The organism is Chitinilyticum litopenaei DSM 21440, assembly GCF_000428145.1.
GTDB lineage: Bacteria > Pseudomonadota > Gammaproteobacteria > Burkholderiales > Chitinibacteraceae > Chitinilyticum > Chitinilyticum litopenaei.
Genome location: NZ_ATZJ01000022.1, coordinates 1 through 57,671, shown reverse-complemented (window position 1 = coordinate 57,671; position 57,671 = coordinate 1). Strand labels below are relative to the sequence as shown.

General features: G+C 61.7%; 48 protein-coding genes and 3 pseudogenes (1 of these 51 running past the window's edge). 24 read left to right on the top strand and 27 right to left on the bottom strand.

The annotated features are described in order from the left end of the window. Window positions 1–251: the end of an alanine dehydrogenase gene (ald, locus tag C515_RS0110230; RefSeq protein WP_028455455.1), read on the top strand. Its footprint begins 862 nt before the window's first position; only the last 251 of its 1,113 coding nucleotides appear in the window; its start codon lies off the left edge, out of view; it ends in the stop codon at window positions 249–251. A 120-nt stretch (window positions 252–371) separates the two neighbouring features. Here ald and dxs read toward each other — a convergent pair whose 3' ends face one another. From dxs to C515_RS20565, 3 genes are all read right to left on the bottom strand, one after another. Then, window positions 372–2,234, bottom strand: coding sequence for a 1-deoxy-D-xylulose-5-phosphate synthase (gene dxs, locus C515_RS0110225; RefSeq protein WP_028455454.1), 1,863 nt, complete (start codon window positions 2,232–2,234; stop codon window positions 372–374). Between the two features lie 81 nt (window positions 2,235–2,315). After that, entirely contained in the window at window positions 2,316–3,212 is an 897-nt protein-coding gene (locus tag C515_RS0110220; RefSeq protein ID WP_028455453.1) for a polyprenyl synthetase family protein, read from the bottom strand. A 73-nt stretch (window positions 3,213–3,285) separates the two neighbouring features. Further along, window positions 3,286–3,603, bottom strand: a complete 318-nt coding sequence (locus C515_RS20565) for an exodeoxyribonuclease VII small subunit (protein WP_081686888.1) — start codon at window positions 3,601–3,603, stop codon at window positions 3,286–3,288. A gap of 157 nt (window positions 3,604–3,760) precedes the next feature. Here C515_RS20565 and C515_RS0110210 point away from each other — a divergent pair, with 157 nt between their 5' ends. The 9 genes from C515_RS0110210 (at window position 3,761) to C515_RS0110170 (ending at window position 14,187) form a co-directional block, all read left to right on the top strand. Beyond that, window positions 3,761–4,690, top strand: coding sequence for a DUF808 domain-containing protein (locus C515_RS0110210; protein WP_028455452.1), 930 nt, complete (start codon window positions 3,761–3,763; stop codon window positions 4,688–4,690). Window positions 4,691–4,935: 245 nt separating this feature from the next. After that, window positions 4,936–7,053, top strand: a complete 2,118-nt coding sequence (gene hypF, locus C515_RS20560) for a carbamoyltransferase HypF (RefSeq protein WP_081686887.1) — start codon at window positions 4,936–4,938, stop codon at window positions 7,051–7,053. 121 nt (window positions 7,054–7,174) lie between these two features. Beyond that, window positions 7,175–9,010, top strand: a complete 1,836-nt coding sequence (locus C515_RS20555; protein ID WP_051304836.1) for an NAD(P)H-dependent oxidoreductase subunit E — start codon at window positions 7,175–7,177, stop codon at window positions 9,008–9,010. Then, a complete protein-coding gene (locus tag C515_RS20550; RefSeq protein WP_051304835.1) occupies window positions 9,007–9,735 on the top strand; it encodes a 2Fe-2S iron-sulfur cluster-binding protein in 729 nt (242 codons plus the stop codon). The genes C515_RS20555 and C515_RS20550 overlap by 4 nt, the downstream gene beginning before the upstream one ends. Window positions 9,736–9,851: 116 nt before the next feature. Continuing rightward, window positions 9,852–10,394 carry an NADH-quinone oxidoreductase subunit B family protein gene (locus tag C515_RS0110190; protein ID WP_028455451.1) on the top strand — a complete coding sequence of 181 codons (543 nt, stop codon included), beginning with the start codon at window positions 9,852–9,854 and terminating at the stop codon, window positions 10,392–10,394. A gap of 26 nt (window positions 10,395–10,420) precedes the next feature. Beyond that, window positions 10,421–10,738 (top strand): GIY-YIG nuclease family protein, encoded by a 318-nt coding sequence (locus C515_RS20545; RefSeq protein ID WP_043649080.1) that lies wholly within the window; start codon window positions 10,421–10,423, stop codon window positions 10,736–10,738. Window positions 10,739–10,833: 95 nt separating this feature from the next. Then, window positions 10,834–12,327, top strand: coding sequence for a Ni/Fe hydrogenase subunit alpha (locus C515_RS0110180; protein ID WP_028455450.1), 1,494 nt, complete (start codon window positions 10,834–10,836; stop codon window positions 12,325–12,327). Window positions 12,328–12,334: 7 nt separating this feature from the next. Further along, window positions 12,335–12,820 (top strand): hydrogenase maturation protease, encoded by a 486-nt coding sequence (locus C515_RS0110175; protein ID WP_043649057.1) that lies wholly within the window; start codon window positions 12,335–12,337, stop codon window positions 12,818–12,820. A 221-nt stretch (window positions 12,821–13,041) separates the two neighbouring features. After that, complete coding sequence (locus C515_RS0110170; protein WP_028455448.1) at window positions 13,042–14,187, top strand: PQQ-dependent sugar dehydrogenase; 1,146 nt, start codon at window positions 13,042–13,044, stop codon at window positions 14,185–14,187. Window positions 14,188–14,583: 396 nt separating this feature from the next. On the opposite strand, the gene mog is transcribed toward C515_RS0110170, so the two are convergent. The 21 genes and pseudogenes from mog to C515_RS0110070 all read right to left on the bottom strand — a co-directional run bounded on the left by mog (window position 14,584) and on the right by C515_RS0110070 (window position 39,250). Beyond that, window positions 14,584–15,162 (bottom strand): molybdopterin adenylyltransferase, encoded by a 579-nt coding sequence (mog, locus tag C515_RS0110165; RefSeq protein WP_028455447.1) that lies wholly within the window; start codon window positions 15,160–15,162, stop codon window positions 14,584–14,586. Between the two features lie 166 nt (window positions 15,163–15,328). Beyond that, entirely contained in the window at window positions 15,329–17,125 is a 1,797-nt protein-coding gene (locus C515_RS0110160) for a hypothetical protein (protein WP_144290424.1), read from the bottom strand. A gap of 155 nt (window positions 17,126–17,280) precedes the next feature. Then, on the bottom strand, window positions 17,281–17,487 hold the full coding sequence (locus C515_RS0110155) for a DUF3079 domain-containing protein (protein ID WP_028455445.1): 207 nt from the start codon (window positions 17,485–17,487) through the stop codon (window positions 17,281–17,283). Between the two features lie 44 nt (window positions 17,488–17,531). Beyond that, window positions 17,532–18,185 (bottom strand): response regulator, encoded by a 654-nt coding sequence (locus tag C515_RS0110150; RefSeq protein ID WP_043649051.1) that lies wholly within the window; start codon window positions 18,183–18,185, stop codon window positions 17,532–17,534. After that, window positions 18,178–20,127 (bottom strand): HAMP domain-containing protein, encoded by a 1,950-nt coding sequence (locus C515_RS20540; RefSeq protein WP_043649048.1) that lies wholly within the window; start codon window positions 20,125–20,127, stop codon window positions 18,178–18,180. The genes C515_RS0110150 and C515_RS20540 overlap by 8 nt, the downstream gene beginning before the upstream one ends. Further along, a complete protein-coding gene (moaC, locus tag C515_RS24600; RefSeq protein ID WP_028455443.1) occupies window positions 20,124–20,624 on the bottom strand; it encodes a cyclic pyranopterin monophosphate synthase MoaC in 501 nt (166 codons plus the stop codon). The genes C515_RS20540 and moaC overlap by 4 nt, the downstream gene beginning before the upstream one ends. Before the next feature lie 87 nt (window positions 20,625–20,711). After that, window positions 20,712–21,140: pseudogene (locus C515_RS24595) on the bottom strand (NTP transferase domain-containing protein); the annotation flags it as partial. A gap of 60 nt (window positions 21,141–21,200) precedes the next feature. Further along, complete coding sequence (gene narI / locus C515_RS0110135; RefSeq protein WP_028455442.1) at window positions 21,201–21,884, bottom strand: respiratory nitrate reductase subunit gamma; 684 nt, start codon at window positions 21,882–21,884, stop codon at window positions 21,201–21,203. Window positions 21,885–21,998: 114 nt separating this feature from the next. Further along, window positions 21,999–22,682, bottom strand: a complete 684-nt coding sequence (gene narJ, locus C515_RS0110130; RefSeq protein ID WP_028455441.1) for a nitrate reductase molybdenum cofactor assembly chaperone — start codon at window positions 22,680–22,682, stop codon at window positions 21,999–22,001. Window positions 22,683–22,694: 12 nt separating this feature from the next. Continuing rightward, the gene (gene narH, locus C515_RS0110125; protein WP_028455440.1) at window positions 22,695–24,257 is read right to left on the bottom strand and encodes a nitrate reductase subunit beta; all 1,563 of its coding nucleotides are present in this window, start codon (window positions 24,255–24,257) and stop codon (window positions 22,695–22,697) included. Window positions 24,258–24,267: 10 nt separating this feature from the next. After that, window positions 24,268–27,957 carry a nitrate reductase subunit alpha gene (locus C515_RS0110120; protein ID WP_028455439.1) on the bottom strand — a complete coding sequence of 1,230 codons (3,690 nt, stop codon included), beginning with the start codon at window positions 27,955–27,957 and terminating at the stop codon, window positions 24,268–24,270. 410 nt (window positions 27,958–28,367) lie between these two features. Continuing rightward, window positions 28,368–28,868, bottom strand: coding sequence for a M48 family metallopeptidase (locus tag C515_RS0110115; protein WP_028455438.1), 501 nt, complete (start codon window positions 28,866–28,868; stop codon window positions 28,368–28,370). Beyond that, on the bottom strand, window positions 28,865–29,962 hold the full coding sequence (locus tag C515_RS20535) for an ABC transporter ATP-binding protein (RefSeq protein ID WP_051304838.1): 1,098 nt from the start codon (window positions 29,960–29,962) through the stop codon (window positions 28,865–28,867). The genes C515_RS0110115 and C515_RS20535 overlap by 4 nt, the downstream gene beginning before the upstream one ends. A gap of 20 nt (window positions 29,963–29,982) precedes the next feature. Beyond that, window positions 29,983–30,804 (bottom strand): thymidylate synthase, encoded by an 822-nt coding sequence (locus C515_RS0110105; protein WP_028455437.1) that lies wholly within the window; start codon window positions 30,802–30,804, stop codon window positions 29,983–29,985. 198 nt (window positions 30,805–31,002) lie between these two features. Then, window positions 31,003–33,108 (bottom strand): sensor histidine kinase, encoded by a 2,106-nt coding sequence (locus C515_RS0110100; protein WP_028455436.1) that lies wholly within the window; start codon window positions 33,106–33,108, stop codon window positions 31,003–31,005. A gap of 7 nt (window positions 33,109–33,115) precedes the next feature. Next, window positions 33,116–33,607 (bottom strand): transcription elongation factor GreB, encoded by a 492-nt coding sequence (greB, locus tag C515_RS0110095; protein ID WP_373277254.1) that lies wholly within the window; start codon window positions 33,605–33,607, stop codon window positions 33,116–33,118. A 139-nt stretch (window positions 33,608–33,746) separates the two neighbouring features. After that, window positions 33,747–34,877, bottom strand: coding sequence for a 23S rRNA pseudouridine(2605) synthase RluB (rluB, locus tag C515_RS0110090; protein WP_028455434.1), 1,131 nt, complete (start codon window positions 34,875–34,877; stop codon window positions 33,747–33,749). Window positions 34,878–34,985: 108 nt separating this feature from the next. After that, window positions 34,986–35,450 (bottom strand): hypothetical protein, encoded by a 465-nt coding sequence (locus C515_RS0110085; protein ID WP_043649043.1) that lies wholly within the window; start codon window positions 35,448–35,450, stop codon window positions 34,986–34,988. A gap of 142 nt (window positions 35,451–35,592) precedes the next feature. Continuing rightward, complete coding sequence (gene mutS / locus C515_RS0110080; protein ID WP_028455432.1) at window positions 35,593–38,118, bottom strand: DNA mismatch repair protein MutS; 2,526 nt, start codon at window positions 38,116–38,118, stop codon at window positions 35,593–35,595. A 194-nt stretch (window positions 38,119–38,312) separates the two neighbouring features. Further along, the gene (locus C515_RS0110075; RefSeq protein ID WP_245575022.1) at window positions 38,313–38,600 is read right to left on the bottom strand and encodes a SemiSWEET transporter; all 288 of its coding nucleotides are present in this window, start codon (window positions 38,598–38,600) and stop codon (window positions 38,313–38,315) included. Then, a complete protein-coding gene (locus C515_RS0110070; RefSeq protein ID WP_028455430.1) occupies window positions 38,597–39,250 on the bottom strand; it encodes an HAD-IA family hydrolase in 654 nt (217 codons plus the stop codon). The genes C515_RS0110075 and C515_RS0110070 overlap by 4 nt, the downstream gene beginning before the upstream one ends. Before the next feature lie 35 nt (window positions 39,251–39,285). On the opposite strand from C515_RS0110070, the gene C515_RS20530 reads away from it, so the two are divergent. Further along, the gene (locus C515_RS20530) at window positions 39,286–40,245 is read left to right on the top strand and encodes a helix-turn-helix domain-containing protein (RefSeq protein ID WP_051304834.1); all 960 of its coding nucleotides are present in this window, start codon (window positions 39,286–39,288) and stop codon (window positions 40,243–40,245) included. 551 nt (window positions 40,246–40,796) lie between these two features. Here the strand turns inward: C515_RS20530 and katG are convergent. Continuing rightward, window positions 40,797–42,998 carry a catalase/peroxidase HPI gene (gene katG / locus C515_RS0110060; RefSeq protein WP_028455429.1) on the bottom strand — a complete coding sequence of 734 codons (2,202 nt, stop codon included), beginning with the start codon at window positions 42,996–42,998 and terminating at the stop codon, window positions 40,797–40,799. A gap of 435 nt (window positions 42,999–43,433) precedes the next feature. Between katG and C515_RS0110055 the strand changes: the two genes are divergently transcribed. From C515_RS0110055 to C515_RS23550, 7 genes and pseudogenes are all read left to right on the top strand, one after another. Next, window positions 43,434–44,216, top strand: coding sequence for a DeoR/GlpR family DNA-binding transcription regulator (locus C515_RS0110055; RefSeq protein ID WP_043649073.1), 783 nt, complete (start codon window positions 43,434–43,436; stop codon window positions 44,214–44,216). Beyond that, window positions 44,213–44,692, top strand: a complete 480-nt coding sequence (locus C515_RS0110050; RefSeq protein WP_028455427.1) for a hypothetical protein — start codon at window positions 44,213–44,215, stop codon at window positions 44,690–44,692. Before C515_RS0110055 ends, C515_RS0110050 begins: the two co-directional genes overlap by 4 nt. A gap of 182 nt (window positions 44,693–44,874) precedes the next feature. Then, window positions 44,875–45,717 carry a triose-phosphate isomerase gene (gene tpiA, locus C515_RS0110045; protein ID WP_051304833.1) on the top strand — a complete coding sequence of 281 codons (843 nt, stop codon included), beginning with the start codon at window positions 44,875–44,877 and terminating at the stop codon, window positions 45,715–45,717. A 436-nt stretch (window positions 45,718–46,153) separates the two neighbouring features. After that, complete coding sequence (locus tag C515_RS0110040; protein WP_043649040.1) at window positions 46,154–47,143, top strand: class 1 fructose-bisphosphatase; 990 nt, start codon at window positions 46,154–46,156, stop codon at window positions 47,141–47,143. A 43-nt stretch (window positions 47,144–47,186) separates the two neighbouring features. Then, a pseudogene (fba, locus tag C515_RS20525) lies at window positions 47,187–48,233 on the top strand (class II fructose-bisphosphate aldolase); the annotation flags it as partial. A 611-nt stretch (window positions 48,234–48,844) separates the two neighbouring features. Beyond that, window positions 48,845–49,384, top strand: a pseudogene (locus tag C515_RS24865) (RHS repeat-associated core domain-containing protein). Between the two features lie 220 nt (window positions 49,385–49,604). Beyond that, a complete protein-coding gene (locus C515_RS23550) occupies window positions 49,605–50,201 on the top strand; it encodes a DUF8467 domain-containing protein (RefSeq protein ID WP_144290423.1) in 597 nt (198 codons plus the stop codon). Between the two features lie 186 nt (window positions 50,202–50,387). Here the strand turns inward: C515_RS23550 and C515_RS24370 are convergent, their stop codons facing one another. Further along, the gene (locus tag C515_RS24370; protein ID WP_158380806.1) at window positions 50,388–50,666 is read right to left on the bottom strand and encodes a hypothetical protein; all 279 of its coding nucleotides are present in this window, start codon (window positions 50,664–50,666) and stop codon (window positions 50,388–50,390) included. An 18-nt stretch (window positions 50,667–50,684) separates the two neighbouring features. Here C515_RS24370 and C515_RS23080 point away from each other — a divergent pair, with 18 nt between their 5' ends. Both C515_RS23080 and C515_RS0110010 read left to right on the top strand, forming a co-directional pair. Beyond that, the gene (locus C515_RS23080; RefSeq protein WP_158380805.1) at window positions 50,685–51,833 is read left to right on the top strand and encodes an RHS repeat-associated core domain-containing protein; all 1,149 of its coding nucleotides are present in this window, start codon (window positions 50,685–50,687) and stop codon (window positions 51,831–51,833) included. Continuing rightward, on the top strand, window positions 51,833–52,702 hold the full coding sequence (locus tag C515_RS0110010) for a hypothetical protein (RefSeq protein WP_028455422.1): 870 nt from the start codon (window positions 51,833–51,835) through the stop codon (window positions 52,700–52,702). The genes C515_RS23080 and C515_RS0110010 overlap by 1 nt, the downstream gene beginning before the upstream one ends. 213 nt (window positions 52,703–52,915) lie before the next feature. Here C515_RS0110010 and C515_RS24365 read toward each other — a convergent pair whose 3' ends face one another. After that, the gene (locus C515_RS24365) at window positions 52,916–53,194 is read right to left on the bottom strand and encodes a hypothetical protein (protein WP_028455421.1); all 279 of its coding nucleotides are present in this window, start codon (window positions 53,192–53,194) and stop codon (window positions 52,916–52,918) included. A gap of 18 nt (window positions 53,195–53,212) precedes the next feature. On the opposite strand from C515_RS24365, the gene C515_RS0110000 reads away from it, so the two are divergent. From C515_RS0110000 to C515_RS20520, 4 genes are all read left to right on the top strand, one after another. Next, window positions 53,213–54,409 (top strand): RHS repeat-associated core domain-containing protein, encoded by a 1,197-nt coding sequence (locus tag C515_RS0110000; RefSeq protein WP_028455420.1) that lies wholly within the window; start codon window positions 53,213–53,215, stop codon window positions 54,407–54,409. 13 nt (window positions 54,410–54,422) lie between these two features. Then, window positions 54,423–55,328 (top strand): hypothetical protein, encoded by a 906-nt coding sequence (locus tag C515_RS0109995; protein WP_028455419.1) that lies wholly within the window; start codon window positions 54,423–54,425, stop codon window positions 55,326–55,328. Continuing rightward, complete coding sequence (locus tag C515_RS23545) at window positions 55,268–55,981, top strand: hypothetical protein (RefSeq protein WP_144290422.1); 714 nt, start codon at window positions 55,268–55,270, stop codon at window positions 55,979–55,981. Before C515_RS0109995 ends, C515_RS23545 begins: the two co-directional genes overlap by 61 nt. A gap of 243 nt (window positions 55,982–56,224) precedes the next feature. Beyond that, on the top strand, window positions 56,225–57,671 hold a 1,447-nt coding region (locus C515_RS20520), incomplete at its 3' end, for an RHS domain-containing protein (protein ID WP_144290421.1).

The window sequence follows — 57,671 nt, the reverse complement described above, 5'->3', positions numbered from 1 at the left end:
ATGTGGTCGACGGCATCGTGCATTACTGCGTCGCCAACATGCCCGGCGCGGTGGCGCGCACGTCGACCTTCGCGCTGAACAATGCCACCCTGCCCTATATCGTGAAACTCGCCGACCTGGGCTGGCGCGCTGCGCTGCGCTCAGACGCGGGCTTCCTGGCCGGGCTGAACGTGGCGGAAGGCAAGCTCACCTGCAAGGCCGTGGCCGAGGCGCATGGACTGCCATTTCACGAGGCGCAGGCGCTGCTGTGAAATGTGTGCCTGTGCCCAACGGCATACGTACGATTACGCTACGCTAATCGTACCTACGCGGGCTGCGTCTCTGCGTCGGAAGCCTTTCGTCTTTCAAACCCACAAAGCAGAGTCAACCGCTCAGGCAGCCAGGCGCTTGCGCACCGCTGCAACAATCCCCGCGCCATCCAGCCCGCAGTCGGCCAGCAGCTGTTTCTGTTCGCCATGCTCGACATAGGCATCGGGCAGGCCGAGCTGGATCACCGGAACCGACACGCCACAGGCGGCCAGGCATTCCAGCACGGCGGAGCCGGCGCCGCCCATCACCGCGTTCTCTTCGACCGTCACCAGCAGCTCGTGGCCGGCGGCGAGCTGAGCCACCAGCTCACAATCGAGCGGCTTCACGAAGCGCATATTGGCCACGGTGGCATCAAGTGCCTCACCCGCCTCGAGCGCGGCAGCGAGCAAGGTGCCGAAGGACAGGATGGCGACTTTGCTGCCCTGGCGGCGGATTTCGCCCTTGCCCCAGGCGACACCGCTCATGGCCTTTTCGACCGCGACGCCCATGCCGCTGCCGCGCGGATAGCGCACGGCGGCCGGGCCTTGATGCTGGTAGGCCGTGTAGAGCATCTGCCGGCATTCGTTTTCATCGGCAGGCGCGAGCACCGCCATGTTCGGAATGCAGCGCAGGTAGGACAGATCGAAGGAGCCGGCGTGCGTCGGGCCGTCGGCGCCGACGAGACCGGCGCGGTCGATGGCAAAGGTGACATCCAGATTCTGCAGCGCCACGTCGTGGATCAGCTGGTCGTAGGCGCGCTGCAGGAACGTGGAATAAATGGCGACCACCGGCTTGAGCCCCTCACAGGCCAGCCCGGCGGCGAACGTCACCGCGTGCTGCTCGGCAATGCCGACGTCGAAATAGCGCTTCGGGTACTCATTGTGAAACCTGACCATTCCGCTGCCTTCGCGCATCGCCGGCGTGATGCCGACCAGCTTTTCGTCAGCGGCGGCCATGTCGCACAGCCAGTCGCCAAAGATCTGCGTGAAGGTCGGCTTGCCGGCGCTCTTGCCCGCCATGCCGTCACAGGGCGTGAACGGCGTGACCGCGTGGTATTTCACCGGGTCGTCGACCGCCAGCTTGTAGCCCTGGCCCTTCTTGGTGACCACGTGCAGGAATTGCGGGCCTTTCAGTTCCTTGATGTTAGCCAGCGTGGTGACCAGCGTTTCCATGTCGTGGCCGTCGATGGGGCCGATGTAATTGAAGCCCAGCTCCTCGAAAAAGGACGCCGGCGTGAAGAAGCCCTTGACGTGCTCCTCGCCCTTTTTGGCGAGTTCCTTCAGCGACGGCAGGCGCTCGAGCACCTTGCCCGAGGCATCGCGAAAACCGTTGTAGAACTTGCCCGACAGCAGCTTGGCCAGGTAGTTGTTGAAGGCGCCGACATTGGGCGAGATCGACATTTCGTTGTCGTTGAGAATCACCAGCAGGTCGATGTCGTCGCGGTGGCCGGCGTTGAACAGCGCCTCAATCGCCTGCCCTGCGGTCATCGAACCGTCGCCGATCACGGCAATCGCGCGGCGTTTTTCGCCCTTGAGCAGCGCGGCCTCGGCCATGCCAAGCGCGGCGCCGATGGAGGTGGACGAGTGGCCGACGCCAAAGGTGTCGTATTCGCTCTCCTCGCGCTTCGGAAAGCCGGCCAGCCCACCGTATTTGCGCATGGTGCCCATCTGGCTTCGGCGTCCGGTCAATACCTTGTGGGGGTAACTCTGGTGGCCGACGTCCCACACCAGCCGGTCTTCCGGGGTGTTGAACACGTAATGCAGCGCGATGGTGAGATCGACCGCACCGAGGTTGGACGCAAAATGCCCGCCGGTCTGGCTGATCGATTCCAGCAGGAATTCGCGCAATTCGCCGGCCAGCTGCGGCAGCTCGCGGCGGTTCAGTTCGCGCAGGTCGGCGGGGGAGTCGATACGCTCAAGCAGGGAATACTTCATCGGTACGGTCATGGTTTTCTTCTTGTCACGGCAATCCGGCCGATATGGCCCGCAGCGGGCGCAAACGCGGCCGGATGCTGAAATCCGCTCGGTTCAGGAGCGGCGCTCCACAATGAATTCGGCCAGCGCGGCCAGCGCCACGGCCTTCTCGCCAAACGGCGCCAGCGCATTGAGCGCCTCGGCCTTCAGGTCGGCCGCCTTCTGCTTCGCGCCGCCCAGACCCAGCAGCGAGACATAGGTCGGCTTGTTGTTCGCCGCATCCTTGCCGGCGGTTTTGCCCAGCGTGGCCGAATCGGCTTCGCAATCAAGAATGTCGTCGACCACCTGGAAGGCCAGACCGACGCACTTGGCATAGGTATCGAGCCTGGCGCGCTCGTCGTCCGACAGCGGCCGGCCGCAGTAGGAGCCCAGCAGCACCGCGCAGCGGATCAGCGCGCCGGTTTTCAGAATGTGCATCAGTTCCAGCTCGGGCAGGCTCAGCTCGCGCCCGACGCTGTAAAGATCGACGCCCTGGCCGCCGCACATGCCCAGGCTGCCCGCCGCGCGCGCGAGCAGGCTGACCATTTTCAGCTGGTCGGCCGGCGTTGCGGCCAGCGGTCGGGCAGAGAGCACGTCGAAGGCCTGCGCCTGCAGCGCGTCGCCGGCCAGCAGTGCGCTTGCCTCGCCGAACGCCACGTGCACGGTGGGCTTGCCGCGGCGCAGCACGTCATTGTCCATGGCCGGCATGTCGTCGTGCACCAGCGAATAGGCGTGGATCATTTCCACGGCCGCTGCCGCGTATTGCAGCTTGTCGGCGTCGGCGTCGGCGACCAGGCCGGCGGCAAAGGTCAGCAAGGGGCGCACGCGCTTGCCGCCGTCGAGCACGCTATAGCGCATCGCGTCGTGCAGGCGTTCGGGCAGCTGTGTTGCCGGCGGCAGCGACGCGGACAGACAGGCTTCCATGCGCGTCTGTACATCGCTCATCCAGGACTTGAAATCAAAATCGGCCATTGTGGTCTTTTCGGTCGGTTCGGCAGGGGTCTGGCCCGCCCGGCGGGCTGTCGGGGTTTTTTGGTGCTGGCAATCAGCCCGGCAATCCATCCGGCGATTGTGCCGTGGCGGCGCCGGTGGCGTTTTGTTCCACGGCAAGCGGTTTGAGTTCGCCGGCTTCCAGAATGCGGATCTGCTGTTCGGCATCGGCCAGCCGCCCTTCGCAATAGCGCAACAGCTCGATGCCGCGCTGGTAGGCGGCGAGCGAGGCGTCCAGCGGCAGTTTGCCGCTTTCCATTTCACCAACGAGCTGTTCGAGTTCGCCGAGCCCGGCTTCAAAGCTGGCGGGAAGTTTTGCCTTGGCCATGCGGATGCCCTTGTTTTGCGCGGTTTGCAGCTTCAAACCGGTCATCAGTCAAATCGACGAACCTTAGCGGCAGAGCCGATACTCGTCAAGGCGCGCGCCGTGTCACGCTTTGGCGACGCGCACGCACGGAAAGATGACATGCCGGACGCAAACGTCTACATTACGCGCGCCTTTCCCAATTCATTCATGCAGGAATCCCACCATGGCCGGTGCCAGTCTTCTTACCCTGATCGACGATATTGCGACCATTCTTGACGATGTCGCCGTGATGACCAAAGTGGCCGCCAAGAAAACGGCCGGCGTGCTGGGCGACGATCTGGCGCTCAACGCCGAGCAGGTCTCCGGCGTGCGCGCCGAGCGCGAGCTGCCGGTGGTGTGGGCGGTGGCCGTGGGGTCGATGAAGAACAAGCTCATCCTCGTGCCGGCCGCGCTGGCGATCAGCGCCTTCGTGCCGGCGCTGATCCTGCCGCTGCTGCTGTTGGGTGGCCTCTATCTGTGTTTCGAGGGCGTGGAGAAGGTGCTGCACAAGGCGCTGCACAGCAAGGAAGAAGACGAAAGCGCGCACCAGCAGCTGGTCGCCGCCGTGGCCGACGAGAACGTCGACCTCGTCGCCATGGAAAAGGAAAAGATCAAGGGCGCGATCCGCACCGACTTCGTGCTTTCGGCCGAAATCATCGTGATCGCGCTGGGCACCGTCGCCGGCAAGACGCTGGGCATGCAGTTCGCCGTGCTGGCCGGCATCGCCGCGCTGATGACGGTGGGTGTGTATGGTCTGGTGGCGCTGATCGTGAAGCTCGACGACATCGGAGTGTATCTGAACCGCAAGGGCGGCGCGGCCGCCACGCTGGTCGGCAATGCGCTGCTCGCCACCGCACCCAGGCTGATGAAGGCGCTGACGGTGATCGGCACCATCGCGATGTTCATGGTGGGCGGCGGCATCGTCAGCCACAGCCTGCCCTTCCTGCATCACGGCATCGACCACATGGCCGGCCTGTCGGGCATCGTCGCGCCGCTGGTGCCTTCACTGCTCAATATCGTGGTCGGCCTGATCGCCGGCGCGCTGGTGCTGGGCGTTGTAGCCGGCATCGGCAAGCTGCGCGGCAAGAAAACTGCCGAGCAAGCCAGGGTATAAGGCCAAGACCAATACGCAATAAAGCCAGCAAGGCAATACCCGAAAGAATACTCAGGCCCGCAACAAGCGGGCCTGAGTGTTTTGCGCCCCTGCCCCGGGCGCCTGGCCTGCCGTTCACCTTGATCCAGCGCAAATTCCCGCAGTCCCCGTTTGCTTCTGCGCCCGACCTTACCCATAGTGAACCGGGGTAAAAATGGCGGCGCAAGCCGGCAAGCCGGGCTTCTTAGCAGCGGGAGAGTGAAACCATGAGCGAACGGCTGGCCATTCGGCCTGACGGCACGGCAAGAATGGCAGGCGTCACTGCCGCCGCGCGCAACCAGGAGGCCATTCGCACGCCTGGCGTTGCCGATCTCGCCCCCTGCCCCGATTGCCTGGCCGAGCTGTTCGACCCGCAGTCGCCGCGCTGGCGCTATGCCTTTACCCACTGCGCGCAGTGCGGGCCGCGCCACACCCTGACCGCAGGCTCGCCGACCCTGCGCGACACTACCGCGATGCGGTGTCCGGTCTGCGCCGCGCGCCATGCCGACCCGGCCGGCCGCCATTTCGAAGCACCCGCGCTGGCCTGCCCGCACTGCGGGCCAAGGCTGGACCTGCAGCTGGCCAGCGGCGCCTCGATTGCCCGCGATGTGCCGGGCGATGCCCGCCTCACCGGCTATGCCATTGCCGCCACGCTGGCGCTGCTGCGCCATGGCGCGATTGTCGCCATCAAGGGCGTGGGCGGCTTTCACCTGTGTTGCGATGCCCGCAACGAGCAGGCCATTGCCCGCCTGCGCGCCAGAAAGCCGCGCGCGCGCAAGCCGCTGGCGATCATGGCCGCCAATACCGCTTCGCTGGCCGGCGAATGCGCCATCGATGCGCACGAGTCCGCCTGGCTGGAAAGCCCCGAGCGCCCCATCGTGCTGCTGCGCCGCCAGCCTGGCGGCACGCTGCCCGCCAGCCTGGCGCCCGGGCTGGCGTCGCTGGGCGTGATGCTGCCCTGCTCGCCGCTGCACTATTTGCTGTTTCACGCCGCGGCCGGCAATCCGCCCGGTATGGACTGGCTGCAGGCGCCACAAGCCATGCTGCTGGTCATGACCAGCGCCAACGCCTCGGGCGCGCCCGTCTGCATCAGCGAAACCGAGGCGCGCGAGCAGCTGGCACAGGTGGCCGACGCCTTTCTGGTGCACGACCGCCTGATCGCCGAGCGCAATGATGATTCGGTGCTGCGCGTGCGCAGCGACGGCAGCGCCTGCTTTCTGCGCAGGGCCAGAGGGTATGCCCCCATACCCTTTACCCTTGCTGCGCCTCAAGCCAATACCCAGCGATGTGTACTGGCGCTGGGCGCCGAACTGAAAACCACACTCTGCGTGGCCGGGCAGGGCCTGGCTCATGTTTCGCCACACATCGGCGACCTGGCCGACGCGCGCAGCTGCCGGGTGCTGGCCGGGCAGGCCGAAACGCTGCCGCAACGGCTGGGGCTGCGCCCCGACCTGATCGCCTGCGACAGCCATCCGGATTTCTACAGCACGCGGCTGGCGCAGGAGCTGGGGCAAACGTTCAGCGCCCGCGTGCTGCATGTCCAGCACCATCACGCCCACATCGCCGCCGTACTGGCCGAACACGGCCATACCGGCCCGGTGCTCGGTCTCGCGCTCGACGCCTATGGCTATGGCAGCGACGGCAAGGGTCGCAATGGCAGCTGGGGCGGCGAATTGCTGCGGGTTGACCGCCAGGGCTGCCAGCGCCTCGGGCATCTCGCCCTGCTGGCCCAGCCCGGCGCTGACAAGGTCACGCGCGAACCCTGGCGGCTGGCCGCCGCCCTGCTGGCACGGCTTGGCCGTGCCGGAGAAATCCCCCGCCGCTTTGCCCACGCGGACGCAGCGCGCGTCGCGCGCCAGCTGCAGCAGATGCAGACGCTCTCGCACACCAGCAGTCTGGGCCGGCTGATCGACGCGGCAGCCGCGCTGCTGGGCGTGTGCGAAATGCAGGATTACGAAGCCGAAGCCGCCCAGCGCCTGGAAAGCCTCGCCAGCCCGGCCGCGCCGATGACGGACGGCTGGCAGATCAACGCCGCCGGGCAGCTCGACTTTCTGCCGCTGTTTGCCCGGCTGGCCGATGAAACCGACGTGCGCGCTGGCGCCAGCCTGCTGCACGCCACGCTAGCCGCCGGCCTGGCCGACTGGCTGATCGCCAGCGCGCGACAGCAGGGGCTCGCCACCGTTGCGCTTGCCGGCGGCTGCTGGGCCAACCGCCTGCTTGACGAGGCGGCTGGCCAAATCCTGCAGGATGCGGGGCTGACGTTGCTGCGCGCGGAACGCATGCCCCCGGGAGATGGCGCCATCAGCCTGGGCCAGGCCTGGGTCGCCCTGCAGCAAGCAGGCTGACCGCCGCCCTGGCCGGCAATCCGCCGCTCGCGGTCGTAACCTCATTGCCGGCAGGGTTTTTGGGCTAGAAAGGGGAAATCACGGCGCCCGCCACCGTGCGCCGCCTTGCGAGGAGCCCGCCATGCCGGCCATAGCCTATCATCGCGTCAACCAGCTGCTCGACGCACAGCACCGCGATCCCTTGCGGCTGGTGCAGATCCTGATCGCGCTGCAAAACGAATACGGCGGCTGCCCGGCGCCCTTGCGCGATTACGTGGCCAAGGCGCTCGACGTGCCGCTGGCCCAGGTCCATGGTGTCGTCGAGTTCTATCATTTCCTCTCCACCGAACGCCTGGGCGACTACCGCATCTATGTCGCCGACAACATCACCGACCGCATGCTCGGCAATGAAAAGATCATGGCGACGCTGCAGGAAAAACTCGGCGTTACGCGCGGCAAGCCGCGTGCTGACGGGCGCGTGTTTGTCGATTACACCTCGTGCACCGGCCTGTGCGACCAGGGCCCGGCGCTGCTGGTCAACGGCCGGCCGATCACGCGCCTGACGACCGGGCTGGCTGCGGAAATCGCGAGTAAGATCGAGGCCGGCGAGCCCATAGCCACCTGGCCGGCCGGCTGGTTCCAGGTCGAGGAAGCGCTGCGCGTGGCCGGCCCCGTGCTGGCGGAACGCAGCGAGCCAGGCCGGGCGCTGCAGGCGGCGCTGGCACTGGGCCCGGAGCGCTTTCTCAAGGAGATCGACAAGTCGGGCCTGCGCGGGCGCGGCGGCGCGGGCTTTCGCACGGCGCTGAAATGGCGCGTCTGCCGCGATGCACCGGGCAAGGCGCACTATGTGGTGTGCAACGCCGACGAGGGCGAGCCCGGCACCTTCAAGGACCGCACGCTGCTGACCCGCTTCGCCGACGAAGTCTTCGAAGGCATGACGCTGGGCGCGTATGTGATCGGCGCGGAAAAAGGCTTTCTCTACCTGCGCGCGGAATACGCCTGGCTCTACCCGCATCTGGTTGCCGTGCTGGCGCGCCGGCGCGCCGAGCAGCTGCTGGGTGAGCACATCCTCGGGCGCGATTTCTCCTTCGACATCGACATCCATCTCGGCGCCGGCGCCTATGTGGCCGGGGAGGAAAGCGCGCTTATCGAATCGCTGGAAGGCAAGCGCGCCGTCCCGCGCACGCGCCCGCCCTACACCGCCACGCACGGCTACCTGAACCAGCCGACGATCTGCAACAACGTCGAAACCTATGTCAAAACCACGCTGATCGCCAAACACGGCGCCGACTGGTTTCTGGAATCCGGCACGCGCCACTCGCCCGGCACCAAGCTGCTTTCCGTCAGCGGCGACGTCGCCCGCCCCGGCATTTATGAATACCCCTTTGGGGTTAGCGTGCAGACGATTCTCGATGCTTGCGGAGCGACGGATACCCAGGCAGTGCAAGTTGGCGGCCCGTCGGGCACCTGCATCACGCCCATCGAATTCGGCCGCGCGATCAGCTTCGAGGATCTCTCGACCGGCGGCTCCTTCATGGTGTTCAACCGCAGCCGCGACATGCTGGCCGTAGTACAGAACTTCACGCACTTTTTCGCTGGCGAATCCTGCGGCTTCTGCTCGCCCTGCCGCATCGGCACGCAATTGTTAAGGCAGTCGATCGACAAGATCATGGCCGGCCACGCCACAGCGCGCGAGCTCGCCGATATCGCCGAGACCGCGCAGTGCATCAAGGACATGAGCCACTGCGGGCTGGGGCAGACGGCAGCCAACCCGCTGCTCGACACCATCAAGCGCATGCGCCCGCTCTACGAATCGCGGCTGACCTCGCTCGATTTCGTTCCGGGTTTTGATCTCGACGGTGCGCTGGCGATCTCGCGCGAACTGAGCAGGCGCGACGACGCCGCAGCCCACCTGGGCCAGCGCTGCGACGAACACGGCTGCACCATCAATGCCGCCAAAGCGGGAGAAGGCACATGAACGGCAACGACTTCACCTTTGTGCTCGATGGCGAAAACATCCCCTTCGAGCCCGGCCAGACCATCATGGAAGCCGCGACGCAAGCCGGCGTCTATATCCCGCACCTGTGCTACCACGAGGAATACCGCCCGCGCGGCAGCTGCAAGCTGTGCACGGTAAAGATCAACGGCCACTTCGGCACTGCCTGTACCATGCCGGTGCAACCCGGCATGCAGGTCGACAACGACACCGACGAGCTCACCGCGATGCGCCGGCGTGTCGTGCAGATGCTGTTTGTCGAAGGCAACCATTACTGCCCCTTCTGTGAAAAAAGCGGCAACTGCCAGCTGCAGGCGGTGGCCTACCACGTCGGCATGCAGGATTCGCATTACCCGCATTTCTACCCCTTGCGCAATGTCGACGCCTCGCACCCCGACATGCTGCTCGACCGCGACCGCTGCATCCAGTGCGAGCTGTGCGTGCGCGCCAGCCGCGAAACCGACGGCAAGGCGGTTTTTGGTCTCTCCGGGCGCGGCACGCGCACGCAGCTGGTCGTCAACAGCGAATCGGGGCTGCTGGGCGACACCAATTTCAGCATCACCGACTTTGCCGCGCGCATCTGCCCCACCGGCGCGCTGATCCCCAAGCGCGAGGGCTACCCGCTGGCCATTGGCGAACGGCTCTACGATGCGGACGACATTGCCCGCGTGGGCCACAGGCAGCCGTCCAGCAAGGCGGAAGAATGAAAACCTGCACCACAGAGGCACAGAGGGGCACAGAGAAGGCAGGACCGAGAAACTGATTCTCCCGTTTTCCTCTGTGATCTCTGCGCCTCTGTGGTTCAAAGCAAAAGGAGCGCGTCATGAACAAGATCAGGGTCGCGACTTGCTCGCTGGCCGGCTGTTTCGGCTGCCACATGTCGTTTCTGGACATCGACGAGCGCATCGCCGAGCTGGCCGAGCTGGTCGACTTCGACCGCAGCCCGCTCACCGACATCAAGGAAGTCGATGCAGCAGGCATCGACATCGGCCTGGTCGAGGGCGGCGTGTGCAATGCGGAAAACGTGCACACGCTGCGCGAATTCCGCAGCCGCTGCCGCATTCTGATCGCCGTCGGCGCCTGCGCGCTGTCGGGCGGCGTGCCGGCGCTGCGCAACCGCATTCCGCTCGAAGAATGCTTTGCCGAAGCCTATCTGCAGGGGCCGGGCATCGAAGCCCCGCAGGTTCCCGACGACCCCGAGCTGCCGCTGCTGCTCGACCGCGTCTATCCGCTACACGAGGTCGTACGCATCGACCGCGTGCTGCCCGGCTGCCCGCCGCCGGCGGATGCCTTCTGGGAGTTGCTGACCGCGCTCCTGGCCGGGCGCGAGCCGGAGCTGGCCTATCCGCTGCGGCGGTTTGACTAGGATTGCGACAGATGCCTGCCAAATGCATGGCACCAGCCGTTTACATCCTTGCCAGCAAGCGAAACGGCACACTGTCTATCGGTGTGACGTCCAATCTGCTCAAGCGTATCTGGGAGCACAAAAATGATGTCACGGAAGGGTTCACCAGGCGCTACGGCATACACCTGCTGGTTTACTACGAGCAGCACGGCAGCATGGACGCCGCCATCACGCGGGAAAAACAACTCAAGAAGTGGAATCGTGACTGGAAACTGCAACTGATCGAGTCAGTCAACCCACAGTGGCGGGATTTATGGGACGACATTTGCGGAATTCCGACTGGATGCCCGCCTGCGCGGGCATGACGCCCTTAAGGAAATCAGCAGCCTCGTCATTCCCGCGAACGCGGGAATCCAGTGACACCGCGTCCGCCAGCACAGGAAGCCCAAAGGAGCACGCCATGTACGAACATCTGGAAACCGCTTCCGACACCGCCGGCCTCAGCCGGGTCGTCATCGAGCCGGTCTCGCGTGTCGAGGGGCACGGCAAGGTCACGCTGCTGCTTGACGATGAGCGCCGCGTACGCCAGGCACGCTTGCACATCGTCGAATTTCGCGGCTTCGAGCGTTTCATCCAGGGGCGGCCGTTTCGTGAGGTGCCGACACTGGTGCAGCGCCTGTGCGGCATCTGCCCGGTAAGCCACCTGCTGGCGGCATCCAAGGCCTGCGATCCCTTTGTGCTCGGCAGCGCGCGCATCACGCCGACCGCCGAAAAACTGCGCCGGCTGCTGCACCATGGCCAGGTGCTGCAATCGAATGCGCTGCATTTTTTCCACCTGGCCTCGCCCGATCTGCTCTTCGGCTTTGACGATGCCGTAGCGCACCGCAACGTGATCGGCGTGCTGGCGGACCACAAGGAGCTGGGCCTCAGGGGAATCCGCATCCGCAAATATGGCCAGGAAGTCATCCGCCACCTCACTGGCAAACGCGTGCACGGCACTGGCAGCGCGCCGGGCGGTTTTCTGAAGCCGCTGAGTGCGCCTGAGCGCGACGAAATGCTGAGCGACATCGACCAGATCGTAGCCTGGTGCGTGGCGAGCAATGCGCTGGCGCGCGACAACTACCTCGCCAACGAGGCGGAATTCCGCGGCTTTGGCGAATCCGAATCGGCGTTCATGTCGCTGGTCAGCCGCGATGGCGCGGCGGAACTCTGTGATGGCGTGCTGCGCGTGAAAAACGCCGCCGGCGAGATCATCGTCAACAATCACGACCCGGCGCGCTACCTTGACCTGATCCGCGAGGAAGTCAAACCGTGGTCGTACATGAAGTTTCCCTACCTCGCCCCCTTCGGCCACGATGCCGGCTATTACCGCGTCGGGCCGCTCGCGCGTATCAACAATGCCGATTTCATGCCCACGCCGCTGGCAGAAGCTGCACGGCGCGAATTCATCGACTACGGCGGCGGCAAGCCGGTGCAGGCCGCACTGGCGCAGCACTGGGCGCGGATGATCGATACGCTGATGTGCGCGGAAACCATCCGCGAGCTGCTCGACGACCCGGAACTGCTCGGCAGCGACTTGATGGCGCAGCCATCTGAGCCGGCCCGTGAAGGTGTCGGCGTCATCGAGGCGCCGCGCGGTACGCTGATCCACCATTACCGCATCGATGAGGACGAACAGATCAGCTACGCCAATCTGATCGTCTCGACGACGCACAACAATCGCGGCATGAACGATTCGGTGCGCGCGGTGGCGGCAAACTACTTCGATGGCCGCGAAATCAGCGAAGGGCTGCTCAACCGCATCGAAGTCGCGATCCGCGCCTACGACCCCTGCCTGTCGTGCGCCACGCACGCGCTGGGGCAGATGCCGCTGGTGATCGAAGCCCTGAATCCCGATGGCTCGCTGCAAAGCCGGCTGCTGCGCCACGACGATGGCCGCATCGTGCAGGAATGATGCAGAAATGACGAGGCCCGCGCCCATCCTGTTTTTCGGCTACGGCAATCCCTCGCGCGGCGACGACGCGCTGGGGCCGCTGCTCGGCGAGCGGCTGGCCGCATGGGTAGCCAAACACGAGCTGGGCGAGCGGATCGACATCCTCACCGATTTCCAGCTCAGCCCCGAGCATGCCTTTGATCTGGCCGGGCGCGAGCTGGTGATCTTCGCCGACGCCAGCCGCAAGGCGGCAGACCCGGCCAGCTGGCGCAGCGTGGCCGCACGCCAGCCCGCAGCATGGGCCAGCCATGCCAGTTCACCGGCCGAAGTGCTGTGGCACTGCCAAACCCATGTGGGTACACCACCTCAAGCCGTTTATCTGCTTGAGCTGCAGGGCAATACCTTCGAGCTGGATCAGCCACTCAGCGCTACCGGCCAGGACGCACTGGCCGCGGGCTGGGAACTCCTGCAAAACCGTCTGCACCAAGCGTTATCGCTTGCCCACGCGCCATAATCATTACTGATTGGCAAGACTTCTCAGCAAACCACAAAACCTATTTGAACCACAGAGACACAGAGGGCACAGAGGAAGCAAGCCCTGAGGAATGCCTATGACGTGCTCCCGCTTTTCTCTGTGTTCTCTGTGCCTCTGTGGTTGATTTGGGTTTTGCCGAGAAGTCTTGCTACAGGTAATCATTTGATGCGCGCGTCCAACAGCCAGAAACGGTGCCTGCCATGCCCCTCGTCCGCTTTCTCCTTTATCCCCTGTTTGGCCTCGTCTGCGCGGCAGCTAGCCAGGCGGCTGATATGGTCATCCGCAGCGAAAAGCATGCCTTCCGCGTCAGCACGCTCACGCGCGGGCTGGAAAATCCCTGGAGTCTGGCCTTCCTGCCCGACGGGCGCATGCTGGTCACCGAGCGCCCCGGGCGGTTGCGCGTGCTGGACGCCAGCGGCAAGCTTGATCCGCGCCCGGTCGCCGGCCTGCCACCGATTGCCGCGCACGGCCAGGGCGGCTTGCTCGACGTGGCGCTGCATCCCGATTTTGCCCGCAATGGCTGGGTGTATTTCTCCTATGCCGGGCGCGAGGGCCAGGGTTATGCCACGCAGGTTGCGCGCGGCAGGCTGCTTGCGGACACAAGCGGCCACCGGCTGGACAATGTGCAGCAGATCTACCGCCAGCGCCCCGGCAGCAGCGCCGGCCAGCACTTCGGCTCGCGCCTGGTCTTCGATGGCAAAGGCAAGCTCTACATTACGCAGGGCGACCGTGGCGAGATGGGCCGCGCGCAAAAGCTCGACGACCTCGCCGGCAAGACCGTACGCCTCTTCGACGATGGCCGCTTCCCGCCCGACAACCCCTTTGCCGGCAAGGAGGGGGCTCGGCCGGAAATCTACAGCCTGGGCAACCGCAATATGCAGGGCGCGGCGCTCAACCCGAAAACGGGTGAACTGTGGGCGACGGAACACGGCCCGCAGGGCGGCGACGAGCTCAACATCATCCGCGCCGGGCGCAACTACGGCTGGCCGGTGATCACCTATGGCGCCAACTACGGCACGGGAACGAAAATCGGCGAAGGCACAAGCAAACCGGGCATGGAGCAGCCCATCCACCAGTGGACACCGTCGATTGCGCCATCGGGCCTCGCCTTTTACGAAGGCCGCGCGTTTCCCGGCTGGCGCGGCAATCTTTTCGCCGGCGCGCTGAAATACCAGATGCTGGTACGCCTTGAACTCGACGGCGAGCGCGTCGTTCGCGAGGAGCGCCTGCTCAAGGACGGTTTCGGGCGCATCCGCGACGTGCGCGTCGGCCCGGACGGGCATATTTACCTGCTTACCGATGAAGGCGACGGCGCGCTGCTGCGGCTGGCACCGGTAAACGAGTGATTTGCCCCTTCGATGTTTTCAGTCGCAAGGGCGAGCTTGCGCCCCGCAGGAAGTCCCCTTCGGGTGCGCGCGATCTGCAACGCTTCGCGAGCAAGCTCGCTCCTACAGGAGTTCAAATTTCGGGAGGTCGAATCACTAGGCGCAACGGCCATCATGCCGGCCACACCGCCCGCCGCCCTGGAACAAGCCTGCTGGCGGTTATACTGCGCAATTTTCCTGCGCAGCAACAACGCAAGCAGAAATGAAAACAACGGTAATGCAGCACGCACCGGCAGAATCAGCGCGACATCCTGCCCCGCACCCTGTACAGGGAAGAGCAAGCAGCCCTACCACATAGATAGCCGCGTATATGACCATATGCCTTATAAAATAAAGGCTAAAACCATATACCCCTGGTTATCGCTGTACGGATTTCGGCCGGAACGCCGCCACCACCTCTGCGCGCGTTTCCAGATACGGCCCTTCCAAGAGTTGCACGCAATACGGCACAGCAGCGAACACGCCGTGCACCAGCGTCTGGCCGTCAGCGTCCTTCACGCCTTCCAGCGTTTCCCTGATCGACTTGGGCTGGCCCGGCAGATTCAGAATCAGGCAGCGCCCGCGAATCACGCCCACCTGGCGGCTGAGAATCGCCGTCGGCACATAATGCAGGCTGACCTGCCTCATCTGCTCGCCGAAGCCCGGCATCACCCGGTCGGCCACCGCCAGCGTCGCATCCGGCGTCACATCACGAATCGCTGGCCCGGTGCCGCCGGTGGTCAGCACCAGATCACAGCCGTGCTCGTCGACCAGTTCTTTCAGCGTCGCCTCGATGTCGGCCTGTTCGTCCGCAATCAGCCGCTCGACAAACACGCAGGGATTGAGCAAGGCACCGGACAGCCACTCGCGCAGCGCCGGAATGCCCTTGTCTTCATACACACCGAGGCTGGCACGGTCGGAAGTGGAAACAAGGCCGATTTTGACGGGATCAGACATGGGGAAACTCGTAAAAAAGGTACATCGCAGGGTGTGCAAAACCCGCAGGGATTTGCGCACCGCAACACGGTTCAAATAAACAATACGGGTGATCGCGGCATATGCCCGCGTTCGCAAACCTGGCGGTTTACAACCCCCAAATCAGCTTGTGGCTGGTTATGCTTACTCAAGCCACTCCATCCGGATCAACCGGCTCGTATTGCGCCCACAGCGCAGGCTTGAAGCTCAAGCCTTCCCGCAAGTCTTGTTTAAAATTGGGGCGCATCATTTTCCAGTTTAGGTCTTCGCAACATTGCTGCATGAATTGCGCCCACTGCCCCAGTCGTTCATCCTGCGCAACGTGAGCGTAATAGAGCATTTTCCAACTAAGCTGCTGCCATTTCCCGTGCAGGTTGTAGATAAAGCCATCCTTCCATTGCGGATCGCTATACAAGCGCACCATACCTTTTACCGTACGGGCTTCATGCAGCATGGGCAGGCCATATTCAATCACTTGCTGGGCGATGATGCTGGCCTGCGTTTCGGTATGGCAATCTTGCAAACTCTCGCTGAACTTCACCCATTCATTTTCAGGCGTGAGCGGCAAGAGCGGAAATTGCAGAGACAAAGCACACCCAGGTTTCAAGTTGGACGGTGCGCTGAAATCAGCAGGATGCTGACCTTGAGCTACCCAGTCCTCAAGTTCCCACGCCCTACCTCGGCGCAGGCTGTAGGACTCGCAGGTAATAATCAACTGCTTTTTATCGTATCGAGGAGTGCTAATCTGTAATGCTTTGATCAACTGGTAACCGCCAGCGATCTCACGCCGATAACGGCATGCATGACTTTCTGCCTCCAGCAGCTCAAACCCGGCTTGCGTCAACGCAGGGTCGAGCACCGCTTGGATGGTTTTCATTCTTTTGGCTTCGTTCGGCTTTTTCCAGCTTGCCGCACTCGGGTCCAATTGGTATAGCAAGGCCTGCCTCACACTCGGAATCGCGAGGTGCTTCTTCGCCTGCATAAAGTAGATACCCAAATGCACGTCAATCACATCGAGTCGCAGCTCGCGCGCCAGCGGCAGCAAGGCCGCCATAAATTCGGCATAGCGCTCGGGCCGGATCGAAGGTCGCCAGGCCTGTACCGTTTGCGTTTGAATTTGCGCCAGCGGCCAGAATCCCTGCCAAACTTCCTCAGCTGCGGGCCTGGGGTAAGGAAAGCGCTTTAATAATTCAACCACCAGCCGCTCCAAGCGCTGGCGTTGCGACGAAGTAGGTGGGAATTGTTTGTGCTGTAGCGCCTTAACCATGCCGGGCAATTTTTCGATTCGATCTTCCTCATGTGCTTCGCAATAATCATCCTGATCCACGCTATGAAAACCACCAGCCAAAGAGAATTCGCGCCGACTATCACTTCCCCAGTGCTTTAAATCATACAAATCAAACACCAGCAGCGAGCTAGGTGGGCGACCGGGGCGATCTACAAAAGCCGGCAGGCTGGCCACATCAATCGGTGGTGTGGCAGGAAAGTACAACTCGGGATCAAATGGCTCGCCACTGTCGAGCCGCCAGCAGCTCGTATCTTGCCCCGCATTGCACAGATAAAACCCGCCTGTCAGATCGAACAAATCCAACCCAAACACCTGCAACAACGGTAGCAACTCGCGCATCAAAACAATCAGCCGCTCGCCGCCCGGCGAGGTCAGATGCCAGCCATGATTCACCGCAGCCTTGGCGTCGCCCATCAGATCGCCGAATTCCTCTTCGAACTCTTCGCCCACATGCCAGATGCACTCCTGCTCATCGGTGCCCTCGAGGGGAAAACGATCGAGCAAGATCGAGGCCAGATGCGGCAAACGATCCGATTTGGGTAATGAGCAAGGCGGATTACGCCGCAGGCTCTGTTGCAACGCTTGAACATCGGCAAAGTTGGTCGGCACTGGAAAGCCGGCCTGAATACGGTCAAATATAACCAATTGATATTGCATTCCCTGACCTTATGGCGATATACCCAGTTCTTAGTTTGGACTGAATGAAATGAAGCCCAACATGATTATCATGACATATTGGGCTTTCCCCAGAAGGGATTTCCTGTGGCGCATCCAAATGCTCAACCCACGCTAGCACTAGCTGTCGACAAATTTCAACAGCTTGCCTGCACGGCAGCCTCACTGGCAGAGCACTCATCATCAGCCTCCCACGTCGCCCAGTCCTCACCCCAGCTTTCCACCGGGTGCTGCGTGCGGCCGGCGCCGTTGCCGCAGCGCAGGTCGTTCGCGGCACAGTAGCGGTCGCAGCCCCAGCAGATGCGCTCGGGGTGGGCGGGGTTGAGCGGGACTTTTTTGGCCATTGCCGGTCAACCCCTATACACCCATCCGTATCACGCCACAGCCTTTACTGCATGCCGTGTTCAACAGCATACACTGCCGCCTGCACACGACTGGAGAGGCCGAGCTTTTTCAGGATGTTCTGCACGTGTATTTTCACCGTGCTTTCTGCTACGTCGAGCTGGCGGGCGATCACCTTGTTGCTGGAGCCATGCGCCAGACAGGTGAGAATTTCGCGTTCGCGCGGGGTGAGCCGGTCTTTTTCTACCGCAATCGGTGTTGCGCCTGCTGCGCGGAATTGCTGCACCAGCTTGGCGGTCATGCCTTCGGCAATCACCGCTTCGCCGTCGAAGGCGCGGCGCACGGCGTTGACCAGATAATCGGCGTCGATGTTCTTCAATAGGTAGCCGCGTGCGCCGTTGCGCAGCGCGGTGGCAAGGTCTTCGGCATCTTCCGAGACGGTGAGCATCAGTACCGCCGTGTCGGGCGAATCCTGCAGGATCAGTTGCAGCACTTCCAGGCCGGACAAGCCCGGCATGTTCAGATCGAGCAGCACCACATCGGGTTTCAGCTCGTTCACGCGCTTGAGGCCCTCGGCGCCGTCGGAAGCTTCTCCCACGATCTGCAAATCAGCCTGTTTCGATAGCAGCAGCTTCACGCCGCTGCGAAACAGGGTGTGGTCATCAACAAGCATGACTCGGATCGGGGTGGTTTCAGACATGATCTTTCCTTGGAATTTTATGGCGTTGTTCTTCCGGCAGACAAAGGCGAACCGTGACTCCGCAGCCGGACTCGACATGTAACGTTGCCCCTACCCGCGCGGCGCGCTCCTGCATGATACGCAAACCCACATGCCGCTCGGCACGCTCGGCCAATAGCGCCGGATCAAAGCCCGGACCATTGTCATGCACAGACAGTAGCAAATCCGGGCCTTCTACGTAAGTGACCGTGACCTGATCGGCACCGAGGGCATGCTTGCGCACATTTGACAGTGCTTCCTGCAGAATGAAGAGGATCTGGATCTGCTCGTCGGGCGGCAGCGGTACACCGTGGCCGCTGCTGGTAAATGACACTTTCAAGCCGGACTGACGGCGGAATTTGGCAACCGTCGATTCCAGTGCGCCATTCAGATCGCCCTCGCCCAGCCGGCTGCGAAAATTCAGCAGCAGGTCGCGCACATCGTCGTAGCTTTCCTGCACACCGGCATGCAGCAAGGGCACGATCTCCCGCGCTTCGTCGAGCGAATCCCGTTTGAGCGAATCTTCCAGCATCTGTACCTGCAAATTAAGAAACGACAGGCCCTGCGCAATGCTGTCGTGCAGACCCTGCGCGAGCAGATTGCGCTCCTGGGTGACGGCCAGTTCACGCTCGCTGGCGGCCAGCCGCAGGTTTTCCAGCGCATTGCCCAGATGGTGGCCCAGCGTATCGAGCAATTGCAGCTCGCGCGCGGTGAACTGGTGCGGAGTCTGGAAATACAGATTGAAATAGCCGGTCTGCTCCTGCCGGGCGCGGATCGGAAACGCGGTGACCTGCGCGAAGCCCTGCTGCTCGCATTCACGCGCAGCCGATGCAGGCGCGCCCTTGCGGAAGTCATGAATCACTGCGCTATTTTGCTGCACCACCGCACCACACAGGCAATCGTTGATCTGCCGGCATTGCGGCGCATCGAGCATCACCTCGGGCAGATGATCCGCCACCATCAGGTGCGCATTCTGCTGCGCCGGATCAAGCACGCGAACGCTGGCGGCATCGGCTTGAAACCATTCGCGCATCCGTTCGATGAAGCCGCGACACAGCGCTTGTGCGGCATGTGGTTCATTGAGCCATGCCGCAGTGCCATAGAGCAGCGCCAGCTCCCGATTCTGTCCATTGAGTGCAGCAGTTTTATCGTCCACACGGGCTTCCAGCGTGGCATAGGATTCGGAAAGCCGGTCTGCCATGCGGTTAAATCCTTCGGCCAGCTCGCCGAACTCATCGCGGGTTTCAACCGGAAGGCGCACCGTCAAATCACGCTGTGCCATGCGCTGCATCCCTAGCTGCAAGCGCTCGAGCGGGCGGAAGATCAGCAGAAACATCAGGTAGATCTGCGCCACACAGCCGGCAATCGCCATCGCAATCAACACAAGCTGCGAAAGGCGCAACAGCAGAGTCCGGCGCTCGTTATATTGCTCGACCAGACTGACCAGATGATCAACTTCGGCCACAAAATGGTCCGAATCACTGCGCAGATCGGTCCAGGCCGGCAAGCGCCGTCCCTGCAGAACATCATCAGCCCAGCGGGCAATCTGACTATCGTATTGCTGCCGGATACGGGCAAACACCTGCCGGACACGCTCATCACCTGGCAGGTATAGCGGCCTTGCCGGGTCTCCGCGTTGCAACAGATCCAGCGTGGCGCTGAAGGTATTTCGCTCATCGAGGATGCGCTGCTTCAATTGCGGATTGCGATCCGTCGCATATTCCTGCATCGACAGACCCAATTGATAGGTCTGCTTTCTGAGGCTACCCGCCGTATTGATGGCCGCAGCCCCGCCTTCAAGCTGCCACGACAGATACAAGGTAGCGCCAATGGCGCTCAGCCCGACCAGCAGGGTCAGCATCAGAAAGCTGACTACGCGCGTCGACAATCGCTGGCGTTGCAACAGCGCGTCGCCGAATTTCATCGTGGTTCAGCCAGCCAGTGGCCCGATTTACCACCGGTTTTTTCCAGCAGCCGGATTCCGGACATTTCCATGCCCTTGTCCACCGCCTTGCACATGTCGTAGATCGTGAGCAGCGCCACCTGAACGGCGGTCAGCGCCTCCATTTCCACGCCGGTCACGCCAAAGGTCGACGCGGTCACTTCGCAATGCACGCAGCTCGTAGCCTCATCCAGCCGGAACGCCACCTCAACACCCGTCAGCGGCAGCGGATGGCACAGCGGCACCAGGTCCGCAGTGCGCTTGGCGCCCATGATGGCGGCGATGCGCGCAATGCCGAGCACGTCGCCCTTTTTGTGCGTGCCGGCGGCGATTTTTGCGAGCGTATCCGGCAGCATGACGATGCGCCCGGCAGCGCGCGCCACGCGCTGCGTCGGCGTCTTGCCGCCGACGTTCACCATGTGCGCCTGACCTTCGGCATCGAAATGCGTCAGCCCGTAATGCGGTTCTGCTTCGCTCATGCTCTGGATATCCTCAGGGGTATTCATGTTGTAAAAATTGTTCTTGCTGAATTCTACGGGCATACCCCCGATTTCATCCAGCCAGCGCTGCACGCGGTATTGCCCTGCCGCCAGGCGTTCGCGCAGTCCCGGCAGCAGGGATTTCGTCAGCAGGCAGATGGCAGGATGACTGCGCCCGCCACTGCAGGCATACGCTGCCGGCGCGCCGCCGACAAGCGCCGCCGCCAGTTTTTCCAGCAAGTCGGCCGGCAAGTCCGGCACATCGCAGGGCAGCACCAGCAGCCAGTCTTCATCGACCGCGGCCAGCGCGGCTTCGATTCCGGCCAGCGGGCCGGGTAACCCCGGCCAGTTGTCCTGCAGCACGGCATCGGCATGCGCGCGATACGCCGCCACATTGCGATTGGCCGAAATCAGCAAACGCGACACGGCCCGGCTCTGGCAATACACCGCTGCCGCAACGTACTCGACCAGTTGTAGGGTGTGCAAATCGTGATTTGCGCACCGTTCGCACCACATTCCGGTGCGCAAATCCTTGCGGATTTGCACACCCTACGATTTAACACCCAGCGCACCCAATCAGCGCGGGCGCACGAGTTGCCAGGCGCGGCCGATGTAGCCGAGGCTGCCAAAGCCGCTCCACACATGCACCATGCGGGTAAACGGGAAAATGATGAAGAAGGTCAGGCCAAAGAAGATGTGCAGCTGGAAGACCAGCGGCGCACCGGCCGCGAAGCTGGCTGCATCACCACGGAAGGTCACGATGCGCTGCGCCCATTCCATGAACATCACCATCATTTCGCCATCCATATGCCCCATCGACGCCGGAATCGTCGCCAGCCCCAGGCCCAGCGTGGCCAGCAGCCACAAGAGCAGCAGCTTGTCGCGGAACGGCGTGACGGCGGCCAGGCGCGGATTGCTGAAGCGGCGATAGAGCAGGATCAGCAAACCGATCAGGCCGACGCCGCCCAGAATGCCGCCGGCCACGATGGCCAGCATCTGCTTGGCTTCGTGGGTGACACCCAGCGCGTGCCAGACCGAAATCGGCGTCAGCAGACCGCCCAGATGGCCGAAAAACACGCCGATGATGCCGATGTGGAACAGGTTGGAACCCAGGCGCAATTGCCCGCGGTGCAGCATCTGCGTCGATTCGGATTTCCACGTGTACTGCTCGCGCTCGAAGCGCACCAGGCTGCCGAACAGGAACACGGCCAGCGCGATATAGGGATAGATCCCGAAAAGGAACTGTTGCAGGTAGTTCATTTTGAAAACTCCTCAAAAACAAAACCCAACGCAGAGACGCTGAGGCGTGGAGAAAAGCGGTAAACCGTTCTTGCTGTTTTTCTCTGCATCCTTGCGCCTCTGCGTTGCATGGTTTCAGGCGCCAGCCACGCTGCTTGCACGCGGGTGGAACTGGATGGTTTGCGCTGCCGAACCGCACGCGCCACCCGTCAATCCGGGCTGCAAGCCGGGTTGCAGAAGCGGCTCCATGCCATCGATGCCGCCACCGAATTTCTCCATGACCTCGTCCATGTCGCGCACCGGCGGTTCGGCCAGCGGCAAGGGCTCGACATCGGTCAGGCCCCTCAGCGCGGTGAACACGCCGGCATAGGGCGAGCCGGCTTCGGCGAGCTTTTCGCCAATGCGCGCGATGACGTGGATGGATTCGCCGAGGAATTCTTCGGCGGTGGCTTCATCCGTCTGGCCGAGAAACTCGAGGAACAGCGGCAGGTAATCCGGCAGCTCGTCGGCGGCGATGAAGAAGCCGCGGTTGGTGTATTCCTGCATCAGGCTGACCATCGCCGGGCCACGGTCGCGGCTTTCGCCGTACACGTGCTCGAACAGGTGCAGGCTGTAGTTGCGGCCACGGTCAAAGGTATTGACGTAGCCTTCCTGCAGCGCGATCAGATCGTGCGCGGCCAGATGATCCAGCAAGGGAGCGACGGCTTGCGCGACACCCGCCGGCGCATCCGCGAGTTCAGCACGGATTTCCGGCAAGGCATCCTGCAATACCCCCTCTGGGTATTGCAGTAGAGCCGAGAGAATCTGGAAGTGTTTCATGCATACCCCCTATCAGTCCGCACCGCTTTCTTGCGCGGCTTTCTTTCTGGATTTAGGCATGTCGACGAAGATGATCGAGCCTTCCTTCTTCTTGCCAAACAAAGTTCCAGACGACACGCCACCCGAACAGCCATTGCCAAACGTGAAACCGCAACTGGCCTTGTCGTTGAAGCTGTCCTCGACCTCTTCCTTGTGGCTGGATGGAATCACGAAGCGGTCTTCGTAGTTCGCGATCGCCATGATCTGGTACATCTCCTCGACCTGCGCCTGGGTCAGGCCAACCTGCTGCAATACCTCCAGGTTTTCAGTCTTGTCCACGCTCTTGCCGCGCATATAGGCGCGCATCGCCAGCATCTTGTCGAGCGCCGCCAGCACCGGCTTTTCGTCTCCGGCAGTCAGCAGGTTGGCAAGGTATTTCACCGGAATGCGCATTTCCTTCACGTCCGGCAGGATGCCGTTGCGGCCCATCACGCCACGCTCGGCGGCGGCCTGGATGGGCGACAGCGGCGGGATGTACCACACCATCGGCAGCGTGCGGTATTCCGGGTGCAGCGGGAAAGCCACCTTCCATTCCACCGCCATCTTGTACACCGGCGACTTCTGCGCCGATTCGATCCACGATTCCGGAATGCCCTGCTTGCGCGCTTCCTCGATTACGGACGGCAGGTTCGGGTCGAGGAAGACCTTCAGCTGCGCGTTGTACAGGTCTTCTTCATTGGCCACGCTGGCTGCCGTCTCGATCTGGTCAGCGTCGTACAAGAGCACACCCAGATAGCGGATGCGCCCCACGCACGATTCGGAACACACGGTCGGCTGACCGCCTTCAATGCGCGGGTAGCAGAAGGTGCACTTCTCGGCCTTGCCCGAATCCCAGTTGTAGTAAATCTTCTTGTACGGGCAGCCGGAGATGCACATGCGCCAGCCGCGGCACTTGTCCTGGTCGACCAGCACGATGCCGTCGTCTTCGCGCTTGTAGATCGAGCCGGACGGGCAGGATGCCACACAGGCCGGGTTCAGGCAGTGCTCGCACAGGCGCGGCAGGTACATCATGAAGGTGTTCTCAAACGTCGAATACATCTCCTTCTCGATGTCCTTGAAGAGCTGATCCTTGCTGCGTTTGCTGAATTCGCCGCCCAGATCGTCTTCCCAGTTCGGGCCCCATTCGATCTTTTCCATCTTCTGGCCGGTAATCACCGACACCGGGCGGGCGGTCGGCGGTGTCTGCATTTCCGGTGCGTTCTGCAGGTGCTCGTAGTCGTAGGTGAACGGCTCGTAGTAGTCGTCGATTTCCGGCAGATTGGGGTTGGCGAAGATGTTGGCCAGGATGCGCAGCTTGCCGCCCTGGCGCGGTTCGAGCTTGCCGGCGCTGTTGCGCTGCCAGCCGCCCTTCCACTTCTGCTGGTTTTCCCATTCCTTCGGGTAGCCGATGCCCGGCTTGGTTTCGACGTTGTTGAACCAGGCGTATTCGACGCCGTCACGGCTCGTCCAGACGTTCTTGCAGGTGATCGAACAGGTGTGGCAGCCGATGCATTTGTCGAGGTTGAGCACCATCGCCACTTGTGCACGAATTTTCATGGTCTTCTCCTCAGGCCTCGGTCTTGTTCAGCGGCTGGTCCAGCCAGTCGACGTTCTTCATCTTGCGCACGATCACGAACTCGTCGCGGTTTGCACCCACAGTGCCGTAGTAGTTGAAACCGTAGGCCTGCTGCGCGTAGCCGCCGATCATGTGCGTCGGCTTGGTGACCGCACGGGTGACCGAGTTGTGGATGCCGCCGCGCTTGCCGCTGGTTTCGGCGCCGGGAACGTTCACGATCTTTTCCTGCGCGTGATACATCAGCGTCATGCCGTCGGGAACGCGCTGGCTGACCACCGCACGCGCGGTCAGCGTGCCGTTGAGGTTGAAGACCTCGATCCAGTCGTTGTCGACGATGCCGGCCTTTTTCGCATCGGCCTCCGAAATCCACACGTGCGGGCCACCACGGCTGAGCGTGAGCATGCGCAGGTTGTCCGAATAGGTGGAGTGGATGCCCCACTTCTGGTGCGGCGTGATGAAGTTCAGCACGATCTCGGTATTGCCGTTGGGCTTGCGGTTCAGCATCGCGTCGGTCGTTTTCAGATCGATGTGCGGCTTGTAGACGGTAAAGCCTTCGCCGAAATCGATCATCCAGCGGTGATCCTGGTAGAACTGCTGGCGGCCGGTGAGCGTGCGCCAGGGAATCAGCTCGTGCACGTTGGTGTAGCCGGCGTTGTAGCTGACCTCCTCGCTTTCCAGGCCGGACCAGGTCGGCGAGGAGATGATCTTGCGCGGCTGCGCCTGGATGTCGCGGAAGCGGATCGAATCATGCTCGCGCGGGATCGCCAGATGCGTGTGGTCGCGACCGGTGATCTTGCCCAGTGCGTCCCAGGCCTTGACGGCCACGTGGCCATTGGTTTCCGGGGCCAGGCTCAGGATCATTTCGCAGGCGTCGATGGCGGATTCGAGCTTCGGCTGGCCGTTGGCGGCGATGCCGTTGAGCTTGCCCAGCAGCTCGACCTCGTGGCCGGTCTTCCACGCAATGCCCTTGCCGCCGTTGCCGACCTTGGCCAGCAGCGGACCGATGGTGGTGAATTTCTCGTAAATCCGCGTGTAATCGCGCTCGACGACCACCATGCTCGGCGCCGTCTTGCCAGGCAGCAGATCGCATTCGCCGTGCTTCCAGTCTTTCGGCTCCAGCGGCTGGCCCAGCTCGCCCGGGGTGTCGTGCAGCAAGGGAACGAGTACCAGATCCTTCTGCGTGCCGAGTGCCGGCCCGCCAATCTCGGTCAGGCGCCTGGCGATCAGCTTGTAGATTTCCCAGTCGCTCTTGGCCTGCCACAGCGGCTGCACGGCTTCACTCAGCGGGTGGATGAAGGGGTGCATGTCGGACGTGTTCATGTCGTCCTTCTCGTACCAGGTCGCGGTCGGCAGCACGATGTCGGCATAGAGACAGGTGGTGCTCATGCGGAAATCAAGCACGGTGAGCAGGTCGAGCTTGCCTTCCGCGGCCGGGCGCACTTTGACTTCGCTCGGCTTGATGCCGGTGGCTTCATCATCAAATACCGCATTCTGCGTGCCGAGCAGGTATTTCAGGAAATACTCGTGGCCCTTGCCGCTTGAACCCAGAATGTTGGAGCGCCACACGAACATATTGCGCGGGAAGTTGCGCGGATTGTCCGGATCATCACAGGACATGTTCAAGGTGCCGGCCTTCAGATTCTCGACGGCGTAGGCCACCGGATCCTTGCCGGCGGCAGCTGCCGCGCGGGTCACTTCCAGCGGATTGGTTTCCAGCTGCGGAGCGGAAGGCAGCCAGCCCATGCGCTCGGCCTTGGCGTTGAAATCCAGCAGCGCCATGCCTTCGAACTTGGCCGCCTGCGCGGTCGGGCTGAGGATCTCATCGACGCCGAGCTTTTCGTGGCGCCACTGGCTGGTGTGGTTGTAGAAGAAGCTGGTGCCGTTCATGTGGCGTGGCGGACGGTGCCAGTCGGTGGCGAAGGCGAGCGGCGCCCAGCCCTGTTGCGGGCGCAGCTTTTCCTGGCCCACGTAGTGCGCCCAGCCGCCGCCGCTCTGGCCGACACAGCCGCACATCATCAGCAGATTGATAATGCCGCGGTAGGTCATGTCCATGTGATACCAGTGATTCAGCGCCGCACCGACGATGACCATGCTCTTGCCCTGCGTCTTGTCGGCGTTGTCGGCAAACTCGCGCGCGACCGTTTCGACATCCTTGCCCTTCACGCCGGTGTGCTTTTCCTGCCATTTCGGCGTGTACGGCACGTCGTCTTCATAAGACGTCGCGACATTGCCACCACCGTGGCCATTGTCGACGCCGTAGTTGGCGAGCATCAGGTCGTACACGGTCGCGACCAGCACCGTTTCGCCGGTTTTCAGCGTGATGCGCCTGGCCGGAACATTGCGCTTGAGCACGTCGTCGTGCTCGCCACCGAAATACGGGAAGCCGACGCTCACCACTTCATCCGACTTGTCCTTGAGCGACAGCAGCGGATCAATCTCGCGGCCGTCGGCGGATTTCAGCTCCAGATTCCACTTGCCGATGTTCTCGCCCTCTTCGCCCCAGCGCAGGCCAACGGTGCCATTGGGCACGACGATGTCGCCGCTCTGCTCGTCGATCAGCAGCGTTTTCCAGTCCGGATTATTCGCATCGTCGTGACCGGACAGGTGCGAGGCGCGCAGGTAATGGTCGCCGACCAGGCCCTGGCCGTTGTCCTTCAGCATCACCAGCATCGGGAAGTCGGTGTACTGCTTGCCGTAGGCCTTGAAGTACTCGCTCTTGCCCGTCTTGTGGAATTCGTTGAGCACCACATGGCCCATGGCCATGGCGAGTGCCGCATCGGTACCTTGCTTGGGCGCTAGCCAGATGTCGCCAAACTTGGCCATTTCGCCGAAGTCGCTCGATACGGCGACCGTCTTGGTACCCTTGTAGCGCACCTCGGTGTAAAAGTGCGCGTCCGGTGTGCGCGTCATCGGCACGTTCGAGCCCCACACCATCAGATAGGTCGAGTTGTACCAGTCAGCCGATTCCGGCACGTCGGTCTGCTCGCCCCATACCTGGGGGGAGGATGGTGGCAGATCGCAATACCAGTCATAGAAAGAGAGGCATACCCCCCCAATCAAACTGAGGTAACGGCTGCCTGCCGCGTACGACACCATCGACATCGCCGGAATCGGCGAGAAGCCGATCACGCGGTCCGGGCCGTATTCCTTGATCGTGTAGGCGTTCGCCGCGGCGATGATTTCGGTCGCCTCGTCCCAGCTCGCACGGACGAAACCGCCCTGCCCGCGCATGGATTTGTATTCCCTGGCGCGCTCCTTGTTCTGGCTGATGTATTCCCACGCCTCCAGCGGCCCCATCGTCTCGCGGGCCTCCCGCCACAGCTTGACCAGCCGGCCGCGTATCATCGGGTATTTCACGCGCTGCGCCGAGTACACATACCAGGAATACGAGGCGCCGCGCGGACAGCCGCGCGGCTCGTGGTTGGGCAGATCGGGGCGGGTGCGCGGGTAGTCGGTCTGCTGCAGCTCCCAGGTAATCAGGCCGTTCTTCACGAACACGCGCCAGCTACAGGACCCGGTACAGTTCACCCCGTGGGTGGAGCGAACCACCTTGTCCTGCTGCCAGCGGGCACGGTAAGCGTTTTCCCACTGGCGATCTTCCGCGACGACGGCGCCATGGCCATCGGCAAAGGTATCGACTGTGCGGGAGAGGAATTTCAGACGATCAAGAAAATGACTCATGGAGCCTCCACAAGGGCCGTTCAGGCGTTTTTTGCACACCTGTCAGGCTACGCCTGTGGCCGCCAGCGCTACATTCGCCAAAGGCAGCATGACTCCCGCGTGGACGGGCTAGGAGGGACTAGTTCTTTTGGGTGAGAGTCGGGGTTGTGTTGAAGGGGTGTTTACGCTGCCCACCAAGGCGGGCATCCAGCATTCACGTGGCGCGACCGCAGAAAGTGCCTGCGGAATGCGGAAACAACAATGCTTACCGTTTGCGGAGTTCTCCTGCCAATCAGCCCAGCCCTTGCAGGGCGCTCGCAAGGCCTTGGCTCGGCACAATAATGCAGCAGGGAGAAAACTGACCATAGGCAGATGCCAAGTGCCCATAGGCAGATGCCAAGCCCCCTGGCAGCCGTGACTGAAAAACCGCCCTAAGTCGCTGTCAGGCTGTCCTGCACCATCAGCCAGGCCCGCAAGTCGAATTCCAGCTGGTGATAGCCAGGCTCCATATGCGTGCACAGCTGGTAGAAGGCGCGGTCGTGGTCTTTTTCCTTCAGGTGCGCCAGCTCGTGGACGACGATCATGCGCAGGAAGGCGGCCGGTGCCTCGCGGAACAGCGTGGCCACGCGGATTTCATTCTTGGCCTTGAGCTTGCCGCCCTGCACGCGCGAGACGTGGGTGTGGGTGCCCAGCGCATGCTGGACGACGCGCAGCTTGCTGTCGTACTGCACCTTACTCAAGGGCGGTGCGTTGCGCAGATAGCGCTGCTTGAGGCCGCTGACATACTCGTAGAGCGCGACATCACTCTGGATGGCATGCCGTTCGGGATACTTGCGCTCCAGATGGGCTGCGAGCCGACCATCCTGCAACAAGGCCTGCACCTGCTGCTGCAATTCCAGCGGGTAGGCGGCCAGGTAATTCCTGTCGCTCATGCACTGAGCACCGGGCTGCCGTGCTCGTGCGCCCGGGCGGTGCGCGGAAAGGCAATCACGTGGTCGATTTCCATGCGAATGCCGATGGCCTCGCCGATACGGTGGTCATGGTGACTGGGCACCAGCGAGAGCACCTTGTGGCCGGACGGCAGTCCCAGCGTGTAGAGGAACTGCGCCCCGCGGAAGGCACGCGCCAGCACGGTGGCCTTGAGCGGGCTGGCGTCGTCATGCTGGATGTCGTCGGGCCGCACCAGCACGTCAATCAGGCCGTCGGACAGGCATTCCGGGCAGCAGGCGCGCGGCACCACCGAGCAGATTTCGCCCAGTTCGAACTGCACGCAATTCGGGCCGGTCACCGTGCCCGGCAGCAACACGCCCTCGCCGATGAAGTCGGCGACAAAACGGTCGGCAGGTTCGTGGTAGAGCGCATACGGCGTCGCCCACTGGCGAATCTGGCCCTGATGCATGACGCCGACCACATCGGCCACGGCAAAGGCCTCGTCCTGGTCATGCGTGACCAGCAGCGCAGTCGTGCCGGACGCCTTGAGGATGCTGCGCACTTCCTGGCCCAGGCGCTCGCGCAAGGCGACATCGAGATTGGAAAACGGCTCGTCCAGCAGCAGCAGCGCGGGCTTTGGCGCCAGTGCGCGCGCCAGCGCCACCCGTTGCTGCTGGCCGCCCGAGAGCTCGTGTGGGAAACGCCCGCCGATGCCGGTAAGGCCAACGAGCTCCAGCAGTTCGGCCACGCGCGCATCGCGCTCAAGCGTTTTCCAGCCCTTCAGGCCAAAGGCGATATTGCCGAATACCGTCAGGTGCGGAAACAGCGCGTAATCCTGAAACACCATGCCGATGCCGCGCGCTTCCGGCGGCGTATGCTGCGTGGCGCTGCTGACCGTGCGCGCTGCCAGCGCAATGCGCCCGGCGCTGATTTTTTCCAGCCCGGCAATGGCACGCAGCACCGTGGTCTTGCCGCAGCCGGAATGCCCCAGCAGGCAGGCAATCTCGCCCTGGGCCACGCTGAAACCGAGCCCGCTGACCACCTGCGTGTCGCCAAAGGCAATCGCGATGTCCTGCAGATCAAGCCATGCCGCCATTGCATCCACCATGCCCGCCCTCACACCGCCACCGGCGCCTTGATGGCCGGATGGGGGTCGTAGTTTTCCAGCGTGAAATCGCTGTAATCAAAGGCAAAGAGGTCGGTCACCGCCGGGTTGAGCCGCATCTGCGGCAAGGGGCGGCAGTCGCGGCCGAGCTGCTCCTGCACTTGGTCGAAGTGGTTGGCGTAGATGTGGCAGTCGCCACCGGTCCAGACAAAGTCGCCGGGCTGCAGATCGCAGACCTGCGCCATCATCAGCACCAGCAGCGAGTAGGAGGCGATATTGAACGGCACGCCCAGAAACAGGTCGGCGCTGCGCTGGTAGAGCTGGCAGGAGAGCTTGCCGCGCTGATCGGCATCACCCGGCTGCGCGGGCGCCACGTAGAACTGGAAGAAGGCGTGACACGGCGGCAGCGCCATGTTCTCGATTTCGCCGACATTCCAGGCCGAGACGATGATGCGGCGCGAATCGGGGTTGCTTTTCAGCGTGCGGATAACCTCGCTGATCTGGTCGATGTGGCGGCCATCGGCGGTTGGCCAGTTGCGCCACTGGTAGCCGTAGATGGGCCCCAGCTCGCCATCGTCGCCTGCCCATTCATTCCAGATCGATACGCCGCGTTCCTTGAGCCAGTTGTTGTTGGTTTCGCCGCGCAAAAACCACAGCAGTTCGTAGATCACCGACTTCAGGTGCACTTTCTTGGTGGTGACCAGCGGGAAACCGTCGGCCAGATTGTAACGCATCTGATGGCCAAACACCGACACCGTACCGGTGCCGGTGCGGTCTTCCTTTCTGACGCCATGTTCGAGAACATGGCGCAATAGCGCGTGGTATTGCTGCATGGCGGTTTCCGCGAAAAATGGCGGCCGGGCCGCTTTGGCCTGTTCCGCAAAAGGTTGGAATTGTAGCCCAGTCAGGGCTGGCCGTGCAGCCCGCAGCGGGCTCGCCTGGCGGGAATGATCGCTGGCGGCTCGTGCCGCAGCCTGAATTCAGCTCAAGCACATACCCAGCAATGGATAAGCCCATAGCCCAATATCCAATCAGGCTTCAGCCACATACCCCTCTAATGCAAGGGGAAGGCGCACAAGAAAACGGGCGCCATGGCCAAGCTGGCTCTCGCAGCGCACGCTGCCGCCCTGCGCCTCGGCCAGGCGCTTGACGATGGCCAGCCCCAGGCCGGTTGCCCGCTCGCCGCCGGTGGGCACGGCCGAGAGGCGGCTGAACTTGCGAAACAGCAGCGGCATTTCATGCGCGGCCACACCGGGCCCCTGATCGATCACGGCAATTTCGACCTCGGCGCCATGCTGGCTGGCCTCGATGCGGATCAGGCTGTCCTGCGGTGCATATTTCACGGCATTGGACAGCAGGTTCTCCAGAATCTGCCAGAGCGCCTGGCGATCGGCCAGCACCGTGAGGCCGCCCGCCGTGCACTGGCACTGCTGGCGCTTGCTGTCGAGCCGCTCCTGCCAGCTGCCCAGCAAATCGGCCAGCACGCGCTCCAGCGCCACCGGCTCGGGCTGCAGGCGGACATTGCCGGTTTCCAGCGCGTGATGATCGAGCAGATTGCCCAGAATGTTGAGCACGCGCGCGCCCAGCGTGGCGATGCCGCGCAGGCGGTCCTGCACCTTGTCGCGCGGCCATTCGTCCAGTTTGCGCTCCAGCATCTGCGCCATGCCCAGCATGCTGCCAACCGGGTTTTTCAGGTCATGGGCGGCCACCGCCAGCAATTCGTTCTTCTCGGCATTGAGCTGCTGCAGGGCGGCATTGGCCTCCTGCAGCGCCAGATTGCCTTCGGCCAGTTCGGCCGTGCGCTGCTTTACTTCGGCTTCCAGATGCTGGCGATGCTGACCGAGCACGCTGGCCATGCTGCGGAAATTGCGCGTCACCTCGCCCAGTTCATCGTTGCGCTCACCGGCCAGCGTCTCCGGCACGCGGCGGCCCTGCGCCAGCCCGCGGATGGCGTCCTGCAGCGCGCGCAAGGGGCGCACCACATCGCGTCGCAACACGGCAGCCAGGAGGCCGACTTCCACCAGCAGGGCAAACAGCCCCAGGAGCAGCACCAGACTCGCCGAAATCGCGGCCTGTTTCTGCAGCAGGATTTTGGGATAGACGGTGATGAACTGCCAGTTGGCCCCGCGGATTGGCACCATGCCCAGCCAGTACTTGCCATCGGCCGTCTCGACAAAATGAGCGCCGGCCGGCGCGTGCTGCACGGTGGCCAGAATGCCCTGCAGGAAAGGATCGCGGCTTTGGGCCAGCTGGTAGCGCCCGCTGGAGGCCTTGATCTGGTCCATGTGTTCGGGGTGGGCGATCAAGAGGCCATCGCGCGTCATGATGAAATTCCAGGTACCCGGAATATTCACGGTATTGGTGCGCTCGATCAGCTGATCCAGCAGCACATCCTGCCCCACCGCGCCGATGAAGCGCCCGGTGTCATCGATTGGCGTGACGACCGACACCATCCACTGCAGGGCCTGGCGATCGAAATAGATACCGGTCCACAGCGTGCGCCGGGCCGGATTGTGCTCTGGCATGCCCAGCCGCTCGGCCTCGAGTTCTTCGCGGAAATCGGCAGCCGAGCCGTTGCGGGCGTAGTTGAGGTCCGGCAGGAACATCAGCGAAGCGTCCGAGCCGTTCAGATCGATAAACGTGTCATAGTACCGGTTGCGGAATCCAGGCCCGTATTGGCTTAGCAGCTCATACCCCAGTAAAACCTGGCGCTGGAATTCGGGCGTGATCGCGGCTTCGGGCAGGATCGCCACGGTGGCCTTGCGCTCGAAGTCGTCGAGCTCCACCCGCACCCGCCAGGTGCCCTCGCGGTCTTGCGCCAGCAGCCGCCGGAATTCGGGATCGGGATTGCTGTCGGCCAGCAAGGCATGGCGGCGCTGGAATTCATCGCGGACGATGCGCACATTGGTTTCGGCCTGCAGGAACAGATCGCTTTCCAGCTGGCTGCGTGCTTCCAGGTATTTGGCCAGATTGCTCAGCGCTTCGTCCTGCAGCCGGCTGTAGCTGTAGTAGTAGCTGGCAGCCGACAGCAGCAGCGAGACGATGGCGATGCGAAACGCCATATTGCGCAGCACCCGCCGAAAGAGGCTTTCCCGGGCTGGCGGGGGCACGATGACGTTCGGCTCGCCCTGCGTCATGGCACGCTCACTGCGGCTCGGGTTCCAGGCCGGTCTGCAGGGCCACGTAACGCACACTCAGGATTTCCAGCTCCTCGACGCCCTGCGGCGTGCGCAGCATGACCACATCGCCTTCGCGCGCGCGCGTCAGCGCACGGGCCACCGGCGACGTCCAGCTGATGTAGTTGCGGCGCACATCGGTTTCGTCGAGGCCGACGATGGCCACCGTCTCCTCGCGGCCGTCTTCGCGCAGATAACTGACGGTCGCCGAGAAAAACACCTGGTCAGTGGCTTCGCGCAGCTCGGGATCGACCACCTCGGCATTTTCCAGCCGCTTTTGCAGGAAGCGGATGCGCCGGTCGATCTCGCGCAGGCGTTTCTTGCCGTAGATGTAATCGCCGTTTTCCGAACGGTCGCCATTGCTGGCGGCCCAGTTGATCAGCTGCGTGAGCTCCGGGCGCTCCTTGTGCACCAGACGGTAGAGCTCGTTTTTCAGCCGCAGCCAGCCACCGGGGGTCATGTAGTTGCGGCTGCCCGCCGGCACTTTCAGCTCGGCTGGCAGCTCGTCATCGTCGGCTTGCTCGGTTTCGCGGGTAAACGCTTTGCTCATCGGCGGGATCGGTCTGCGGAAATGGGAAACATGCGGATCAGAAGCCTGATCAGAAGTCTTTTTCGGTGCCGTTGAAACCCAGGCCAGCCCACTTCAGCGCCTTGAGCACCTCGGTCTCGGTCAGCTCGTAAAACTGGCCACGCTTCAGCCGCCCGGGGAGCGCGAACATGCCAAAGCGCACGCGCATAAGGCGTGAAACCTGCAGCTCGAAATGCTCGAACATGCGACGTACCTCGCGGTTGCGCCCTTCGCGCAGGATGACGTGATACCAGGTGTTCTTGCCCTCGCCGCCGCGCTCCACGATATGGTCGAAATACGCCAGACCATCCTCAAGCTCGATGCCATCGGCCAGCGCCTTCATCTGCGCATCGTCGAGCTTGCCCAGTACGCGCACTGCGTACTCGCGCTCGACGCCGAAGCTCGGGTGCATCATGCGGTTGGCCAGATCGCCCGAGGTGGTGAAGAGCAGCAGCCCCGAGGTGTTGAAATCCAGCCGGCCAATGGCGATCCATTTGCTCGAGCCGAGCTTGTGCAGACGGTCGAATACGGTGACGCGGCCTTCCGGATCATCGCGGCTGACGAGCTCGCCTTCCTGCTTGTGGTACATGACGATGCGCGGCAGGCGGTCTTCCCATTTGAGCTGGATGCGCTTGCCGTCCAGGCGCACGTCGTCGCCCGGCTTGACCTTGGCGCCCAGACCGACAATCTGGCCATTGATGCTGACGCGGCCGGCGGCAATGACTTCTTCCATATCGCGGCGCGAGCCCAGACCGGTAAAGGCCAGCGCCTTTTGCAGGCGCTCTTCGCCCAGATGCTTGCTGGGCAGGCGCTTTTCGCGCAGCTGCTTCTGGATGGCGACTTCCTTTTGCGAGCCCTTGCGCTGCTGCATGCGCTTGGCGCGCGGCACATCACCGCGCTTCTTGCTACGCACACCCTGGCGTGCGGACAGTCCGGTGACGGCGCTGCCGTCGGTGGCGGCCTCATCCTTGCCGACCGGCGCCGGCTTGCCGCGACCACCCGCCTTGGGGGCGGACAGCTGCGCTTTTGCCTTGCCGGACAGCGGCTGCCAGGCCTCGGCCCGCGTCGTCTTGCGGCCGCCGGACAACGCGGCCTGTTGCTGCTCCTTGGCGCTGCGTTCGCGGATGGCCGGCTGGGGCCGGCGGGCGCGTTGGTCTTTCATGGGGGAAACTCCGGGAAAAATCGGTCAATTATAGCGATAGAAGCTGGCACTCTGTGAAAAACACAGGGCCGCCATGCTGGCGGCCCTGCTGGCGAAGCGGCGAAGCATTTACTTGCTGGTAAAGAAGGCGATGCAGCCCACGCTGGTCAGGCCCATGTTGAAGCGCTCGTCGCTGACTTCATCCGGGTCCATCGCCGGGCTCTTGCGCAATTCGATGCGGCGCAGGATTTCGTGCAAGACCTCGATTTCCTTGAACCACTTCACCAGCCGCGACTCCTGCTGCAAAAAGGCTTCGATTGCCGACTTCTGCGGATGATCGCCCACCACCAGCACCGCATCGCCCGCATCGGACATGCGCAGCTGGACGGCAGGAGGAATGCGGACGTCCTGCACGGCCAGATGGCTGCCCAGATCGTCGCCATAGCGTTGCAACTCGGCCGCGGCCTTGCTGCGAATGCCGTCAAGCTGCAAGGTGGCTTCTGCGCCTCCCTGCTGCAGGAAACGGGCCAGTTCCAGGAGCGTACTGCCCTGGTCATCGACATACGGCTTAGCTGGTGCCGATACAGTGTTCACGATCTTCGTCCTCATGAATTGGTTTTATTGTGTCACTACGCTCAGACCATCGTAGCAAAGCAGTGAGGCTGATAAAGGTGATTTATAACGCGGAATTTGATTAAAAACAGGGGTTTTACACTTCGTTGCAATGGGCCTGTCATTACAGGGCGCGATGCAGGGCGTAGACCAGTTCCAGCGCCATTTTCGGCGTCAGCTCGTCGGGATTGACGGCCGACAGTTGTTCGACCACCGGGTGGATTTCGGGTTCGCTCATCACATCCGAAATCGCAATTGCGGAAAAAAGATCGGACTGGCCGTCGCGCATCACGCTGGCCTGCTCCAGCTCGACCAGCTTGCGTTTGGCCTGCCGCACCACCTCGCGCGGCACGCCGGCGAGCTGCGCCACCGCCACGCCGTAGCTCTGCGAAGCCGGCCCCTCTTCCACCGCGTGCAGGAACACGATCCTGTCCTTGTGCTCGACCGCATCGAGATGCACATTGGCAACCTGCGCATAATCCTGCGCCAGCCTTGTCAGCTCGAAATAGTGCGTGGCAAACAGCGTGTAGGCGCGGTTTTTCTCGATCAGCGCACGCGCAATCGCCCAGGCCAGCGCCAGCCCGTCAAAGGTCGAGGTGCCGCGCCCCACTTCATCCATCAGCACCAGGCTGTGCTCAGTGGCGTTGTTGAGGATGTTGGCGGTTTCGCTCATTTCCACCATGAAGGTCGAGCGCCCGCCCGCCAGATCGTCCGATGCGCCAATGCGCGTGAAGATGCGGTCAACGCGCCCGATCACCGCCTGATCGGCCGGCACCAGGCTGCCGATGTGCGCCAGCAGCACGATCAGCGCGGTCTGGCGCATATAGGTCGATTTACCGCCCATGTTCGGGCCGGTGATCAGCAGCAGTTTGCGTGTTGACGCAAACTGCGCGCTGTTGGGAATGAAATCGGCAATCTGTGCTTCCACGACCGGATGGCGGCCGGCGCGAATATCCAGAACTACTTCGTCGACGAAAACCGGCGCCACATAGCGCCATTCGCGCGCATGCAGCGCCAGCGAGGCCATCACGTCGACCGTTGCCACGCCTTGCGCGGCCAGCCGCAGCGCCGGGATGTGCGGCTGCAGCTCGTCAAGCAAGGCATCGAACAGCGCCTTTTCCAGCGCCAGCGCACGCTCCTGCGCCGAGAGCGCCTTGTCCTCGAATTCCTTCAGTTCCGGCGTGATGTAGCGCTCGGCATTTTTCATCGTCTGCCGGCGGCGATAGTGCGCCGGCACCAGCGCCGTATTGGCATTGCTGATTTCGATGAAGAAACCCGCGACGCGGTTGTACTCGACGCGCAGCGTGGCAATGCCGGTGGCTTCGCGCTCGCGCGCCTCCAGCGCAGCCAGAAACGCGCCGCAATCAGACTGCAGCGCGCGCAATTCATCCAGCTCCGTGCTGTAACCGGCGGCAATCACCCCGCCTTCGCGCAGCACGACCGAGGGCTCGGGCAGGATGGCCGCCTGCAGCAGTGCCGTGAGCGCGTCATCCACCGTCAATGCCGATGCCAGCGCGGCAAACAGCCCGCCCTGCGGCAGGCTAGCGACCAGCTGCGGCAGCTGCGCCAGACTGTCGCGCAGGCTGGACAGATCACGCGGACGTGCGCTTTTCAGCGCAATGCGCCCGGCGATGCGCTCGATGTCGGCAATTTCGCGCAAGCAGGTCTGCAGCGCGTCTTCGCAAGCCGCATCAAGCAGCTGGCTGATGCCCTGCTGGCGCTCGAGAATCTGCCGGTGATCGCGCAAGGGGTGATGCAGCCAGTGCTGCAGAAGGCGCGCGCCCATGCTGGTCGCGGTGTGGTCCAGCACGGAAAACAGCGTTGGCGCACGCTCGCCGCGAATGGTTTCGGAAATCTCCAGATTGCGCCGCGTCGCGGCGTCGAGTTCGATGTACTGGCTGCTGTTCTCCACGCGCAAGCAGGCCAGCGCCGGCAGATTACCGCCCTGCGTGAGCTTCACGTAGTCGATCAGCGCGCCGGCCGCACCGACTGCCAGCATGCCATCCTGCACACCGAAACCGGCTAGATCGTGCGTGCCGAACAATTGATTGAGCTTGCGGGTGGCGGTATCCACATCGAACTGCCAAGGCGGCAGCTGGTGGACTGGAATATTGAGACTTGCCAGCACCGGCGGCGCGGATTCTTCCGGCAGCAGGATTTCCGCCGGACGCAGCCGCTCGATCTCGGAGATCAGCTTGTCGACCTCGCAATCCATCAGCGCGCAATCGCCAGACGCCAGCGAGAGCCAGGCCAGCCCCAGCCGGCCGCGATGGATGCACAGCGCCAGCAGGCGGTTTTCCTGTTTGTCGTCCAGCAGCGCCTGGTCGGTCAGCGTGCCGGGCGTGACCACTTTCACCACCTTGCGCTCGACCGGGCCCTTGCTCGTCGCCGGGTCGCCCACCTGCTCGCAGATCGCCACCGACTCGCCAAGACGCACCAGCCGCGCCAGATACTGTTCGGCAGCGTGATAGGGCACGCCGGCCATGCGGATCGGCACGCCGGCGCTCTGCCCGCGCGTGGTCAGCGTGATGTCGAGTAATCGCGCGGCTTTTACCGCGTCTTCGTGGAAGAGCTCGTAAAAGTCGCCCATGCGGTAGAACAGCAGCTTGTCCGGATGCTCGGCTTTCAGCGCGAGGTACTGCTGCATCATCGGAGTATGCTGTGGGGGGGTATGCTGCGTAACGGCATTATCTGCTTGGGCTGCAGGCTTACGGGCCATGGGGTATACCTTGAGCTGGCCGCGCCGCGCGTGGCCTGATGACAAAAAGACAGGCGCGGAATTCTACCGGAGTTGGCGGCAAATGGGGCCGATGCAATGGCTGCACCCAGCCCAAACTGGCGGAGTCAGCGTCGGGCGGCGGATTTCCCCGCGCGGCGCTCGAACACCAGCTTCATCACCAAAACAGCACCGGCCAGCAGCAAGGTCACGCTATTGGCAAGGATCAGCGGCAGATCGCGCCCAAGCATGCCGTAAACCAGCCAGAGCGCCACACCGGTGACAAAAATCAGGTACATGCCCAGCGAGATGTCCTGCGCCGAGCGGCTGCGCCACACCTGCCACACCTGCGGCACAAAGGCGATGGTGGTGCAGCTGGCGGCCGCCAGGCCAAGCAGTGCTTCACTTTCCATCATGCCTCTGCTCCGGTGACAACAAGGGTCAAACCCTCCGCTCCCTGGCTGACCCGCACATCCCGCCAGTCGGGCAGGCGCAGCAGCACGGCCGGGTGCAGGGGGGCTGCGCCGCCGATCTGCACCAGACGCGCACCAGCCCCGGCAGCGCTTTGCAGACCGGCTGGCGCATCCTCGAAAACCAGGCAGGCCGCTGGATCGACACCCAGCAGTGCAGCGGCGCGCAGATAGGGTTCGGGATCGGGCTTGCCGCGTTGCACATCCTCGACGGACACAATGTGCGCCGGCAGCGGCAGGCCGCAATGCCGCAGGCGTTTTTCCAGCACGGGTCGTGTGGCCGAGGTCACCAGGGCCCAGCGCTCGGGAGGCAGGCTGGCCAGCAGTTCGGCAGCGCCGGCGATGGCGACGACACCCTCGCAGTTTGCCACCTCCAGCTCGTCCAGCCAGGCCGACTCGGCTTCGAGATCAAGGTGGGGCGCGACCTGCGCAATGGTGGCGCTGGACGGCACGCCATGACAAATGGCCAGCACCTGCGCCAGCGGGATGCCGTGGCGGGCACACCAGGCGCCCCAGATCAGCTCGATGTTGGCCGTGGAATCCAGCAGGGTGCCATCCATGTCGAACAGGAAGGCGGGGGCAGTCAGTGAGCTCATTCTTCATCCTTTCAATCGGTGTGCATGGCTGCGCAATGGCAGTGTCCGATGACATTATCGGCGGCAAGGAGCTGGCCGGTTTCGCAGCGCGGCTGCATTTCTTCTACAATCGGCTCACTCGCTGCAAGAAGGATGCACCAATGCTGGTCAGGGAATGGGTGGGAAGCACGCAAGGCCAGGGCTGGCAATACCAGTACTACGCCGATACGCTCTGCCCCTTCCTTTGGCATTACCACCCCGAGTTCGAGCTGACCTACACGCGCAACGCCAGCGGCATGCGTTATGTGGGCAGCGATGCGGCACGCTTTGGCAGCCCGGATCTGGTGCTCGTCGCCCCCAATCAGCCGCATACCTGGCAAGCCGAGCCGCGTGCAGATGGCGGGCTGCAGGAAGTCCAGGTCGTGTTTTTCACGCTGGACTGGCTGCAGGGGCTGGCCAGCCACGGCCTGCCGGAGCTGCAGACCCTGTGCCGCTGGCTGGAACAGGTACGCAGCGGCGTGGTGTTCAGCGCCGGGCTGGCGACCGAGCTCGCCGCAGCCTTTGCCGATCTGCATGCCTTGCGCGGACTCGCCCGCCTGCATTGCCTGCTGGGCATACTCGAGCGCCTGCAGCACGACCCACAGGCGCGCTATCTGTCTGGCAGTCCGTGTGCGGGAGGCGGGGACCGGCGGCTGCAACTGGCACTGGATTACTTGCAGCAGCATTACACCCGCGCGATCACCTTGGCCGATCTGGCCCGGGTCGCTGCCGCCAGCCCGGCCACACTCAAGCGCCTCTTTGCCCGGCAGATGCACACCACCTTCAGCGCCTTGCTGGCCGAATTGCGCATCGGCCATGCCTGCAATCTGCTGCTGACCAGCGAACACTCGATTCCCTGGATCGCCAGCGCCAGCGGCTTTCCCTCACTCAGCCAGTTCTACCGCAGCTTCGGCGCACAAAAGCAGCAAAGCCCCGCAGCCTACCGGCGTGCGCATCGCCTCAATCCGCCGGCATGAGGCCATGACCGCTGCTGCTGCCTGGCTTACCCCCGGACCGAAACTGGGCATGAGCACGGCATCCTCGACGAGTCGCCGCGGCTGGTCGACATGGCGGCAGGAACGCAGCATTTTTCAACTTGATTATGTCTCTCTTTCAGAAACCCTCTTTTCGTCATGCCCGCGAAGGCGGACATCCAGAGCAAAGCTTGATGTCACCCCCTCATCTGGATTCCCGCGCACGCGGGAATGACGATTCTGAAGCAGAGACACAATCAGGATTATCAAACGGGTATGCAGCCACAGCCTTTTATATGAAAAGGCTACAGGGCAATACAGCCTTGTGTATTCCTGACCATGTCTTGTTTCGGGACACGGGATTGTCAGCGCCGTAGGCGCGGTGCCTTGGTGCGCGAGCCTGCCACGCGGCAGCCTGGCAAGCACTGGTGGAGGCTGGATGTTCAGCGAACCTAAGGCCGAGTATTGGCACGACCGCACAAAAAACGACCCGGGCGGCGGCAGCCGCACCGGGTCATCGTGCCTGGACGCCGGCATGCGCCGGCTGGCCGGGCTCAGGCCAGATCAAAGCGGTCCAGATTCATCACCTTGTTCCAGGCGGCGACAAAGTCGTGGACGAACTTTTCCTGGGCATCGCTGGCGGCGTAAACCTCGGCCAGCGCCCGCAATTGCGAGTTGGAACCGAATACCAGATCAACCACCGTACCCGTCCACTTCAGCTCGCCCGACTGGCGATCCCGACCTTCCAGCACCCCCTCGCTGCTGCTGCGCTGCCACTTCGTGCCCATGTCGAGCAGATTCACGAAGAAATCGTGGCTCAGTGTTTCCGGACGGCTGGTGAACACACCCAGCTTCCCCTGCGACACATGGAGGGCGCGCAGGCCGCCGATCAGCACGGTCAGCTCGGGCGCGGTCAGCTGCAGCAGTTGCGCCTTGTCGATCAGCAATTCGGCAGCGGCATTGCCCAGCCCGGTTTTCGCGAAATTGCGGAAACCGTCGGCGTGCGGCTCCAGCACGGCAAAGGAATCCACATCGGTCTGATCCTGCGAGGCATCCATGCGGCCCGGCGCAAAGGGCACGCTCACGGTGATGCCGGCCTTGCTGGCGGCCGCCTCGATGGCTGCACAGCCTCCCAGCACGATCAGATCGGCCAGCGACACCTTCTTGCCGCCGTATTGCACGCTGTTGAAATCATTCTGGATGCCCTCCAGCACGGCGAGCACGCGGGCAAGCTCGGCAGGCTGATTGGCTGCCCAGTCTTTTTGCGGCGCGAGGCGGATGCGCGCGCCATTGGCACCGCCGCGCTTGTCGCTGCCCCGGAAGGTCGACGCCGAGGCCCAGGCGGTCGTGACCAGCTCCCTGATGGTTAGCCCACTGGCCAGCAGCCTGGCCTTCAGCGCCGCAATGTCGCCAGCGTCGATCAGCTCATGGTTGACCGCCGGAATCGGGTCCTGCCAGATCAGCTCTTCCTTGGGAACGAGCTTGCCCAGATAGCGGGCACGCGGCCCCATGTCACGGTGGGTCAGCTTGAACCAGGCGCGGGCAAAGGCATCGGCAAAGGCGGCCGGATCCTGGTGGAAACGGCGCGAGATGGGTTCGTAGATGGGGTCGAAGCGCAGGCTCAGGTCGGCGGTGGTCATCATCGGCGGGTGCTTCTTGGCCGGGTCGTGGGCGTCCGGAATCAGGTGCTCGGGCTTGCAGTCCTTGGCTACCCACTGATGTGCGCCGGCCGGGCTCTTGGTCAGTTCCCATTCGTAACCGAAGAGCATGTCGAAATAGCCGTTGTCCCAGGTGGTCGGATTGGGCTTCCAGGCGCCTTCGATACCACTGGTGGTCGTGTGCGCGCCCTTGCCGGAACCAAACTGGTTGATCCAGCCCAGCCCCTGCTCCTCGATGGGTGCGCCTTCCGGCGCCGGGCCAACCAGCGCCGGATCGCCCGCGCCATGCGCCTTGCCGAAGGTGTGGCCGCCGGCCACCAGGGCGACGGTTTCCTCGTCATTCATGGCCATGCGCGCGAAGGTTTCGCGCACGTCGCGGCCCGAAGCCACCGGGTCGGGATTGCCGTCCGGGCCTTCCGGATTCACATAGATCAGGCCCATCTGTACGGCAGCCAGCGGATTTTCCAGCTGGCGCTCGCCCGAGTAGCGGCTGTCGGGCTGATCGCTGGTCGCCAGCCAGGTTTTTTCGCTGCCCCAGTAAATGTCCTCTTCCGGTTCCCAGATGTCCGGGCGGCCACCGGCAAAGCCAAACGTCTTGAAGCCCATCGATTCCAGCGCCACATTGCCGGCCAGGATCATCAGGTCGGCCCAGGACAGCTTGCGGCCATACTTCTGCTTGACGGGCCAGAGCAGGCGGCGGGCCTTGTCGAGATTGCCGTTGTCCGGCCAGCTGTTCAGCGGCGCGAAGCGCTGATTGCCGGTGCCGGCGCCACCTCGCCCGTCATGGATGCGGTAGGTGCCGGCCGCGTGCCAGGCCATGCGGATCATCAGGCCGCCATAATGCCCCCAGTCGGCCGGCCACCAGTCCTGCGAGCTGGTCATCAGCGCGCGCAGGTCGGCGACGACGGCATCCAGATCCAGGGTTTTGAATTCGCTGGCGTAATCGAAATCCGCGCCCATGGGGTTGGACAGCGCGGAATGCTGGTGCAGGATGCCCAGCTTGAGCTGGTTCGGCCACCAGTGCGCATTCGTGGGAGCGCCGGCCAGGGTGTGCGGGGCGGGATTGCGGGAAAACGGGCATTTGGCTTCGCTGGACATTGGGGACTCTCCTTGAGGGGGTTGATTCCTGACTGCTGGGATCAGTTTGGAAGCGGGGGGCCAATAGTTCAAATTGCTTTTGCCAATCAGGCTTATAGCCGTGCCGCAATCGCCGCAGCCAGCCTGCGTCGGCATGCCCTCCTGTGCCCGGGCTGACGCCAGCACTCGGCAAACCGCGGAGCAGCAAATGGGTATATGGCTACAGCGAATATTGCAAATGACCTGCATGGCATTAGGCTATCGGGTATGTGTGTTTTCAGCAGTCATCCCCCGCCCCGCTTTGCTGCGGCGCGGCGCTTGCCGGCTGTCAGCCCGAACGGCGACAGCTATACTCCGGTCAGACAGGCAGACCGACAACAACGCCCTGCCGACGACGCCAAACCGCAAACCGGGGCCAAGCGCCTGCCCAATGCGAAAAAAAGTGAACACAAAGCCATGATGCTCAATCAGCGCCAGCAGGAATTGCTTGAATGGGTGCAGCGCACCGGGCACGCCACCGTCGATGAACTGGCCCAGCACTTCGGCGTCACGCCGCAGACCATCCGCCGCGACATCAACCAGCTCGCCGACGAGCGCAAGCTGCATCGGGTGCACGGCGGCGCCAGCGCGCATTCCAGCGTCGAGAACGTCGCCTACAGCACGCGCCAGGTGCTGTGCAGCGAGGAGAAGGCCCGCATCGCGCAGCTGGTGGCCGAACACATTCCGAACCACGCCTCGGTCTTCATGAACCTGGGCACCACCAGCGAGGCCGTCGCGCGGGCGCTGGCCAATCACGTCGGCTTGCGCGTGATCACCAACAATACCCATATCGCCATGACGATGTGCCACTACCGCGATTGCGAGGTGATCCTGGCCGGCGGCGTGATGCGCGCCAAGGATCACGGCATCGTCGGTGAGGCCACCATCGAATTCGTCCGGCAGTTCAAGGTCGATTACGCCGTACTGGGCGTGGCCTGCATCGAGGCCGACGGCACGCTGCGCGATTTTGAACTGCGCGAGGTGAAAACCTCCACCGCCATCATGGCGCAGGCGCGCCACGTGTTTCTGGTGGCCGACCACAGCAAGTTCGGCCGGCCTTCGCTGGTGGAAATGGGCCACCTGCGCCAGATCACCGCACTCTTTACCGACCGCCAGCCCAGTAGCGCGATGTGCGAAGTGATCCGCGACTGCGGCACCGAGCTGTACGTCGCCGACAGCGCAGCCAATCCCCAGCCATGATGCAGGCCTTGCGCCTGCTGTTCGCCGTCGCCACCGGCTCGCTGCCGCCCGTGCTGCTGTTTGCCCTGCTGGTGCTTGGCGATGTCGCCCACTGGCAGCCCGATGTGGCATTGCTGATCTGGCTGGCCAGCACCGCCGCCGTGCTGGTCGGCGGCCTGCCCGTTTTTCTGCTCTTCAGCCATCTGGGCCGGGCCAGCTGGAAAACCCTGGCTGGCGCGGGCTTCGTGCTGGCCGCCCTGCCCGTGCTGTTGTTCAGTTTTCCCGATCCACCCGCACACGGTTTTTCCGGTGGCAATTTCTACGGTCGCTTCGTTTACAAGCATCTGGATGGGCAAGTCACGCTCGATGGCTGGCTGGTCTATCTGCATGGCGGCCTGCTGTATGGCTTACTCGGCAGCCTGTGTGCTCTGGCCTTGCTGCTGGCCTGGCGCGCAAGCATGCCTCGTTCGCAGCGCCGCGCACTGCCGCCCGTCTGAGCATTGCCGCACCCTGCGGTCGTGACCTCCCCCTCCAGTAGCCCATCCCTTTTCGTTTTCAATCACCACCCGTCCATTGCTTTCGATTTTTGTTGCACAACGAACATTTACGAACATAAAATGCGCACATGAACATTCGAACGAACAAGCAAGTTCGTTTTCGCACACCGCCGGAGGCATTCATGAACCACGCCGTCGCCCATCAGCTGCTTGTTCCTCCGCCCGCCCTGCTGCCGCGCGGCTTTGCCGGCGCGCCGCGCCAGCGCGAAAAACTGGTGGTGGCCAACTGGAAGATGCACGGCAATCTGGCGCTGTGCCGCGCCACCGTGCCGGCACTCGCTGCAGCCGCCAGGGATGCGGTGCGCATCGTGCTCTGCCCGCCGGCGCCCTATCTGGGCGAGGTGGCCCGGCTGGCGCAGAACACCGGTGTAGCCTTCAGCGGACAGGATGTCGGCGAACTCAGCAGCGGACCGCGCACCGGCGAATGGTCGGCCGCCATGCTGGCCGAAATCGGCTGCGGCTACACGCTGGTCGGTCATTCCGAGCGCCGCCAGCATCATTACGAAAATGACGCGCTGATTGCCGGCAAGGCCCGCGCCTGTGCGGCGGCCGGCATCACGCCCATCGTCTGCATCGGCGAAAGCCAGGCCGAGCGCGATGCCGGCGAAATGCAGCAAGTACTCTGCAATCAGCTCGACTGGTTGCTGACCACGCCGGACTGGCGTAATGCCATCATTGCCTATGAGCCCTTGTGGGCCATTGGCAGCAGCCAGCCCGCCACGCCGGCACAGGCCCAGCAGGCGCATCGTTTCATCCGGCATTATCTGGCGCAATGCGACGCTGCCGCTGCGGCCAGCATGCCGCTGCTCTACGGTGGCAGCGTCACTCCGGCCAACGCGGAAGCCTTTCTGCTGCAGCCAGACATCGATGGCGTGCTCGTGGGCGGCGCCTCGCTGCAAACCGAATCCCTGCTGGCCATTTATCACGCCGCGCTGCGCTGCGTACCCCTTACCCTCACCCGCTGACAGGCCGTGGAAAAACAGCCTGTGGCCGTTTTTACGGCTTCACCAAAAGGAATGCACAACCAAATACCTGATTATTGATCCGGCCCTCTGATGTTATTACTCGTAGGAGCGAGCTTGCTCGCGATCAGCAAGGCTTCGCGAGCAAGCTCGCTCCTACGGAAATTCAAACTTCCGAGGGCCGGATCAATAGGCAGCCAGATCAACAACTCGTCATGCCGGCGAAAGCCGGCATCCAGAGCACCGCTAGAAAAGGCATTGCCGCTGGATTCCCGCTTTCGCGGGAATGACGAATTGTACTTATGCTGAGGTAGCTACCTAATCAGAAACAACAAATATGTAATTGATATTAAAAGTGATGATTTATGCCGGGCCTGGCCTGGCGCCGGATTCCCACCGATAAAACCGACGTTTTCAACACTCAGTGAAGCCCCCGACCATGTCCATGACACTGCACGATTTCCTGCTGGCCAAACGCGACGCGCGCCTGAGCGAACTGGCGCCGGTACTGGCAGCACTCGCGCAGGCCTGCCGCCGGATCAGCACGGCGGTGCGCTGCGCCGCCTTTACCGGGCAAACGGGCCTGGCTGGCAGCGGCAATGTGCAGGGCGAGGAGCAGAAAAAGCTCGACGTGCTGGCCAACCGCCTGATGGCCGAAGCGCTGCATGCCTGCCCGCAGGTGCGCGCCTTTGCCTCGGAAGAAGACGAGGACAGCACGCCAGGCAGCCATGCCGCCAATCCGGACGGCGTGCTGGTGGCCTTCGACCCGCTTGATGGCTCCAGCAATCTGGACATCAATGGCCCGGTGGGCAGCATTTTCAGCATCCAGCCCGGCCCGCCGGGCGACACGGTCGGCACGGCCGATTTCCTGCAACCCGGCCGACAGCAGCTGGCGGCCGGTTATGCGCTATACGGCCCCGCCACGGTGCTGGTGGTCGGCAGCGTGGCGGGCGTGCATGCCTTCACCCTTGATGAAGCGCGCGGCGAATTCCTGCTGAGCCAGAGCGGGCTGCAAATTGCCCCGGATTGCAGCGAATTCGCCATCAACGCGGCCTACCAGCGGCACTGGCACGCTCCCGTAACGCGTTATGTCGGCGAATGCCTGGCCGGTCGCGACGGCCCGCGTGGCAAGGATTTCAACATGCGCTGGATGGCGGCCATGGTGGCCGATGTGCACCGCATCCTGCAGCGCGGCGGGGTTTTCCTCTACCCGGCCGACCAGCGGGCCAGTGCCCGCCAGGGCAAGCTGCGCCTCTTGTATGAAGCCGCACCGATGGCGCTGCTGGTTCACGCCGCCGGGGGGCTGGCCAGCAGCGGTCACGAGCCCATTCTGGACATCCTGCCCGCCAGCCTGCACGAGCGCGTGCCGGTGCTGCTTGGCGCGCGCCATGAAATCGAACGCCTGAACGACTACCACCGGCAGGCCTGAGCGGCTGAAGCCAGCTTTTCAACACCCAGCGAAGGAGAACACCATGCCCCTGATCGCCATGCGCCAGTTGCTCGACCACGCCGCCGAACGCGGCTATGCCATCCCCGCGTTCAATGTGAACAATCTGGAGCAGATGCGCGCCATCATGGAAGCGGCCGACCACACCAACAGCCCGGTGATCGTCCAGGCCTCGGCTGGCGCCCGCAACTATGCCGGCGCACCTTTTCTGCGCCACCTGATGCTCGCCGCTGCCGAAGAATTCCCGCACATTCCGCTCGTCATGCATCAGGATCACGGCACCAGCCCCGCCGTTTGCCAGCGTGCGATCCAGCTCGGCTTCACTTCGGTGATGATGGACGGCTCGCTGGGCAGCGACGGCAAGACCCCCAGCGACTACGACTACAACGTCACGGTCACCCGGCAGGTCGTCGAAATGGCGCATGCCTGCGGCGTGTCGGTCGAGGGCGAACTGGGCTGCCTTGGCAGCCTGGAAACGGGGCTGGCCGGCGAGGAAGACGGCATCGGCGCCACCGGCCAGCTTGATCACGGACGGCTGCTGACCGATCCGGAAGAAGCCGCGGCCTTTGTCACCGCCACCGGGGTCGATGCGCTGGCGATCGCCATTGGCACCAGCCATGGCGCCTACAAGTTCTCGCGCCCGCCCACGGGCGAAACGCTGGCCATCGACCGGGTGCGCCAGATCCACGAGCGCCTGCCCGACACGCATCTGGTCATGCACGGCAGCTCGTCGGTGCCGCAGGAGTGGCTGGATGTCATCAATGCCAATGGCGGCAATATCACCCCCACCTGGGGCGTGCCCGTGGAAGAAATCGTGCGCGCCATCAAGTTCGGCGTGAGGAAAGTGAATATCGACACCGACCTGCGGCTGGCCGCCACCGGCGCCATTCGCCGCTTCATGAGCGAACATCCCGCCGAATTCGACCCGCGCAAATACCTGCAGGCCTCGGTCAAGGCCATGCGCGACATCTGCATCGCCCGCTACGAAGCCTTTGGCTGCGTGGGCCAGGCCGGACTGATTCGCCCGCTGGCGCTGGAGTGCATGGCCGAACGCTATGCGAGCGGCGCACTGACCATGCAGACCCGCCCCGCAGCGCCCCAGTCGCCCAGCCCGCGTGGCGGCGTCAGCCACGCCGGCCAGCCCCAGGCGCTGCACATCCGCAATGAAGCCTGGCTGCTGCCGGATTGCTACTGAGCCCCCTGCGCGCAGCCAATGACCTTCCCCCGGCATGACCGGGGGAAGGTCCTTCAGGGCAGAGAAATAAACGCAAAACGGCGCGGCGCATATCAGGCGCCCCCAGCATCACCACCCGCTCGGCAAAACCGCCCCCCTCAAAAACAGGGTATAAGCCTCAATCCATTTCCAGCAAAAGGCTGCATGACAATACCCATCAGCCCATCCGAGCAGAACGTGTGCAGAGGCGCAAGCGGGCGGCATCGGCGCGCAGTTTGCCGGCCAGTTGCGCCAGCGCACACGGCGCACTCTGCGGGTACACAATCGTCGCCTATGGGATAACCCGGCCCCGCCGGCTGCCCCAACGAACGCGGCAACGACGGCGACACCGAATTCGCTTACGCCGCGCAGCGAGTCCCCGTGGGGCATCGACGCCGACCCGCTGTGGACTTACAGCCTCGAGCCACAGCCCTTCGAGCAGCTTTACTATTACGACTGTTTGAAAAAGGATTGGCGACCACCTCGGCACGCCGCAGGAGCTGCTCGACGCCGAAGGCAATCTGGCGTGGTCAGCCGACTACGCCCCGCAGGAAGTCCCCTTGGGGGACAAGGCCTGGGGCGAAGCCAAGGCCGCGATCTCCGAGGCCGCCAAACGCGCCGGCATCAGCAACCCGCTGCGCTTCCAGGGCCAGTATTACGACCACGGAACGGGATTACACTACAACCGCCACCGCTACTACGACACGCAAATCGGGTGATTCATCAGCAAGGATCCGATCAGCCTGCTGGGTGGGTTGAACATCTTTGCGTATGCGCCGAATCCGGTGGAGTGGATTGATCCGTGGGGTTTGGCACGCCGAGGCAATGCAGCAACCAAGCAACATATGGATCAGGTGCGTGACCAGGTGCACGCCGACAACACTAATATTCGTCACAAAAACGGTGGCCGTAATCAAACCACTGGCGCTGAGTTGCCTGAACGTTATCTCCTCCCCGTGACACCATGCCCGAACGGTAGCCGGAAAGGTGGCTCCTTCTGTCAGACATGACCTTCGAAGACGCCCAAGGAAGAACGGTACACGTGCAAACAGTTGATAATGGTACTGTGAATGGGATGAGTCAGCGCGAATGGGATAATGCAAACCGCATTACTCAGCAAAACCCGAATGCAATTGTTGTTACCGTTCAGAAAGGGCAAACACCTGCACCCGGCTCTCTTGACACGACAAACATGACACCGGGTACGGTTACAATCAGATAAGGAAAGACATGCCAAGCAAGTTATCTACCCTCTACCTTTTTATGACCAGAGAAGACGAAGATAATTTTTCAAAAAATTTAATTGAGGCTATTCCTGATATTATATTTATTGATAATCACCCATGGAAAACCCCGGAACCCGCAATACGGCAATCCCTTGCAGACTGCTATGAGAAGCTCAACTCCGGCGCAGTCATTCTTAACAATAAAATAACTACCTTAGCTGACTACAAAGACAATTACATTGGGTCAGTTAGAAACGGGACTGAATTCCATGGCTCACCGGTTGGCGAAGGCCTCATCCAGTTCGAACACTCAAAAAATGCCAACTATTTACCTGATGGCTTACGTGACGGTGGTCTAGCTGCATCATATGACTCAGACTCTGACCCAGAGACTGACCAGTTTGTTAAAGCTGTCTGGAAAATAGCAAAGAAGCACGCTTTCAAATTGTATGCGCTTGACCCAAAAACCGGCCTGATTTTGCATGACAAACCAAGCACTAAATTCTTTGCTTGGCCAGATGCCGTCGCAAAATACGATCAGGTTGATGGCTTGTTTTTAACTAATAACACCATGGCTTATTTCACCAGCAAAAAACCTTAGCTGTTGGGTTGAGCGTCAGCGAAACCCAACATCACTGCGGAATTTTGTTCTTGTGCTGCAGCTTTGCGGTACGGTCAACATCGTCAAACTGGCGAGAGTAGTTCCTTAACAAGAAGCGTAGGTATATGCCTGTAGCCTTTCAATTTAAAAGGTGATAGGCATATACCCTTCTTCATCGGTGGCCAGCTACACCGGCTGCTCGCCGCCACCAGCCGCCTGGGCTAGGAAACCTTCGCCTTCGACCCGGCCGGCAACCTGCTTGATCCGCAAACGGCTGACCAGCGCCAGTACGACACCCGCGAGCGGGCCGAGCAGCAGCAGTTCCACAGCCAGCTCACCGGCAGCAACAAGCTGCTCGACAACCTGCTCAAAGATTATGCAGGGAAGCATTTTGAGTACGACGAGCGCGGCAATCTGCGCGCGCGCATCGACAATGGCCGCACGCAGTGGTTCGAATGGGATCACTTCAACCGCCTGGCCGCCGTGCGCAGCAACGACGTCGACACCGAGTTTGCTTACGACCCGCTGGGCCGCCGGCTGCTGAAACACAGCACGCCCAAGCTGCCGATTGGCGCCGGCGCGCAGGCTGCCGTCAACCCCGCCTGGGTCGCCAGCGAAACAGCGCGGCTGTCACGCGAGCACGGCTATGGCGTGACGCTGTACGGCTGGGACGGCGACCAGATCGCCTGGGAAGGCGACGCGGAAACGACGACGCATTACGTGTTCGAACCCGGCAGCTTCGTACCGCTGTTGCAGGCCAAAACCCGCCAGCGCATTCCGCTGCTGCCGACGCCGGACTGGAGCGAACGCGACTACGATTACGACGCCGACCCGCTGTGGACCTACAGCCCCGAACCGCAACCGTTCGAGCAGCTGTACTACTACCACACCGACCACCTCGGCACCCCGCAGGAGCTGCTCGATTCTGATGGCAATCTGGCGTGGAGCGCCGACTACAAGGCCTGGGGCGAAGCCAAAGCCGCGATCTCTGAAGCCGCCAAACGCGCCGGCATCAGCAACCCGCTGCGCTTCCAGGGCCAATACTACGACCACGAAACGGGATTACACTACAACCGCCATCGCTACTACGACCCGGGCGTTGGCCGCTTCATCAGCAAGGACCCGATCAGCCTGCAGGGTGGATTGAATATCTTTGCGTATGCGCCGAATCCGGTGGAGTGGGTGGATCCACTTGGCTTGAATGGAGTGTATGTATTCGAAACTTCAAATGGACAAACCTATGTTGGCAAGGGTGAGCGCAGCCGTTACCTTACATCAACTCGTGAACGGACTAGCGCAGATGGTAGTTATTCTGTTAACTCTGGAAAGATGCCTGGAGCTTCCAAAACTAAAATTTATGATGCTTCCGTAAATCGCGGCAAACATTTCTCTCTTAACCCCCCACCTTGCGGAATAAGTAAAAGTGATTATGCCGAAATGGTTGAATCTGAAGTCATGAATGGAATTGGAATAAGTCCAAATACAAACAGCCCTATGAATAGAGTTAAGTCGCCCGGGGTAAATAAATTCGCAAGAGTTACGTGCCCAAAAGCACGCGCAGCCGTGTCAGCAGAAGCTGCACGAATAATTAAAGATTTCCAATCATTACCAGCAGGATCAGGGAGAAGATAATGGATGAAATTATCTATCAGGCCGACAGTGTTTTTGTGCATCGTAACACCAAGGGGCAATATTCACTCACCATTACTTCAGTCGCAATTGCATTTAACGACCTAGAAAAACTAAAAAATTTCAAGTTTAATACCATTTACTTTGCATTGGCTGACTCAGGCGACACGGAGAAATTCCTTGAAAGCCTAGACACTTCAGAGCTACGCGAATTTATACTGACTTCCGACAAGAAATTTAGGCTAACCGATCGAATTGCAAAGTCAATTCATTCAATCAATAGTATTAATCTTAGTGTAAATATTGATTACGAGAAATTTGATTTTACCTGCCTGCCAAACCTGCATTATGTTGCATTAAACAAATTCAACAAGAAAAATACCAGCTATCTTCAATGCAAGAACATACGGCGATTGTATCTCGGCAGTTACAACGAATCCGATTTGCGCTTACTAGCAAACTCTAAAGTTGAACAACTTTGGTTATGCAACAGCAAGCTAGTTTCTTTGGCAGGGATCACTCAAATTCCTGAACTGCGCAGCCTACGACTGGAAAAAACAAAACAATTACTCGACTGGGATGAAATACTGCAATGCACAAAGCTAACCCGTCTGCGGGTTGATAATTTTGGCCATAAAGATAATTGGGATTGGCTGGCGCAAAAAAAGGACTGGGATTATTTATGGTTTGACGTGATTGACAGCTTTAAGGTGTTAGCAAACATTGAAACCCTCAATACACTCTGTGCGATTAAGGTGCTGGATAAAGACTGGAGTCCAGTTCATAAAAACCCTAGATTAATGGCTGAATATCAAAGATTCGATCAGCTAGACGGCGATGATAAGCGCGCTGAAAGTGCCGCCATGTGGTGATTGATACCCTGCCGGCAACGCGGTAAGTTGGGTTGAACGCTCGTGAAACCCAACCCGACAGCAGCAATTTTGCATATGTCCTGCAGCGGTTGCGGTACGGTCAGCATTGTTAATGCTGGCGAGAGTAGCTCCTTAACAAGAAGCGTAGGTATATGCCTGTAGCCTTTCAATTTAAAAGGCTACGGGCATATACCCTCCATCATCAGTGACCAGCTACACCGGCTGCTCGCCGCCACCAGCCGCCTGGGCCAGGAAACCTTCGCCTTCGACCCCGCCGGCAACCTGCTCGATCCGCAAACGGCTGACCAGCGCCAGTACGACACGCGCGAGCGGGCGGAACAGCAGCAGTTCCACAGCCAGCTCACCGGCAGCAACAAGCTGCTCGACAACCTGCTCAAAGATTATGCAGGGAAACACTTCGAGTACGACGAGCGCGGCAATCTGCGCGCGCGCATCGACAATGGCCGCACGCAGTGGTTCGAGTGGGATCACTTCAACCGTCTGGCCGCCGTGCGCAGCAACGAGGTCGACACTGAATTCGCCTACGACCCGCTGGGCCGCCGGCTGCTGAAACACAGCACGCCCAAGCTGCCCATCGGCGCCGGCGCGCAAGCCGCCGTCAACCCCGCCTGGGTCGCCAGCGAAACGGCGCGGCTGTCGCGCGAGCACGGCTATGGCGTCACGCTGTATGGCTGGGACGGCGACCAGATCGCCTGGGAAGGCGACGCCGAAACCACCACGCATTACGTGTTCGAACCCGGCAGCTTCGTGCCGCTGCTGCAGGCCAAGACCCGCCAGCGCATCCCGCTGCTGCCGACGCCGGACTGGAGCGAACGCAACTACGACATCGACGCCGACCCGCTGTGGACCTACAACCCCGAGCCGCAACCCTTCGAGCAGCTCTATTACTACCACACCGACCACCTCGGCACCCCGCAGGAACTGCTCGACGCCGAAGGCAATCTGGCGTGGTCAGCAGATTACAAGGCCTGGGGCGAAGCTAAAGCCGCGATCTCCGAGGCCGCCAAACGCGCCGGCATCAGCAACCCGCTGCGCTTCCAGGGGCAATACTTCGACCACGAAACGGGATTACACTACAACCGCCACCGCTACTACGACCCGCAAATCGGGCGATTCATCAGCAAGGACCCGATCAGCCTGCAGGGTGGATTGAATATCTTTGCGTATGCGCCGAATCCGGTGGAGTGGATTGATCCTTTCGGCTTAAAGCGCCAAAGAAAAGGCCCTGGTAGCACAAAGAAAGTCTCAGACAGTAATTCACAGTGTCCTTGCACATGCGGTAATGACGGTGAATCCATTGCCATTCGAGAAATGCAAAAAAGCAGAAAATACAAGAACATTTGGCAGATTCAAAACAATAGCGGGCACGGCATTGACATTATTGCAGAAAAATGGAGTGGCGATCTCATTGCATATGAAGTAAAAACACAAAAAGGTAGGAGTGGCTATCCAGCACTTTCCAAAGATCAGAATACAGGAAAAGCATTCGTACTTGATCGCCTCAACAAAGCAGCAAATGCAAAGGACCCTCAATGGAAACACATGGCAGGCACTAGCACCCAACAAGATGCACAGAATATACTCTCAAAAATAAACAGCGGAAGCAGTAGCTTATCCGGAAGTGTGCTTGAAGTTGATTGCTCATCAGGCAACGCAGCAACAATTCGACACACCAAATGGTTCTAAATAAGGAACGCCAATGAAATACAACATCAAGGACGATATCGAAACACTGGAAGAGTGGTTGAAGAATGGCCATTACATATCGGAAAACGAGTCCATCAAATCCGAGCTATCCTCATACGCCAAGCTACCAATCAGAAAATTCTCCAATGCATACGCAGAAAAATCGGCAGGATACATTCGCACCCCCCCCCTATTGAACAGATTCGTCTCAAACAAAGCCACAGAATTCACCGCCAGCTACCTGAATGGAAATATCGATACCTTAAGCGACCTAACCGCTTATTCATTCTATGATTTATATTACTCAATACATCGAAACCTCAGCCACAGTCGATGCATCCACATAGATGCAGCTCAAGCACTCAGCCTTCTATTACTTTGCAATGAAGAGAACCTCATTACAAAGGTATTACCCATCTTGTCCAGCCTGGCAAAAAACAACCTATACAGCGACCCCATGGGGGCCAGCGGATTATTCATTGTCAACTGCTTCTTGGAACAGCATGGCTCGCCATGGATTGAGCTTCAAGAAACAGCAATGACAGAACCGCACAAACAACTCTTGAAACAGTTACGCGAACCCAAAGTCGACACAGCTCTGCGGGCGGTTTATGAGCACCACATCAAGCAATGCCAAATAATGAACAGCTCAAGCGGCATAGGCGACTATCTCGATTTACATGCGCGAATCATACCTTTTCCATTGGTCACCTTTATAAAAATAAGAAAAACCATGAATTTGGAAACAGAACTCCCCGACGACCTTGAATTACTCAAAAAAACCACCGTATTACTTTCCTACAACAAAAAACTAGAAATTGATGAAATACTTGCCTCGGTCATTGCCAGGGCAGAAAAATGCCTACCCGACCTCTTGGCAAACACGGAAATTGCAATACCAAACACCACACCCACTTAACCCCAAAACAACCCATAGCTTTGCGGGCAAAGCTTTTCTCGAAAAACAGACAGAAACACCCAAGTCTAGAGATTTTTATTACCCTTATGAATGCAGAATCACAACCGATTGACGGGCGAAACAACCACATAGGCGGAATTGAATCAATCATCATTGACGACACCACCTATTACTTTGGATTTGACTATGGAAGCGACCTGGTCATATCCCCACTAATAGGTAGCAGCGAGGAGATGGCGCGATTTGCAGCGCAGCACATGCTTCAAAAAGATGGCCCGCATGACATCACCTACTGGATCGAATTAACAAACTATGACTCTGAACTATGCGAAGACGAAGCCAGTCGAACATTCCGCAGCGAAGAATTGAGGTCTTTCATAGATAAATTGGATGCCGTCGAATTACAAAACACTTACAATCCAGATTGTCGACTTGAATATCATCTACTGTATCTACTTGGCGCAGCGAGCGACTGGGCTGCTGGCGACATCGATAAAATTGAAAACGAACTTGCAATACTACGAGGAGAAACCCCAATTTCAGCTGAAGATAGCTATTCGAAAATTGCGGCCTCGATAAAACAAGAACTGACTGATTTAGTGCATGCAGCCCCTGAAAATTGGCGCAGCTTTTTCTCATACCTTGCTTCATAGCGCGGTAGATTGGGTTGAGCGCCAGCGACCCCCCAATACATCAGCGGTAGTTTTGCTCATGCGCTGCATCGGTAGCAGCACCGCCAGTATCGGCAAACAGGTGATAATGACTCTTTAACAACATGCATGGGTATTCGCTTGTAGCTCTTCATTTAAAAAAGCTGCAAGCGAATACCCTTCCCTTTTATTGAAAGTCAGCTACACCGACTGCTCGGGCAAGACCAGCAGCTGGACGAGCACGGCGTGCCGCTGAACGCCATCACCGAGTCGTTCGCCTACGACGCCAGTGGCCGCCTCATCCTCGCCGAGAATGCCGGCAGCCAGCTGCAGTGGTATTACAACGAAGTCGGCAATCTGGTGCGCGAACATCAGCACTACCGCCTGCGCGGCAGCGCCTTTACCGCGATCTGGCGGCACGAGTACGACGCGCTCGACAACCGCGTCACCACCATCCGCCCGGACGGCCATCGTGTCGACTGGCTCAGCTACGGCTCCGGCCATGTACACCAGCTGCGCATCGCCGGCCAGTTGGTCAGCGATCTGGAGCGCGACGACCTGCACCGCGAAATCCGCCGTACCTTCGGCAACACGGATCGAGGGCAGCTCGCCGCCAGCCGCAGTTATGACCCGGCCGGCCGGCTGACCGAACAGCTGCTGGAACGCGTGCAGGCCCTGAGTCAAACCGCCGGTCAAGCCGGTGGCCAGACCACCAGCAACGCCACCGTCAGCCACCGCCAGTACCAGTACGACGCCGCCGGCCAGCTGCTCGGCATCAGCGACAGTCGCCGTGGCGCACTGCAGTATCACTACGACCCAGTCGGCCGTCTGCTCGCCGCCACCAGCCGCCTGGGCCAGGAAACCTTCGCCTTCGACCCCGCTGGCAACCTGCTTGATCCGCAAACGGCTGACCAGCGCCAGTACGACACCCGCGAGCGGGCCGAGCAGCAGCAGTTTCACAGCCAGCTCACCGGCAGCAACAAGCTGCTCGACAACCTGCTCAAAGATTATGCAGGGAAGCACTTCGAATACGACGAGCGCGGCAATCTGCGCGCGCGCATCGACAACGGCCGCACGCAGTGGTTCGAGTGGGATCACTTCAACCGCCTGGCCGCCGTGCGCAGCAACGAGGTCGATACCGAATTCGCTTACGACCCGCTCGGCCGCCGGCTGCTGAAGCACAGCACGCCCAAGCTGCCGATTGGCGCCGGCGCGCAAGCCGCCGTCAACCCCGCCTGGGTCGCCAGCGAAACCGCCCGCCTCTCGCGCGAGCACGGCTACGGCGTGACGCTGTACGGCTGGGACGGCGACCAGATCGCCTGGGAAGGCGACGCGGAAACCACCACGCACTACGTGTTCGAGCCCGGCAGCTTCGTGCCGCTGCTGCAGGCCAAGACCCGCCAGCGCATCCCGCTGCTGCCCACGCCGGACTGGAGCGAGCGCGACTACGACATCGACGCCGACCCGCTGTGGACCTACAGCCCCGAGCCGCAGCCCTTCGAGCAGCTCTACTACTACCACACCGACCACCTCGGCACCCCGCAGGAGCTGCTCGACGCCGAAGGCAATCTGGCGTGGTCAGCAGACTACAAGGCCTGGGGCGAAGCCAAAGCCGCGATCAGTGACGCCGCCAAACGCGCCGGCATCAGCAACCCGCTGCGCTTCCAGGGGCAATACTTCGACCACGAAACGG

What these genes read in the sequence shown, in the direction of transcription:
- C515_RS0110190 (WP_028455451.1), top strand. Translation starts at nt 9,852, where the DNA reads ATGAACAAGATCAGGGTCGCGACTTGCTCGCTGGCCGGCTGTTTCGGC.
- C515_RS0110170 (WP_028455448.1), top strand. Translation starts at nt 13,042, where the DNA reads ATGCCCCTCGTCCGCTTTCTCCTTTATCCCCTGTTTGGCCTCGTCTGC.
- C515_RS0110070 (WP_028455430.1), bottom strand. Translation starts at nt 39,250, where the DNA reads ATGAGCTCACTGACTGCCCCCGCCTTCCTGTTCGACATGGATGGCACC.
- C515_RS0110105 (WP_028455437.1), bottom strand. Translation starts at nt 30,804, where the DNA reads ATGCAGCAATACCACGCGCTATTGCGCCATGTTCTCGAACATGGCGTC.
- C515_RS20530 (WP_051304834.1), top strand. Translation starts at nt 39,286, where the DNA reads ATGGCAGTGTCCGATGACATTATCGGCGGCAAGGAGCTGGCCGGTTTC.
- narJ (WP_028455441.1), bottom strand. Translation starts at nt 22,682, where the DNA reads ATGAAACACTTCCAGATTCTCTCGGCTCTACTGCAATACCCAGAGGGG.
- C515_RS20545 (WP_043649080.1), top strand. Translation starts at nt 10,421, where the DNA reads ATGGCACCAGCCGTTTACATCCTTGCCAGCAAGCGAAACGGCACACTG.
- rluB (WP_028455434.1), bottom strand. Translation starts at nt 34,877, where the DNA reads ATGAAAGACCAACGCGCCCGCCGGCCCCAGCCGGCCATCCGCGAACGC.
- katG (WP_028455429.1), bottom strand. Translation starts at nt 42,998, where the DNA reads ATGTCCAGCGAAGCCAAATGCCCGTTTTCCCGCAATCCCGCCCCGCAC.
- C515_RS0110120 (WP_028455439.1), bottom strand. Translation starts at nt 27,957, where the DNA reads ATGAGTCATTTTCTTGATCGTCTGAAATTCCTCTCCCGCACAGTCGAT.
- narH (WP_028455440.1), bottom strand. Translation starts at nt 24,257, where the DNA reads ATGAAAATTCGTGCACAAGTGGCGATGGTGCTCAACCTCGACAAATGC.
- C515_RS0110115 (WP_028455438.1), bottom strand. Translation starts at nt 28,868, where the DNA reads ATGAGCGACAGGAATTACCTGGCCGCCTACCCGCTGGAATTGCAGCAG.
- C515_RS23550 (WP_144290423.1), top strand. Translation starts at nt 49,605, where the DNA reads ATGCCAAGCAAGTTATCTACCCTCTACCTTTTTATGACCAGAGAAGAC.
- C515_RS20555 (WP_051304836.1), top strand. Translation starts at nt 7,175, where the DNA reads ATGCCGGCCATAGCCTATCATCGCGTCAACCAGCTGCTCGACGCACAG.
- C515_RS0110075 (WP_245575022.1), bottom strand. Translation starts at nt 38,600, where the DNA reads ATGATGGAAAGTGAAGCACTGCTTGGCCTGGCGGCCGCCAGCTGCACC.
- C515_RS20550 (WP_051304835.1), top strand. Translation starts at nt 9,007, where the DNA reads ATGAACGGCAACGACTTCACCTTTGTGCTCGATGGCGAAAACATCCCC.
- C515_RS20535 (WP_051304838.1), bottom strand. Translation starts at nt 29,962, where the DNA reads ATGGCGGCATGGCTTGATCTGCAGGACATCGCGATTGCCTTTGGCGAC.
- C515_RS0110160 (WP_144290424.1), bottom strand. Translation starts at nt 17,125, where the DNA reads ATGCAATATCAATTGGTTATATTTGACCGTATTCAGGCCGGCTTTCCA.
- C515_RS0110220 (WP_028455453.1), bottom strand. Translation starts at nt 3,212, where the DNA reads ATGGCCGATTTTGATTTCAAGTCCTGGATGAGCGATGTACAGACGCGC.
- C515_RS0110150 (WP_043649051.1), bottom strand. Translation starts at nt 18,185, where the DNA reads ATGTCTGAAACCACCCCGATCCGAGTCATGCTTGTTGATGACCACACC.
- moaC (WP_028455443.1), bottom strand. Translation starts at nt 20,624, where the DNA reads ATGAGCGAAGCAGAACCGCATTACGGGCTGACGCATTTCGATGCCGAA.
- C515_RS20540 (WP_043649048.1), bottom strand. Translation starts at nt 20,127, where the DNA reads ATGAAATTCGGCGACGCGCTGTTGCAACGCCAGCGATTGTCGACGCGC.
- C515_RS0110040 (WP_043649040.1), top strand. Translation starts at nt 46,154, where the DNA reads ATGTCCATGACACTGCACGATTTCCTGCTGGCCAAACGCGACGCGCGC.
- C515_RS0110155 (WP_028455445.1), bottom strand. Translation starts at nt 17,487, where the DNA reads ATGGCCAAAAAAGTCCCGCTCAACCCCGCCCACCCCGAGCGCATCTGC.
- mog (WP_028455447.1), bottom strand. Translation starts at nt 15,162, where the DNA reads ATGTCTGATCCCGTCAAAATCGGCCTTGTTTCCACTTCCGACCGTGCC.
- C515_RS0110210 (WP_028455452.1), top strand. Translation starts at nt 3,761, where the DNA reads ATGGCCGGTGCCAGTCTTCTTACCCTGATCGACGATATTGCGACCATT.
- C515_RS0110010 (WP_028455422.1), top strand. Translation starts at nt 51,833, where the DNA reads ATGGATGAAATTATCTATCAGGCCGACAGTGTTTTTGTGCATCGTAAC.
- mutS (WP_028455432.1), bottom strand. Translation starts at nt 38,118, where the DNA reads ATGATGCAGCAGTACCTCGCGCTGAAAGCCGAGCATCCGGACAAGCTG.
- tpiA (WP_051304833.1), top strand. Translation starts at nt 44,875, where the DNA reads ATGAACCACGCCGTCGCCCATCAGCTGCTTGTTCCTCCGCCCGCCCTG.
- hypF (WP_081686887.1), top strand. Translation starts at nt 4,936, where the DNA reads ATGAGCGAACGGCTGGCCATTCGGCCTGACGGCACGGCAAGAATGGCA.
- C515_RS23545 (WP_144290422.1), top strand. Translation starts at nt 55,268, where the DNA reads ATGCCTACCCGACCTCTTGGCAAACACGGAAATTGCAATACCAAACAC.
- C515_RS0110055 (WP_043649073.1), top strand. Translation starts at nt 43,434, where the DNA reads ATGATGCTCAATCAGCGCCAGCAGGAATTGCTTGAATGGGTGCAGCGC.
- C515_RS20565 (WP_081686888.1), bottom strand. Translation starts at nt 3,603, where the DNA reads ATGACCGGTTTGAAGCTGCAAACCGCGCAAAACAAGGGCATCCGCATG.
- C515_RS0110100 (WP_028455436.1), bottom strand. Translation starts at nt 33,108, where the DNA reads ATGACGCAGGGCGAGCCGAACGTCATCGTGCCCCCGCCAGCCCGGGAA.
- C515_RS0109995 (WP_028455419.1), top strand. Translation starts at nt 54,423, where the DNA reads ATGAAATACAACATCAAGGACGATATCGAAACACTGGAAGAGTGGTTG.
- narI (WP_028455442.1), bottom strand. Translation starts at nt 21,884, where the DNA reads ATGAACTACCTGCAACAGTTCCTTTTCGGGATCTATCCCTATATCGCG.
- C515_RS0110175 (WP_043649057.1), top strand. Translation starts at nt 12,335, where the DNA reads ATGACGAGGCCCGCGCCCATCCTGTTTTTCGGCTACGGCAATCCCTCG.
- dxs (WP_028455454.1), bottom strand. Translation starts at nt 2,234, where the DNA reads ATGACCGTACCGATGAAGTATTCCCTGCTTGAGCGTATCGACTCCCCC.
- C515_RS0110180 (WP_028455450.1), top strand. Translation starts at nt 10,834, where the DNA reads ATGTACGAACATCTGGAAACCGCTTCCGACACCGCCGGCCTCAGCCGG.
- C515_RS0110050 (WP_028455427.1), top strand. Translation starts at nt 44,213, where the DNA reads ATGATGCAGGCCTTGCGCCTGCTGTTCGCCGTCGCCACCGGCTCGCTG.
- greB (WP_373277254.1), bottom strand. Translation starts at nt 33,607, where the DNA reads ATGACCCCCGGTGGCTGGCTGCGGCTGAAAAACGAGCTCTACCGTCTG.